General features: G+C 55.3%; 44 protein-coding genes (2 of these 44 running past the window's edge). 20 read left to right on the forward strand and 24 right to left on the reverse strand.

Features of this window, described 5'->3' with window-relative positions; translation table 11 throughout:
• From OQ371_RS23440 to OQ371_RS23455, 4 genes are all read left to right on the forward strand, one after another.
• A protein-coding gene (locus OQ371_RS23440) for a TonB-dependent receptor (RefSeq protein ID WP_265990776.1) crosses the window boundary here: on the forward strand, window positions 1–150 show its end. Its footprint begins 2,307 nt before the window's first position; 150 of the gene's 2,457 nt are visible here — the last part of the coding sequence; its start codon lies off the left edge, out of view; its stop codon occupies window positions 148–150.
• A 70-nt stretch (window positions 151–220) separates the two neighbouring features.
• Window positions 221–1,513 (forward strand): serine hydrolase, encoded by a 1,293-nt coding sequence (locus OQ371_RS23445; protein WP_265990777.1) that lies wholly within the window; start codon window positions 221–223, stop codon window positions 1,511–1,513.
• Between the two features lie 180 nt (window positions 1,514–1,693).
• On the forward strand, window positions 1,694–2,086 hold the full coding sequence (locus OQ371_RS23450) for a hypothetical protein (RefSeq protein ID WP_265990779.1): 393 nt from the start codon (window positions 1,694–1,696) through the stop codon (window positions 2,084–2,086).
• Window positions 2,083–2,673: a hypothetical protein gene (locus OQ371_RS23455; RefSeq protein WP_265990780.1), complete on the forward strand. Its 591-nt coding sequence runs from the start codon at window positions 2,083–2,085 to the stop codon at window positions 2,671–2,673. The genes OQ371_RS23450 and OQ371_RS23455 overlap by 4 nt, the downstream gene beginning before the upstream one ends.
• A 25-nt stretch (window positions 2,674–2,698) precedes the next feature.
• Here OQ371_RS23455 and OQ371_RS23460 read toward each other — a convergent pair whose 3' ends face one another.
• The 3 genes from OQ371_RS23460 to truA form a co-directional block, all read right to left on the reverse strand.
• Window positions 2,699–3,304, reverse strand: coding sequence for a nucleotidyltransferase family protein (locus OQ371_RS23460; RefSeq protein ID WP_265990782.1), 606 nt, complete (start codon window positions 3,302–3,304; stop codon window positions 2,699–2,701).
• 11 nt (window positions 3,305–3,315) lie between these two features.
• Entirely contained in the window at window positions 3,316–4,299 is a 984-nt protein-coding gene (locus tag OQ371_RS23465) for an XdhC family protein (protein WP_265990784.1), read from the reverse strand.
• 76 nt (window positions 4,300–4,375) lie between these two features.
• Window positions 4,376–5,128, reverse strand: coding sequence for a tRNA pseudouridine(38-40) synthase TruA (gene truA / locus OQ371_RS23470; RefSeq protein WP_265990785.1), 753 nt, complete (start codon window positions 5,126–5,128; stop codon window positions 4,376–4,378).
• A gap of 409 nt (window positions 5,129–5,537) precedes the next feature.
• Here truA and OQ371_RS23475 point away from each other — a divergent pair, with 409 nt between their 5' ends.
• Genes OQ371_RS23475 through OQ371_RS23495 form a run of 5 tightly spaced genes read left to right on the forward strand, consistent with a single transcriptional unit; the run spans window position 5,538 to window position 8,633 of the window.
• Window positions 5,538–6,332, forward strand: coding sequence for a HipA family kinase (locus tag OQ371_RS23475; protein ID WP_265990786.1), 795 nt, complete (start codon window positions 5,538–5,540; stop codon window positions 6,330–6,332).
• Entirely contained in the window at window positions 6,313–6,693 is a 381-nt protein-coding gene (locus tag OQ371_RS23480; protein ID WP_265990787.1) for a DUF3037 domain-containing protein, read from the forward strand. Before OQ371_RS23475 ends, OQ371_RS23480 begins: the two co-directional genes overlap by 20 nt.
• A 14-nt stretch (window positions 6,694–6,707) precedes the next feature.
• Window positions 6,708–7,424 carry a hypothetical protein gene (locus OQ371_RS23485; RefSeq protein WP_265990788.1) on the forward strand — a complete coding sequence of 239 codons (717 nt, stop codon included), beginning with the start codon at window positions 6,708–6,710 and terminating at the stop codon, window positions 7,422–7,424.
• Window positions 7,425–7,431: 7 nt separating this feature from the next.
• Window positions 7,432–7,755, forward strand: coding sequence for a YnfA family protein (locus tag OQ371_RS23490; protein WP_265990789.1), 324 nt, complete (start codon window positions 7,432–7,434; stop codon window positions 7,753–7,755).
• A gap of 5 nt (window positions 7,756–7,760) precedes the next feature.
• Complete coding sequence (locus OQ371_RS23495; RefSeq protein ID WP_265990790.1) at window positions 7,761–8,633, forward strand: phosphotransferase family protein; 873 nt, start codon at window positions 7,761–7,763, stop codon at window positions 8,631–8,633.
• A 17-nt stretch (window positions 8,634–8,650) separates the two neighbouring features.
• Here OQ371_RS23495 and OQ371_RS23500 read toward each other — a convergent pair whose 3' ends face one another.
• On the reverse strand, window positions 8,651–11,152 hold the full coding sequence (locus tag OQ371_RS23500) for a hypothetical protein (protein ID WP_265990791.1): 2,502 nt from the start codon (window positions 11,150–11,152) through the stop codon (window positions 8,651–8,653).
• Between the two features lie 494 nt (window positions 11,153–11,646).
• Here OQ371_RS23500 and OQ371_RS23505 point away from each other — a divergent pair, with 494 nt between their 5' ends.
• From OQ371_RS23505 to OQ371_RS23520, 4 genes are all read left to right on the forward strand, one after another.
• Window positions 11,647–12,168, forward strand: coding sequence for a hypothetical protein (locus OQ371_RS23505; protein ID WP_265990793.1), 522 nt, complete (start codon window positions 11,647–11,649; stop codon window positions 12,166–12,168).
• A 54-nt stretch (window positions 12,169–12,222) separates the two neighbouring features.
• Window positions 12,223–13,014, forward strand: a complete 792-nt coding sequence (locus OQ371_RS23510) for a fimbrial biogenesis chaperone (protein ID WP_265990795.1) — start codon at window positions 12,223–12,225, stop codon at window positions 13,012–13,014.
• Window positions 13,011–13,514: a hypothetical protein gene (locus tag OQ371_RS23515; RefSeq protein WP_265990796.1), complete on the forward strand. Its 504-nt coding sequence runs from the start codon at window positions 13,011–13,013 to the stop codon at window positions 13,512–13,514. Before OQ371_RS23510 ends, OQ371_RS23515 begins: the two co-directional genes overlap by 4 nt.
• Before the next feature lie 323 nt (window positions 13,515–13,837).
• Entirely contained in the window at window positions 13,838–14,365 is a 528-nt protein-coding gene (locus tag OQ371_RS23520) for a hypothetical protein (protein WP_265990797.1), read from the forward strand.
• Window positions 14,366–14,492: 127 nt separating this feature from the next.
• Here OQ371_RS23520 and OQ371_RS23525 read toward each other — a convergent pair whose 3' ends face one another.
• The 3 genes from OQ371_RS23525 to OQ371_RS23535 form a co-directional block, all read right to left on the reverse strand.
• Window positions 14,493–14,816: a hypothetical protein gene (locus OQ371_RS23525; protein WP_265990798.1), complete on the reverse strand. Its 324-nt coding sequence runs from the start codon at window positions 14,814–14,816 to the stop codon at window positions 14,493–14,495.
• Between the two features lie 433 nt (window positions 14,817–15,249).
• On the reverse strand, window positions 15,250–16,479 hold the full coding sequence (locus OQ371_RS23530) for a glycosyltransferase family 4 protein (protein WP_265990800.1): 1,230 nt from the start codon (window positions 16,477–16,479) through the stop codon (window positions 15,250–15,252).
• 972 nt (window positions 16,480–17,451) lie between these two features.
• Window positions 17,452–17,838, reverse strand: a complete 387-nt coding sequence (locus tag OQ371_RS23535; protein WP_265990801.1) for a response regulator transcription factor — start codon at window positions 17,836–17,838, stop codon at window positions 17,452–17,454.
• Between the two features lie 635 nt (window positions 17,839–18,473).
• Between OQ371_RS23535 and OQ371_RS23540 the strand changes: the two genes are divergently transcribed.
• Window positions 18,474–19,304: a phosphatase PAP2 family protein gene (locus tag OQ371_RS23540; protein ID WP_265990803.1), complete on the forward strand. Its 831-nt coding sequence runs from the start codon at window positions 18,474–18,476 to the stop codon at window positions 19,302–19,304.
• Window positions 19,305–19,374: 70 nt separating this feature from the next.
• Here OQ371_RS23540 and OQ371_RS23545 read toward each other — a convergent pair whose 3' ends face one another.
• The 3 genes from OQ371_RS23545 to OQ371_RS23555 form a co-directional block, all read right to left on the reverse strand.
• The gene (locus OQ371_RS23545; protein ID WP_265990804.1) at window positions 19,375–22,428 is read right to left on the reverse strand and encodes a Kelch repeat-containing protein; all 3,054 of its coding nucleotides are present in this window, start codon (window positions 22,426–22,428) and stop codon (window positions 19,375–19,377) included.
• Between the two features lie 422 nt (window positions 22,429–22,850).
• Window positions 22,851–23,021 carry a hypothetical protein gene (locus OQ371_RS23550; RefSeq protein ID WP_265990805.1) on the reverse strand — a complete coding sequence of 57 codons (171 nt, stop codon included), beginning with the start codon at window positions 23,019–23,021 and terminating at the stop codon, window positions 22,851–22,853.
• A 51-nt stretch (window positions 23,022–23,072) separates the two neighbouring features.
• Window positions 23,073–23,339, reverse strand: coding sequence for a hypothetical protein (locus OQ371_RS23555; RefSeq protein WP_265990806.1), 267 nt, complete (start codon window positions 23,337–23,339; stop codon window positions 23,073–23,075).
• Window positions 23,340–23,568: 229 nt separating this feature from the next.
• Here OQ371_RS23555 and OQ371_RS23560 point away from each other — a divergent pair, with 229 nt between their 5' ends.
• Window positions 23,569–23,727 carry a hypothetical protein gene (locus OQ371_RS23560; RefSeq protein WP_265990808.1) on the forward strand — a complete coding sequence of 53 codons (159 nt, stop codon included), beginning with the start codon at window positions 23,569–23,571 and terminating at the stop codon, window positions 23,725–23,727.
• Between the two features lie 85 nt (window positions 23,728–23,812).
• Here OQ371_RS23560 and OQ371_RS23565 read toward each other — a convergent pair whose 3' ends face one another.
• The 11 genes from OQ371_RS23565 to OQ371_RS23615 all read right to left on the reverse strand — a co-directional run bounded on the left by OQ371_RS23565 (window position 23,813) and on the right by OQ371_RS23615 (window position 42,677).
• Window positions 23,813–24,700, reverse strand: a complete 888-nt coding sequence (locus OQ371_RS23565) for an FHA domain-containing protein (protein WP_265990810.1) — start codon at window positions 24,698–24,700, stop codon at window positions 23,813–23,815.
• A 20-nt stretch (window positions 24,701–24,720) separates the two neighbouring features.
• Window positions 24,721–28,698: an FtsW/RodA/SpoVE family cell cycle protein gene (locus OQ371_RS23570; protein WP_265990811.1), complete on the reverse strand. Its 3,978-nt coding sequence runs from the start codon at window positions 28,696–28,698 to the stop codon at window positions 24,721–24,723.
• Window positions 28,699–28,725: 27 nt separating this feature from the next.
• Complete coding sequence (locus OQ371_RS23575) at window positions 28,726–30,036, reverse strand: serine/threonine-protein kinase (RefSeq protein WP_265990813.1); 1,311 nt, start codon at window positions 30,034–30,036, stop codon at window positions 28,726–28,728.
• 7 nt (window positions 30,037–30,043) lie between these two features.
• Window positions 30,044–31,654 carry a serine/threonine protein kinase gene (locus OQ371_RS23580; protein ID WP_265990814.1) on the reverse strand — a complete coding sequence of 537 codons (1,611 nt, stop codon included), beginning with the start codon at window positions 31,652–31,654 and terminating at the stop codon, window positions 30,044–30,046.
• On the reverse strand, window positions 31,654–33,081 hold the full coding sequence (locus OQ371_RS23585) for a PP2C family protein-serine/threonine phosphatase (RefSeq protein ID WP_265990816.1): 1,428 nt from the start codon (window positions 33,079–33,081) through the stop codon (window positions 31,654–31,656). The genes OQ371_RS23580 and OQ371_RS23585 overlap by 1 nt, the downstream gene beginning before the upstream one ends.
• 159 nt (window positions 33,082–33,240) lie before the next feature.
• Window positions 33,241–34,251 (reverse strand): FHA domain-containing protein, encoded by a 1,011-nt coding sequence (locus OQ371_RS23590; protein WP_265990817.1) that lies wholly within the window; start codon window positions 34,249–34,251, stop codon window positions 33,241–33,243.
• A 248-nt stretch (window positions 34,252–34,499) separates the two neighbouring features.
• Window positions 34,500–35,126 carry a hypothetical protein gene (locus OQ371_RS23595; RefSeq protein WP_265990818.1) on the reverse strand — a complete coding sequence of 209 codons (627 nt, stop codon included), beginning with the start codon at window positions 35,124–35,126 and terminating at the stop codon, window positions 34,500–34,502.
• Between the two features lie 168 nt (window positions 35,127–35,294).
• Window positions 35,295–36,596 (reverse strand): RagB/SusD family nutrient uptake outer membrane protein, encoded by a 1,302-nt coding sequence (locus OQ371_RS23600; RefSeq protein ID WP_265990819.1) that lies wholly within the window; start codon window positions 36,594–36,596, stop codon window positions 35,295–35,297.
• A 70-nt stretch (window positions 36,597–36,666) separates the two neighbouring features.
• Complete coding sequence (locus OQ371_RS23605) at window positions 36,667–39,714, reverse strand: SusC/RagA family TonB-linked outer membrane protein (protein WP_265990821.1); 3,048 nt, start codon at window positions 39,712–39,714, stop codon at window positions 36,667–36,669.
• A 212-nt stretch (window positions 39,715–39,926) separates the two neighbouring features.
• The gene (locus tag OQ371_RS23610) at window positions 39,927–41,726 is read right to left on the reverse strand and encodes a serine hydrolase domain-containing protein (protein ID WP_265990823.1); all 1,800 of its coding nucleotides are present in this window, start codon (window positions 41,724–41,726) and stop codon (window positions 39,927–39,929) included.
• Window positions 41,727–41,819: 93 nt separating this feature from the next.
• Window positions 41,820–42,677, reverse strand: coding sequence for a M23 family metallopeptidase (locus tag OQ371_RS23615; protein ID WP_265990824.1), 858 nt, complete (start codon window positions 42,675–42,677; stop codon window positions 41,820–41,822).
• A gap of 485 nt (window positions 42,678–43,162) precedes the next feature.
• Here OQ371_RS23615 and OQ371_RS23620 point away from each other — a divergent pair, with 485 nt between their 5' ends.
• The 3 genes from OQ371_RS23620 to OQ371_RS23630 are packed head-to-tail and all read left to right on the forward strand — an operon-like array spanning window position 43,163 to window position 48,555.
• Window positions 43,163–46,486 carry a SusC/RagA family TonB-linked outer membrane protein gene (locus tag OQ371_RS23620; RefSeq protein WP_265990825.1) on the forward strand — a complete coding sequence of 1,108 codons (3,324 nt, stop codon included), beginning with the start codon at window positions 43,163–43,165 and terminating at the stop codon, window positions 46,484–46,486.
• A 21-nt stretch (window positions 46,487–46,507) separates the two neighbouring features.
• Window positions 46,508–48,013, forward strand: coding sequence for a SusD/RagB family nutrient-binding outer membrane lipoprotein (locus tag OQ371_RS23625; RefSeq protein ID WP_265990826.1), 1,506 nt, complete (start codon window positions 46,508–46,510; stop codon window positions 48,011–48,013).
• Window positions 48,014–48,036: 23 nt separating this feature from the next.
• Window positions 48,037–48,555, forward strand: a complete 519-nt coding sequence (locus tag OQ371_RS23630; protein WP_265990827.1) for a DUF1735 domain-containing protein — start codon at window positions 48,037–48,039, stop codon at window positions 48,553–48,555.
• A gap of 73 nt (window positions 48,556–48,628) precedes the next feature.
• Here OQ371_RS23630 and OQ371_RS23635 read toward each other — a convergent pair whose 3' ends face one another.
• Together OQ371_RS23635 and OQ371_RS23640 are read right to left on the reverse strand one after the other, a co-directional pair.
• Window positions 48,629–49,165: a hypothetical protein gene (locus OQ371_RS23635; protein WP_265990829.1), complete on the reverse strand. Its 537-nt coding sequence runs from the start codon at window positions 49,163–49,165 to the stop codon at window positions 48,629–48,631.
• Window positions 49,166–49,989: 824 nt separating this feature from the next.
• Window positions 49,990–54,327, reverse strand: coding sequence for a T9SS type A sorting domain-containing protein (locus tag OQ371_RS23640; RefSeq protein WP_265990830.1), 4,338 nt, complete (start codon window positions 54,325–54,327; stop codon window positions 49,990–49,992).
• A 503-nt stretch (window positions 54,328–54,830) separates the two neighbouring features.
• On the opposite strand from OQ371_RS23640, the gene OQ371_RS26385 reads away from it, so the two are divergent.
• Together OQ371_RS26385 and OQ371_RS26330 are read left to right on the forward strand one after the other, a co-directional pair.
• The gene (locus tag OQ371_RS26385) at window positions 54,831–55,058 is read left to right on the forward strand and encodes a DUF8594 domain-containing protein (protein WP_374761427.1); all 228 of its coding nucleotides are present in this window, start codon (window positions 54,831–54,833) and stop codon (window positions 55,056–55,058) included.
• A gap of 413 nt (window positions 55,059–55,471) precedes the next feature.
• A complete protein-coding gene (locus tag OQ371_RS26330; RefSeq protein ID WP_310586596.1) occupies window positions 55,472–57,397 on the forward strand; it encodes a T9SS type A sorting domain-containing protein in 1,926 nt (641 codons plus the stop codon).
• Window positions 57,398–57,550: 153 nt separating this feature from the next.
• Here the strand turns inward: OQ371_RS26330 and OQ371_RS23650 are convergent, their stop codons facing one another.
• Window positions 57,551–57,671, reverse strand: partial view of an NHL domain-containing protein gene (locus tag OQ371_RS23650; RefSeq protein ID WP_265990831.1) — the end only. 1,169 nt of this gene lie beyond the right edge of the window; 121 of the gene's 1,290 nt are visible here — the last part of the coding sequence; its start codon lies beyond the right edge, outside the window; its stop codon occupies window positions 57,551–57,553.

Below are 57,671 nucleotides of genomic sequence, written 5' to 3' on the forward strand. Positions count from 1 at the left end.
ACCCACACCATCGCCGTGGACTTTGTCAACGTGCTGGGCATTCAGAACATCCTGACGCTGAGCTATGCGCCCCAGCCCGACGGTTCGTTCATCAAACGCGAATACCAGCTGGGCTTTCTGCCGGTGTTCTTTTACCGGGTTGATTTTTAACTTCTCATGAACGAAAAACAGCAAGAGGTCATAGATTTGCCTTTTGTCGACTCGACTTACTGGTTTTTTCATGAACAAACTCCTCCGTTTTCTGGCATTGGGCCTGGTAACGACCGTTGCTCAGGCCCAACCCCGAACTGATGCTTTTCTGACTGATCTGTTTTCCCGGAATCAGAACCCCCTTTTTCAGGAAGTGATCCTGCACCCGGACACGTACCGGCTGCAAATTATTTATACCCGCATCGACCGCGATAAACGCAACCTTCCCACCTTCACCCAGTACTATTTTCACGTCGACAGTACGGAATACTTCAACCCGGCGTCGACCGTCAAGTTACCGCTGGCGCTGCTGTCGCTCGAAAAGCTGAACGGGTTGAAAAAGCCGGAGGTGACCAAATTTACGGCCATGCAATTCGACAGCGCCTTTCGGGGCCAAACGAAAGAGTGGCGTGACAACACCGCCGAAAACGGGCTACCGGCAATTGCTCATTTCATTAGAAAAGCGTTTCTGGTGAGCGACAACGACGCCTACAGCCGGATGTACGAGTTTGTCGGGCAGCAAACCATCAACCGCTCCCTGCACGCCAAAGGCTATGCCGATACCCGCATCACGCACCGGTTTGTCCGGATGACGCCGGAGGAAAACCGGCATACCAATCCGGTCCGGTTTATTCGCGAAGACGGAACCCTGCTCTACGCCCAGCCAGCCGCCATCAATCCCGACGCTTTTGACTTCCGCCGAACCGCCAAAATTGGGAAAGCCTATCTGACGGCAAACGACAGCCTGGTCAATGAACCGTTTGATTTTACGATGCGCAACAAGTATCCGCTGGAAGCGTTCCAGCAAACGTTGCAATCGGTGCTGTTTCCGCGTTCCGTTCCGGCCCGCCAGCGGTTTGCCCTAACCGGGGATGATTACGCCCTGGTGCGCCAATACCTCGCCCAGTTTCCCGGCGAAACCAATTACCCCAAGTACGACGCAGAGCAGTATTACGACACGTACGTGAAGTTCTTTTTCCGCGACAGCCTGCACCGAACGCTGCCCGAAGGGGTTCGGGTGTTCAACAAAGTGGGCTGGGCTTACGGATTTATGACCGACGCGTCGTACGTGGCCGATTTCAAGAACCAGGTAGAGTACATGCTGTCGGCAACGCTTTATGTGAACCGGGATGAGATTCTGAATGATAACAAATACGAGTACGAGAGCGTGGCGCACCCGTTTCTGTACCAACTGGGGCAAACCATCTACCAGCATGAATTGAAACGGCCCCGCCAATACCGTCCGGATCTGAAGGAGTTTCAGATCACCTATGAGAAGCGCCGAGCTGATGCCCGGCCCGTGGTGAAAGATGTCGACAACTGATCGTGCCCGTTTCGGCTACTTAGGCTGTAAGCGCCATCGAATCGCTGGATGATTTTACGCGCCGGATTGGGGACCCTGAAGTAGTGTGTATCTTTTCGCCTGATTCAGCCGGAAGGCGGACTTTACAACCCGAAACACTTGTTTACGCTACATTCGATGACTAAAACCGTATCTGCAAAAATGGGCATTCGCCCCGGCGTTCGTGCCTTTCTCCTCAACGCTCCCGCCGATGCCCTCGAAGCGCTCGAGCTGCCCGGGCTGGTTCCGGCTCCGGCGCTCGACGGCGAATTTGATTATATTCACCTGTTTGTCAGGAGCCAGTCTGAGCTGCACGAGCACTTCCCACCGTTGAAGACGTACCTAAAGCCCACCGGTATGCTCTGGGTATCGTGGCCGAAAGCCGGGCAACTCGGAACGGATCTGACTCTCACCAAAGTCATTGAAATTGGCTACGATTACGGTCTGGTTGAAAGTAAAACGCTCAGCGTTAACCCCGTCTGGTCGGCCATTAAATTCACCCATCCCAAAGCGGGAAAAACGTATAACAACAGCTACGGAACCCTAAAAACGTGAATCGCGTCCTCAACTACCTGATTCTGTTTGCGCTGACCTGCCCCCTCTACGGCCAGTCGGCCCTGACCGGCTTGGGGCCGTTTGTACTGGGAGTCACGACTCCGGATTCTCTCCATCCGTACGACTTTCAGGAACAGGAACTGGTCGTTGTGAAGGGAACCCTGGCTTTACCGTGCACGGGCATTCGGATTCTGCGGGCCAGATCCATTGAGATGCAGGGCGTTCCGATTGCCAATGTGCATCTGGTTTTTTACGAAAACCGCCTGTTTCGGATCACCTGCGATTACGGTGAACCTCTACAAAACGCCTTCATGCGGCAACACGGTATCGGGCATTCCAACATCAACGACTCAATTGTTTTGTGCCATGAAGGGAGAGAATCAAAACGCCAGGTGTTGAAGAGCACCCGCTGGGAACGCGGATCGATTCGGGCGCTGGCCATCCACGCCACCGGCTACAACGACCGCTGCCAGCCGGAGCAGGTTTCCAGGCTGACAATCGCCAGTCTGCCGGTTGCAGCCATCACGTCGGAATGTGACTTAGACCATCTGGACCCTTACCTTGACCGAATCTGGCAAAAACACTGAAGCAGCGACTGGCAGAAACGTCAAATTACTGCTCCTCGCTTTCGGTCCCCAAAAACCGGGAAACGTCCTGACGGGTGTCCAAATCAATACTGCCCAGGGAGAAAGGCACTTCGACGCAGTCATCCAGATGCTCCATGATTACCTTTTTGGCGCCCGCATCGCCCTCCAGTCCAAGCAGTTCGTGGATGTATTTTCGGTCGAACAAGGCCGGTACGCCCAGGCTACCGCCGTAGCTGGCGGCCACAATGCCCTTCCCGCTTTCTTCGTACACCTGTACCAGTCGCTGCACCAACACACCGTCGACATGGGGCTGATCAGTCAGCAAAAAAAGCACGGCGTCGATGTCTTTTTGCGTCAGGTAGACGGCCGCCAGACCGGTTTTTACGGAACTTGCCAGCCCCTGCTGCCAGTGCTGATTGTCGATAATCGTCACGGGTAACCCATCGAGTTCGGGAGCTACCTGTTTTTTGTGCGCGCCCAGCACCACCACCACCGGCCGGAAGGCCGTATCCAAGGCCGTATCGACCACCCGGCGGAGCAGCGTGCGGCCCTCCCACTGAATGAGTTGCTTGGGCTGGTGTTCGAGCCGCGACGACGAACCGGCCGCTAAAATGACGATTGCAATGTTCATACGTTTTACGGTCAATCCAGATCGACCGGCGCGCTAATCGACTGCACCGGCTGATGAATCGGGGCGTTTTTAAACTTCAGCGGCTGCGCCGTTGCGGTGCGGAACACGGCCTGGATTTCGGCCAGAATCGACAGGGCGATTTCCTGCGGATTATCGGCCCCGACATCGAGCCCTACCGGCCAGAAAAGCCGTTCCTCATCCTGCAACTTCACCAAGTCGGCCACTTCCTCCAGCAGGGCATCCCCCCGTTTTTTGGGACCCAGCAGACCAATATAGCGAATGTCGGTTTGCAGCAATTCCCGCAAAACCGCCTTGTCGTATTTGAAATTATGGGAAATCAGCACGGCCGCCGAATAACGGTCGATCGGAACCTGCCGCCTGATGTCGTCGCGCTGCACGGCCAGCATTTCGTCGGCTTCGCCAAACCGCCGGGGTTGCAGGTGCGCCACGCAATCGTCGGTGACCACCACCCGCCAGCCGATCTGCTTGGCCAGTTTCACCAGCGGCACGGCATCGTACCCTCCGCCGAAAACCAGCAGTTGAATGTCAGGTTTGAGTTCTTCCACGAAAACACCCGCCCCATCGGGCAGGGTCGTTTCAAACGTCAGCGGTCGCCGTTGCTGCATCACCCGGTCGAGCGTTTCGAGGGGATTGTCCAGGTCGTTGGGGTCGATGGCCTGGATCAAAACGTCCAGAATACCGTTGCAGCCCAGGCCAATGCCAAAATTTTCGCCTTCGGGGTCGGTGGTGTCGTAGGTAACCAACCGCGCCTGCCGGCTTTGCATCACTTCGCGGGCTTTGCGCAGGGCGTCACCTTCCAGGCAACCGCCACTGATGGCCCCCATCCACTGCCCATCGTCAGTAATGTACATGCGGGCTCCCGGTCGGCGGTACCCCGACCCGGTCAGGCCGACGACGGTTGCCAAGGCGGCTTTGCGTTGGCTGAAATCGGTAGTTCGGTAAGCGCGGATCAGTTGTTGAAATTCGTTGATCACGGTATTCGAATAATGAGTGATAGACGATGAATACTTCTAAGGTAACTTTAATTCATCATTCATCGTTTATGATTCCTCATTTTCTTACGAAAAGATCGGGCGGATAGCCCACTTCCACCAGAAACAGCCCACTGGCGGGCGCCGACCGTCCGGCCTGGGTCCGGTCTTTGGCCTGAATGATCCGTTCGAATTCGGCCACCGTCATTCGCCCCTGCCCCACTTCCAGCATCGTTCCTACCAGCGTGCGCACCATGCCGTACAAAAACCGGTTGGCCTTGATGTGAAAGGTCAGTTGTTGGCCTTCCACCACCCACTCGGCCCGGTAGAGGTCGCAGCGAAAGTGCGAAACCTTGGTTCGAACCTTGCTGAAACTCTCGAAATCGTCGTATTTAAACAGCAAAGCGGCCGCTTCGTTCATTTTCTCAACGTCCAGATCGGGCCGAAAAACGTAAAGCAGCATATCCAGAAACGGGCTTTTCTGCTTCCGAATGCGGTATTGGTAGTAGCGCGAAACGGCCGAAAACCGGGCGTGGACGCGGGGTTCAACCGGAAAAATGGTTTGAACCGCAATATCGGGCGGCAGGATGCAGTTCAGGGCGTGAAGAAACCCGTCGGTCAGTTCGAGCGAGCGGTCAATCTCAAAGTGGGCAAACTGCTGCTCGGCGTGAACGCCGGTATCGGTCCGGCCGCTGCCAATGATGGAAATCGGTTCCCGCAGCAGCGTACTCAGTTTCTGTTCAAGAACTTCCTGCACCGTGATACCGTTGGGCTGAATCTGCCAGCCGTTATAGGCCGTTCCCCGGTACGAAAGTTGGATAAAATAGCGCATAGGGTACAAAAGTAACGCCCCGAGGCAGAAAACCGTCGTGCAGCAAGTGTTCTTGGTGCGCATTCTCTCTTTCAACGACGAATCCGTTTCGGGCCGTAGCCGCCTTTTTGCCCTCTAAACCGAACCATGAAATGGCTTGAACAACCCGCTTGCATTTTATGATTTTGGTTTTCTACCAATTTTGGGACGCAGGAACCACACCCCCCGGCGGCTGAGTCAATTGGGCATAACTACCGTCGGACCCAGACGTTTATTGGCGCGAGCGCTAGCCTTTAGGCCCACCGCATGAACGATTCGCTGAATCCGGCCTGATTTCTCGAAAAATTGGCCTAAATTTCCCGCCAGTCCCGTTGGAACCCGGAAGTTTGTTTCCCCCTGAACGCAGACTTCCTTTAATCGAAAATGCCTTGTGAGTACCCGCGAACCCCAACTCCGAACGGTCGAAGTGATCCGTTACGTGACGCCCCTGCGCGAGGGCGGCTCGTTGCCCGCCATCGTGGAAGCCGACGATGATTTCTTGTACGTCCTGAAATTTCGGGGCGCTGGTCAGGGCGTGAAGGCCCTGATCGCTGAGCTGATTGCCGGTGAGGTGGCCCGCGCCCTGGGCCTCAAAATTCCCGAAATCGTGTTTGCAACGCTCGACCCGGCGATGGCCCGGACGGAGCCCGACGAGGAAATCCAGGATTTGCTGCGCGCCAGCGGAGGGCTGAACCTGGGCCTGCATTTTCTCTCCCGCGCCACCACCTTCGACCCGGTGCTGAACACGGTCGGCGCCCGGCTAGCGTCGCAGATTGTCTGGCTGGACTGCTTCATCACGAACGTTGACCGCACCGCCCGTAACACCAACCTGCTGATGTGGCACCGGGAACTGTGGCTGATCGATCACGGCGCTTCTCTGTATTTTCACCACGGGGGGCAAAACTGGCAGGAGCAGGCAAAAAAGCCGTTTGGAGCGGTAAAAGACCACGTACTACTGCCCTGGGCGACCGAACTCGACACCGTCGATGCCGAATTCCGCCAGTTGCTGACCCCGGAGAAAATACGGTCTATTGTCGATCTGGTGCCCGATGGGTGGCTGATCAGTGAAGATTCTTCCGACTCCGTTGAAGAACGCCGTCAGATGTACAGCGGCTTTTTAGAAACCCGACTCGCCCATTCTGAGATTTTTGTTAAGGAAGCCCAGCATGCCAAAGCACTTGTTTGAGTACGCCGTCGTCCGCGTGGTACCGCGCGTGGAGCGCGAAGAATTTATGAACGTCGGCGTTATTGTCTACTGCCCGGCGCAGGGGTTTCTGCAAACGGTTTTTGAACTGAACGAAGACCGTTTGCGGGCTTTTTGCCCCGACATCGACCTGCCGGATTTGCGGGAACGACTACTGGTTTTTCAAAAAATCTGCGCCGGTCGGCGGGAAGGCGGTCCCATCGGCCAGCTGCCGATTGCGGCCCGGTTTCGCTGGCTGGCCGCCAACCGCAGCACCATCATCCAGACCTCGCCCATGCACACAGGTCTGTGTGAGGAGGCCGCCGAGACGCTGGATCGGTTGTTTGAGCAGTTGGTTCGGTAACTAGTCCAGATACTATGACTCCTAAAAAGATTGCCTTGATCATCTGTTTATTCGTCCTAGTTTCTGTGGACCATGCAGCTTTTGCCCAACCCCAAATAGTTGTCCAATTGACCGTCGTTAGCAGACAGGCGGGCCAGGATGTCAATAAGGATGTAGGGCTTTTGGTGGATGTGAAAAATACAACGGGCCACGATATTGCGCTTTACACTCCCTCAGGTAGCCTGGTTAATTACATCAAGTATTACAAACTCGACGGTAAAACGCACCAATACCAGGAAATTATTCATCCTTTGGTTCAGGAGCCGCGGGATCAGATGGCTTTCAAAGACAGCATTTTTAAGGCATCACAAATGATTGTCGATTTTCTCGACAGTAAAAACTACAATTCAAAATCAACCCTTTATCTCGAATTCACGGAAAGCGATTCCCTCTGGTTTGATTATATCACTCGAAGTGAGCAGTACTCAAAGCAAATCCAGGAGACCGAAGTTCAATACTTTAAAACGGCGAGTGGCAGTACTGATAGAGCTTTTTTTACCCTTCTGAAAGCCCATGAGCATTACCAGGATTTCTTCAACATTGCTTTTTTGTATCAGGCAAAAGGTGATTACAAGATCGTCCTGGATCTACCACCTACTCGACAACAGCAAGCCGTTCATCTGGCGGGCACCTTTGCAGTTACAGAACCGGAAAAAGTAAGCGGCCATCCTGTTTATCTCTCCATCAGATAGCACCACCATGATCCAAGCACTTTTCATTTTCATCCTGGCGGGGTTGTGCGAAATCGGGGGCGGGTACCTGGTTTGGCTCTGGCTCAGAGAAGATAGACCGCCTATTTACGGCGTCGCGGGCGGCATTATTCTGGTTCTGTACGGGGTGGTTGCCACCTTCCAGCCTGCCGGTTTCGGGCGGGTCTATGCGGCCTACGGCGGTATCTTCATTGCCCTGTCCGTGCTATGGGCCTGGTGGGTCGACGGTTTTAAACCCGACCGCTATGACCTGCTGGGGGCTGCTGTCGCACTGATCGGCGCCGGAATCATTTTCTTTGCTCCCCGTTCCTGATCCCGATGCTTGTTGCCGAACTTTTAACCACGGTTTTTCCCGATCAGAATTTTCAGAGCGCCCGATATCTGGGTGAAGGGATGGACAGCCAAACGTATCTGGTCGACGAAGGCTACGTGTTCCGGTTTCCGAAGCGCGAAGAGGTCGCCCGGAATCTGACGAAAGAGATAGCGCTTTTGCCGCATCTGCAACACCTGCCGCTCCGTGTACCCGACTTTCAGTTTCTGGGCCAGCATCCGGAAACGGGCCTACCGTTCGTGGGCTATCCGCTACTCCGGGGTGTCGAATGGCAGGCAAATCACTTCCCGGAACAACCCCCGGCAAATCAGACGCTGACCCTCCGGCTGCTTGGAAGTTTTTTAACCGAACTTCATCGGTTTGACGTAGCAACGGCGATGCGGCTGGGCGTTGAAATCAACGACAGCTTTCAGGATTACCGGGAAACGTACCAGGAAATCCAGACCGACCTGTTTCCCTTTCTCACCCCCTCGCTGCGGACCTTCATCGACCGGCGATTTAGGGCTTTCCTGGCGAATCCCCGGCATTTCCGATACACCAACGCCCTGATTCACGACGACTTCAGCTCGGACCACATCTTGTGCGATCCGGCCACGGGCGTGCCCCGGAGTGTGATTGATTTCGGCGACGTGGCCGTGGGCGATCCGGACCTGGACCTGAAGTATCTGTACGCCGAACGGGGGCGTTCGTTCATCGAACGGCTGCTGGCGGAAGGTCATTACCAAACCCCAACCGACCCGGAAGTTCTCCTGGAAAAACTCGATTTCTTTACCTTCTGCGAAACCATTCAGGATGCGCTGCACGAGCACCAAGGAGATCCAGAACGGGCGGCTGCGGCTCTCCAGTCCAGTTGGGTCTGACCCGGGAAGGCCGGGCTTTATTTGCTGGCCCGGCTGCCAAACCGCTTAACTTCCACGGCCCGCGTTGATCCATCGACCGGTAACTGAAATTCCGGGTACTGGCCCGCCGTGGTGAGCGTAAAAGGGACTTTCTGGATCACCGTCTGGGGCTGGCGGGCGTAATCGTGAAGCAATAGGGTGTAAGTACCCGGGGGCAAATGAAACGCAAAGCCGCCGTCGGGCTGGGGGCTGTGGCTAAAAACCGTCTTGTCGCCCCGCTGAATGTCCACCGTAAACCGGCTGTACTGGCACGGCTGCCGGTCGTAGGCATTCGCCTGACACTGAAGCTGCCCCTTTACCCGGAAAGACCGGGTCAGCGGAATGGTTCGGGATACGGCCCGGCCAACGGTAATTTTTTCGGTATACTGCACGGGCTCGCCAATCCGGCCCAGGCTCACAGCCGAAACCGTGTAGGTGCCGGGCGGCAGATTCCGGTACACCAGGGTGCCTTTCGAATTGGTCAGCAGCGTGTTGTCATTAATGGTCACCAGCAGGCTATCGGCCCAGCGTTCCCCCGAATCCCGGCTGCCGTTGCCGTTTTCATCTTCAAAAAAGCTCAGCCGCAGCTCGCCCCGCCGGTTAAACCGCAGATGGCTAAATCGCTTGGTCAGTTCCAGCCGGTATTGGCTGTAAGCCAGATCGGGCACCTGGCTGTAGGGCGTCGCGTTGCCTTCGGCTTTCAGCCACAGATCGGGCGTGATGTCATAGCGCACCCGGCCCACGGCCAGGCAGCGCGCTCCGCTGGTTTGGGAGTCGTACAGGTAATTCACCCCCACCGACCCCACCAACCGGCGGTTCAGCAGGGCGAAATCAACCATTGGCATCACCGAAGCAGTTTGGTACCGGGCCGACTGATCGGCGCGCAAATCGTTCAGGAAATAAGGCCCTTTTTGCCAATACGCCCAGAGACTGAACGGCCGCATCACCCACGACGACAAAATCCGCTGGCTCAAAAGACCCCGACCGGGCGTTGCGGCACTTCGGTTGTGGAGCCTACCGACGTCGTAACTGAGCTCAAGGTATTGGCTCATGCCCTGCCGGTAGGAGACCGTGGGCGAAAACCGGTAGGCAACGGCTTGCTGGGCGTAGGGGTTGGTAAAATCGGCTTGCGCGTGCCAGAAAGGCCGTAGCCCCAGCGCGAAACTCGACCAGCGACGGTTCAGACTCACTTCAGCGACGGTGTTGCCAAACACCCGCTGACTGCGCTCTACCGGCGACGTAAAAAGTACCTGCTTGTAGTAGACATGGTTGAACCGGGCCGTGAGGGCCGTGCCCTCGGACGCTTTCCAGGTGGCCTGGCCTTGAACAATCGATGCGCCTTTCTGCAAACCGGCATAAACCGGGCTGCTGAAGTAAGACCGCAGGTTCCAGAGGAAATTCGACTTTTGAAACGTGTAATTAAGCTGCCCGGCCCATCCCATCGTCTGTGCCCGTTCGGCCCCCTGCCGGGCGTATTCAACGCTGTGGCCGCCCATGATTTCCAGCGAATGACGATTGGCCCGGTAAAATTGCACGGAGCCAAAATTGAGAAACCCCGCCCGCTGGGTCGCCGAGTTTGTAAAATAATTGCTGCTGAACGACCAGGAACTTCCCAGCATCAGGGGAAACCCGTGATCGTAGCGCACCGACAAGACATTTCCCGACATCGCATCTGCCAGCGGGTTAAGCCAGTTGGGATTGCTGTTAACGGCCCAGAACGTCCATTGGTGATCCGGCCGGAGCAGGTTTACCTTCAGGCCACGGCCCAGCAGGGGCAACTCGTGGTAATCCTGAAGGCTGCCAAGGTGAAGCTTCGTCCGGGCGGTGCGGACCGACAGATACGAGTTCTGCAGTTGCTGGAAATGATCGGCTGCGTAATCCAGGTAATGAAGCTGAAAATCGACCTGGGCCTTCCCCACCGAGTCGCTGCCCCAGATGCGGCCTTCCCGGGCCCACTGGTTGTTACTCAGCTTCGTCACCGCGGCACTTACCCCGTAGCCTTCTTTCTGGTAAAGATCCGTTCCGCTGAACCGTTTGGCGGACGTCGCCACAACAATCGTGTACAGCACGTTGCCCAGCACCGAGCCGCTTTCATCCCGCACAGTGACGGTGACCTGATAAGGCATACTGGTGGACCAATACCGGGCGGGCAGCACCGAAAGTGAGAATACGGTATCCTGGCGGGGTGCCAGTTCCAGGCTGAGCGGAAAACCCGTGCGGTCGATGCCTTCGGGCAGAGACGCTACTTCGAGCGTTATTTTTTGGCGACGGGCCCGATTATGAACCAGGTGGAGCGGCAGCCCGGCCGGCTCCGAAATGGAATAGAGCACCACCTGATCGTTTGACGTATATAAGGAAAAGGCAGCCTGTTTTTTATCTTCCACCATGACCCGAAACGCTATTTTCTGCACCAGCGCATCCCGCGCATCTTGGAGTTGGAACACCACCTCACTGATTAGTGAATCGGGCTGCTGGCTGACAAAACCCTTGAAAGGAATCATCTTTATTTCGCCCGGTTTTACGGCGAAATCTTTCGGAATAACCGACAATATTTCGACCGCAGAAGAAGACTGTACGGAGAGCTTTACTTCGCTTTCTTTTTTGCCCGTATTCGCAATTGTCAGACGATTTGTAAAAGTTGTACCAACGGATGAGTTTACCATTTCTTTCCAGATTGTAAGTTGGATATCCTGCGCGCTTCCGGCTGATAGACTGCCACAAAGCACTGCTAGACAGACCCAAAATTTCATTCTGAAAATCATTCGCTTATCTAATTTTTAAATACGTCACGGTCATGTATACGCTATAGACGCGTTACAATTTTGATACCAAAAAATGGAACACATAAAATTTATATTAAATGAATAAAGGGAGAATTTCAGGCTAAAATTGTTTGAAAAAATTTTATTTATCAGACAAATATGGCAAGGTAGTTGTAACCAAATCAAACGATTTAATTCTTTAAAACAATCAATGTAACTTGCAATTATTAATCATGAAAAACTTTTTGAAATCATTCGCGTGTGTAGCTGTAATGGGTTGTGTGACCTCCCTTCTCCCGACGTCTTCAGCCCAGGCTCAATCCAGCCAGAACGTGACCCTGACGGTTACTTTAGTAGACGTATTGGCGTTGACCGTAAACAACGCAACGGCATCGCTTGCCTTCAATTCGGCGGATGCCTACCATACGGGGGTGAGTGACGCTAAATCGGGTCAGTTGGTCATTACCAGCAACAAACCGTATGATCTGAAAGTAAAAGCTCTGGCTGATCTGAGCAACGGGTCGGCCACCATTCCGGTGAATAACATCACCGTGCAAATCGACGGTACCGATAACATGGGTACGACAACGGCGCGGGCCATCGAAACCAGTGAGCAGGTTCTGGCCTCCAACGCACCGGCGGCCATTCTGAAAAGTGTTGGCCTTAAGTATTCAACTTCCGGCGACAACCCGGCGTTTTTGAAAGCAGCCAGCAACTATACCTCAACCCTGGTCTATTCAATCTCCTCGCTGTAACCGCCAATGCTCCTACGTAACATTTCCCGTCTAACAATTTGCCGTGGGTGGGCGATGGGTTTCCTTCTGTGTCTGACCGGGTTGGGTTTCCAGCCGGTTCAGGCACAGTCTGGATTCCAGGTTTCGCCGGCCCGCCTGTATTTCCACCCGGAAGGCAACACCGTTCAAACGGCCAAGCTGCACGTTAACAACCCGACTGACTCCCGCCTGACGCTTCAGGCCACTTTCGCCGATTGGCGACGGGATTCGACGGGTTCCAAAGTGTACTTCGCGCCGGGGGCTCTGCCCAATTCCTGCAGTTCGATGATTAAGGTGACACCCAGCGTGATCGATCTGGCGCCGGGTGAGGAAAGGGATGTGCTGGTCACTTTTACCGCATCGAAACCGTTGACTCCGGGACAAATCCGCAATTCGATGCTGTTTCTGACCCAGTCTAACGAACAGGAACTGGCGCGAGCCCGGAGTAGTGCCCCGCAGTTTGTCATTAAAATGCAGATTGGCGTGCACGTGTACGTATTGCCCGAAGGAAGCGCTCAGCCAGACATTGCTATTACGGGGCTGGACGTGGTAAAATCGGAAAACCAGCGGCAAGTGAAAGTGCAGATTGAGAACGGTGGCGGTACACTGCTCGAAAGCCACCTACGGCTCGAATACCTAAATCTGGAAACAATGGAAGAAATAAAAGCGGAGCCCATTGCGGTTAACACCATGCCGAAGGATGCCTTCAAGGTGACGGCCGATATTCCCGCTAAACTTACGTCGGGCAAATACCTGATTGTGGCGGTCCTTGACAGCGGTCCGAGTCAGACCCTGAAAGTGGCTGAACTGGAAACGGTATTGAAATGAATGCACTTCGAACGCTGCTGCTGATCGGCGCGGTGCTGCTCTGGGAGCCCCAGCTACAGGCCAAAAACGGACCCGCCGAAGGTCCCCGGACGCCCGTTGCAGCCGCCCCGATGTTTATCGGGATTACCGCTCTGGGTAATCCCACCCTCAAATTTTCGACCGTCAGCGATTACGTCAATGGCGTTTCCGTCGATCACAATACCGTCCGGCTTTCAGTAGCCCTGGGCGTTACCTGGAGCTTACAAATGCGGGTGCTGGATGACCTGCGCTACCAGTCGTATTCAATTCCCGCATCGGCGATTGGCGTTCAGGTGACCAACATTGGAACCCGTCCGGAAGTTTTTCTGAGCACGACCAGCCAAACCATTGCCTCCGGAATTGCCAACCTGCTGCTCAACACCAACGTTACGATCCGGTACCGCGCCCGCGGGGGAGCGCCCTTTCTCAAGCCGTCCGGTAATTACACGACTACGCTGGTCCTGACGTATACAGGACTCTAAAAACCGTTCTTTACGGTTTCCCCAACTAATTAGTGTACAAAACACCTCCTATCTCGGTGCTTCATCTGAAATCAACCCATGCTTTCCATTCCCTTATTTGGTCTGTTAATTAAAATTTCACGAACCTATTTATTTTATTAAATAAAAACCATTTCTGCTCTAAATGCAAGTTAAAGTACAATTTTACACCAAAACCGCATCTTCTTTTCCTTTCATACCATTTCCTATTTTCATAACTTTTTTCCGACAACTCCGTTTAGAATCAGGAACGTTTACAGGTCCGTTATTGCAGTTTCCAGGTTAACACGTAACAGTCTACACACATGATTCTCATTGTTGACGGAACACTTCACGGAGTGGGTTGGGCCAACTTTACGTGTCCGGTATCTGATCCTATCGCTGCCTTTGATCTAATCACCAGTTACGCAGCACGCGGATTCCGGATCAACCACGCCCGGTTGTTTGAGCGTGGTATTCAGATTGATCTGCCAGCGGATGTTTTTAATCCTCATTCGGAGCACTGTCCGTTTGAAAGCTTGCGGTGGGAATGGGAACAAGTCCTGCGGGAACGGCCAATTTCGCCCTCGAAACTGCACAGGCAAGTGTATATCAACTGGAACCGGCGCCTGGTTCGGTACTACGACCGGCAAATTAATCTGGTCATTGAAGGAATCTTGCGTCTGGAATACCAGATCCGACAAAGTACACCTCCGTCAACGAACGGATTGGAACAGGTGGCCTCAGAGCGGCAAAAATTTCTGCTGCAAAGCCGGTACGCCCGGGTGCAGTCCCTGGAAACCCTGCGCCAGAAAACGGTCAGAAACCTGAGAGACCTGGAAGCTTCCAGGTGATGGATTGAATTTCTGATTCACAGATTAACTTACCAGTCGATTTTTCGTTATTACCCGGCACGAAAATGCGGTATTGTGGATCGGAAGCCCCCATTCATGCACCCGTTCTGAATTCAATACGGTTTCATTATTTTTCGCCTGGGTCCAAGGCAGCAATAGCCTGCTGCGTCTGGGTCATCAGATTTTCAAGGGCGTGAAGTTGCCGCGAATCCGTGGTTTGCCGTACGGCAGCATCAAGCGTAACCAGCACAACCTTCAGGTAGTCGGTTGTGGGCAACGGTTCCTGGCGCCCTAAATGCAATTCGCCAAATTCGATCAGCAGGGTTCCGAGTTCTTTATCGCTGCGGGCGTCACTGCCATCCGGGTTGCGAATGGTGCCGGGCGGGAGTCCCTGCTTTTTTTCCAGATTGCCGACCTGAATATCGATTCGGGTCTTCCGTGTTTTTTCCATCGGCTTCTGTGTTTCTCTCACAACCTTTTAAGGATTCAAACGGCCTTAAAAAGTTAGCCAATTTCCCGGATGCAATGCCCATCAGGTGAGGTTACGTCGCAGTGAACCGCTGATCATCCGAAATACTACATAAAAGATTTCCATTGAACATTTAACCGATTATGAATCGATCCTACAATGCCGGGTGCAAACGCCGTCAGGCTGTCTTTTTTTCGCAAGACCGACTTCTAATCCGGAGAAAAGATGAGATAACAACGGGAATCGACTTGGCTACGAAGAGAATTCCGAAAGGAAATAAACGCGGTGGTAACCATCCTAAAGATCGATCCGTGAATTAGATGGCTACCGCTCGATTCGGCTCAGAAACCCGTGTTAACCGGTAAATTGCCGAATAAACTAAATCACCTGATTCACGGATCAAGGATTGTTGGTACTAAGCCAGGGCGGGCTGATAAGCGTCCCGGAGATTCAGATTATCAATTTCGTTGAAGAGCGATTCTAAAACTATTTTTCTGTCAAACTGGTGGACAAACCGGAAAGAATTTACCTCATACTTTTTGAACTCATCCCGGTTCTTTAAGTATTCGGTCAGCAACTCCTTCATGTGGGTTAAATCTTCAATGTCCGACGACATTCCCAGCGAATTTTCGGTGACCACTTTATAAATTTCGGAATTTCTGCAGGCCGCCACAAACGTCAGTTTAGCTTTGGCCATAATCCCCAGCAATTTCGACGGGAAATAAGCGTCACCAGAATCTTTTTTCTGCGACAGATACACAATGTCAGCATCGCTGAGGAAGCTGTAGTAATCTTCCTGGGACAAAAAATCGATGAAGTGAAGGTTACTGCCCGCCTTTTTAGCCGCATATTCCTTTAAATTATCCCGGTCTCCCCCCGAGCCGATGATCAAGAAAGCCAGGTCATCCCGATCCTTAAACTGTTCACTCAGGTCTACCAGGGATGACAAGCTTTGTTTTACGCCAACATTTCCGGCGTAACCAATAATGATCTTATCCTTATACTCCGGATACTTTTTAATAAAATTCCCCTTGATACCCTTGTTGCTCGCGTCTTTTACATCAATCCAGTTGGGCCAGAGATAAACTTTATCATCCAGGGCGCCCTTTTGTTTAATGATGTTAACCATAGCGTGCGAGATGGAAGTCACCAGATCGGCTTTTTGGTAGCTATAACGTTCGGCTTTTCCCATGACTTCGACGATGGGCAATTTGCCCAGCATTCCAAGCGATTGTGCGGCTTCCAGCTGCAAATCCTGGACATTTATAATCAGTTTGGCTTTCCAAAGCTTTTGAAAAAAAACTCCGATCAGGCCCAGGTTAATTGGGGTCGTGAAGAGAACAATTGCATCCTGCCGGCCGGCGCGCAGAAAGTTGAAGAATACGAAGATCAGAAAGGTGATTTCCTGCAGCATCCGGGTTATCGAGGTCACTTTTTTAGGCACATACAAGTACCCCCGTAACACCTTAATCCCTTTATAAGAATCGGTTTGGAACAGTTTGCCTTTGTCTTCTGGGCGCTTCACCCAATTTGGATACCAGGAAAAGCCCGTTACTACGGTAACATCATGACCTATTTCAGAGGCATAGGTTGCAAAATCGGTGGAGTACAAAGAAATGCCGCTGTGGTCAGGGGCAAAGGTCATACTACTTACAAGTATTTTCATTTATAAATTGATTATAGTAAATTTTTGTTTCATAACTTTAGTTTACAGGTAGGAGATATAACACTGAGTAAATACGCTGATTTTTTAATCAATAAAATGCTCTTATAAGCATTTTATTAAACCGTTCTTCCTCCATGCAGCGATCAAATTACGGCATGTATCTTTACAGTTAATTGTACGTTGAGTTGCATATTTTCATGAAATATAGGTTGATGAAGATAGCCAGTCAATAGTTGATAAGGAAATTTCTATAATTTATTCAATTTCCTTATCAATCGGACAATGCATTCAAAATTAAGGTAATTCCCGCGATTGAGCAGTAATACGAGCTATTTAGTTAGCGAACGAGACTGATTTAAATTCCGCTTTTTGTGGTAAAAACTTCCTCTGTAAAGCTCCCACCCTCAATTATCAGACAATCATTTTAAAGATCTTCTATTCGCCTTTGAAGTAAGATAATTCTTCAAGATTATTTCACAAGTCAACGATAACTAATTTAGTATAGAAACACCTTCTTATTTATCAGACAAATAAAATACTAATTTGTTGGGTAAATAATGCTGATATTATTCCTTATACTTACAATGCCCGTTAATTATCAGACTAATAATATTAATTTTATATTGATAAATTTTTAACTCAAACACTTGGTCCGGGCTCTAATGCGTGACGCACTTGCTGAAAGAGATATTCTTACAGTGGAATACTCTTTGAATAATATCGAATTAATCACTTCGCCCCGATACTGAAATAATTTGTACCTGCCCTATTCGGTTGCTTTACTGGACGACTTAATTGCACAGCGCCTGCTGAACAATCTAGGCGGAGTACTTTACCAGTCTGCACGCAGCGTTAGGGTAAGACCACAAAAAAAGGCCCGTGCAGGACACAGACCTTGAGTTAGTACCAATAAACCAACACTACTATAAAAATGCTTTGCTTGCTTACTACCTAAAACACGGGGTCCGGCTGAAGTAAAGCTTCAATTTTTGCGACTAATTTCTCTAAACTAAAAGGTTTGGGAAAGAATGCGTCCGGTTTGGACAGATTAACGCCTTCATGGGCAATGGGCCATTCGGCGGCTGACATTAGGATAACGGGTAATTTAGAAGAGGACGCCTTTAGATTCCGTAACACATCCAGGCCGCTGAAGCGGGGCATCAGCATATCCAGCACGATCAGATCCGGCTGCTGGGTAGGAGATCGCAGCCAGTCGAGAGCTTCCAGGCCGTCGTTGGCAATTAATACCTGATAACCGTTTTTGGTTAATTGATACGTCAATAATTTTCGATGCGCAGCGTCATCGTCAACAACCAAGATTTTGGGGGCTTTTCTCATGTTTTTTGCGCCACCAGGTCCATACCTGTGACAAGTTACGGTGGTTTTTCATCGTTAAATCAGTTTTTGGACAGAGGAAAATAATGTATACAAGTAGCCAAACTGGCAGCTGAGCAATCAATAGCTTGTCGCCTTACGATGTGAATCGCCAGACAGAACAAATTCAGGTGGATAGGAGCTGGAGGAAGCCACAGATTTTCGAATCATCCGATTCAAATCCTTTGCAGTTCTACACGAATAACATCCATAATAATGCCAGATTTTAGCGTTTTTTCATAAATCTGAGTTATCGGTATGTACCCCCTATTTATGCCTGTACCCCTTTTCCCCCATCTTCCTGAAAATCATCGAGCTTTGCATTGAAATTGCACTCGAAAGAAATTAATTAAAAGACAAAAATCGCAGAATTGAAAACTCCTATCCTGGCTCCCGCTTGAGAAAAATGGGTGATTGATATCGAAAAATGCCTGCTGATTGAGGGCGGGCCTACTTCCGGAAGGTCAGTTTTAATCGCACGGCACTGCTTCCGACAGCCAGACAATATCCGAGGATTACACACCGTTTCTGAGATAAGATTGTCGTTTGCTTGTTCAAAAATAGTATACTTGCTGTCCAGCCGCGTTCCACTGTAACGAATGAAAGTCTATCTGCCGCTCCTTGTTTTTTTATTCTACTCCCTGGCTTCGTTCGGGCAAGTGGATACGCTCAGCCGTTCGCCTTACCGGGTGTATAAAACCTACGAACTTCCGGCGTCCTTGGCGGTATTGGGCACTTCTATTTTTGGCTTTCGGCAACTGGACCGTTATGCCAGCTTTACGACTGAAGACATTACGAAACTTAATCCAGTCCACCTCAATGCGTTCGACCGACCGATTGCGTACGCCGATCCAGCCGGTTTTGACCGGGCCCAAAAACGGTCCGACCAGTTTCTGAACCTTTCAATTGCCAGCCCCCTCCTACTCATGCTGAGTAAGGACCTCCGAAAAGAGGCATTGGATTTATTGACGATTTACACGACGGCGCATGCCGTCAACAACCTGATTTACTTTGCCACGACGTTCTCGATCCGGCGTGCCCGCCCCCTGACCTATAACCCGGCGGTTCCGCTTCAGGATAAGATCGGTTATGCAAAAAGCAACTCTTTTTACAGCGGACACGTGTCGTTCAGCACCACGGCGACATTCTTCGGCGCGAAAGTGTTAACGGACTACTACCACCTCAAAGGCTGGAAACGGGCGGCAATTTTTACGGCAGCAGCCCTACCACCCATTTTGGTCGGGGTCAACCGGATGCAGGCCGGCAAGCACTTCCGCACCGATGTCCTGACGGGTTTTGTGGTGGGGGCAGCCTGCGGAATTGGCGTTCCTGAATTGCATAAACTCCGTCAGAGAACCCGAAACCTATCCTTCCGCCCGGAATGGTTGGGCACCGGCGCACGCGGGTTTGCCGTGACGTACACCTTCTGACGAAGAAAAGTCAAAACAAACCCGCATTTCTGCCGAAAGCCGGGTGGCTTCAGTGTTCACCGCAAACCGCTTACCGGACTTTCACCAGCTTATACCGTTTTGCCTTCGGACCGGTGCCTACCTGTAGGATGTAGACCCCCGCTTCCAGCTCACTACCCAGATTAACGCGCTGGCCCGATTGTACATCGGCAGGCGGCATAACCACCCGCCCGTACAAATCGTAGAGCGCCACCGGTACGGAGCCCTGCCCATCGGTCTGAATCGTTAAAGAATGCGTGAACGGATTTGGATAATACGTAATTGGCCGCTCCGCTTTTTCGAGCAAATCATCCAGGTTCAGCCCATCAGCGTGCAGGGATGGACCTCGGCCATCCGGCGTTGACAGGGTTCTGGCACTAGCTGCGGTCGTCACTCCCGTACCACCGAGGGATACGGCCTTGCTGCCGCCAGTTCCCGAATGCAGGATGGTTAACGTCCCGGTTTTACTGCCCGTCGACAACGGTTTGAAACTTACCGTAACCGCCACACTTTTGCCGGGCGGCACAACAAATGGCAGCTTATACGGCGATTGAACCGTAAATTCCGTGCTGCCGGAAACCGTGAGCGACGAAAGCAGAATGGCCTGGTTGCCGCTGCTGTTGGATACCGTAACGACCGCATTTTTGGTGGTGTTGAGTTGGACCTGACCCAACGAGGCACTGGCCGGCGTGGTCAATTGGCCCTGGGCAACCGGTAGCCCCGTTGGCGTAGTGGGTACGGTTTTGTAAAATACCTCCTGCGAAGAAAGAACCGGACTGCCGCCCTGTGCCCCCGAACCCGCCGTTATGTAAATGGAGCCGTTATTGGCAATCGCCTGGGTCGCGTGCCGCCCTTGCTGCAGGTCGGCCAGCCGACGCCAGACGCCCGTTGTAACGTTCAGGGCTTCGGTTTCCTTGTGCGCCGTGGGTTGGGGACTTTCCCCACCGATCACAATCACTTCATTGTCTAACACGACGGTTGAAGTACCCGCCCGTTGGGTTGGGATGGGATTGGCGAGCGTAGACCACTGGCCCGTCGTGAAATCATACACATCCACATCCGGCACCGTTAGCGTGAACGTCTGACCGGTGTTGTACGAACTGCGCCGACCACCCGCTGCGTATAATTTAGTCCCCACAACCGCGGCCTGAAAGTGGTCCCGAGCGTGGGGGGCATCCGGTAAAACCCGCCAGGTGTTTGTCGCCGGATCGTACTCATCAAACCAGTTGACGTATCCCCCGCTGTGCCCTTTCGTGTTCCCGCCCACCAGGTAAAATTTGTTGTTATACAGCGCCAGACCGACCGATCCGCGCTGCCGGGCTACCGGTATTTCGGGTCCAACCAGCCATTTATTCGCTCTTGGGTCGTAAATATAGATCTGGGGAACAGATGGTTCGGCGGGGTAATTACCGGTCATTGCGCCGATGGCGTAAATAAGACCGTCCAGCGTTACCGCCTGAAAATGGTGCAGATTGATGGGTGTAGCGGCCGCGTTCACCCAGGTTCGGTTGACGGGATCATAGACCTGAACGGGTTTGATACCGCGCCCTCCCATCAGGTAAAAGCGATCCCCGGCCTGCACATAAGCTCCCTCCTGCCGGGCCGTTGGTTGCCCCGAAGTAGGCACCACAGTCTGCCAGGTACCGATGGCCGAAGAGATGGTGATCAAAAAGCTGTCGCTGGCGGTTCCTCCCTTGTCATCGCTGGCGGTTACCTTCACGGCAAGGCTGGCCGGACTTCCCGCGGGCGGGGTTCCACTGAAGGTGCGGGTGGCACTCGCGAACGTGAGCCAGCCGGGCAGCGCCGTGTTATTTTCCAGCGTAGCGGAATAGGTAAGAACATCTCCGTTGGCGTCCGTAAAGGTGGTAGATCCAAAGCTGTACGAGAAAGCCGTGCCAATGCTAGCGGTCTGATCGGGTATCGGCGTCGCCAGCGTCGGCGGCTGGTTGCTCACCGATTGGTTAACAACGGAAAAATTGACGGTTAAAACCGGCCCGGCCGTGCCTGTTGCACTGGCTCCGGTATACGGCGTTCCTTGTAAGGTATAATTCCCTAAAGCGGGCGTCCAGTTGTTAAAATTACCATTGCTATCCCCAAATAAGGCATAGGGCGCACCCGTTTCGGTCTGCGTGCGGCTCTGCTGACCACTCAGGACCATTCGGACGCTTCCGATCAGGGTCGGATTGGTATTAGCCCGGATGTTTAGATTCGTCGTTGGCAAGGTAGCCAGGTTGATTACTTCGTTATTCGCCAGGGTGCGTATTTCCTGGTCTGTGGTGGCATTGATCAGGGTAAAATGGGTAACGGTCACTCCCGTGGCTGGGACCGCGTTGACCAGCAGCGTAAAGGTTTGCTCAGCCGTGGCCAGTCGGCTATCCGTGGCCCGCACCGTAATCGAGTAACTGCCCGACACCTGGGCGCCCGGGGCAAACGTCAGCACGTTGTTGCTCAAACTGGCAAAAGCTGGCAGGGTGCTGGCCGTGATCGTCACCGCATCCCCGTCCACGTCCGTCGCCGACAGCGGTACGTTCAGCACACTGCCCGCATTGACGGCCTGGTTGCCGATGCTTGCTAAAACCGGCGGGTTGTTCGTGCTAACAGCCGGTCCGAAGACCTCGATGGCCGAGACCTTGGGCTGGTTGGCCGAGGCCGTGAAGTCGATGTTGAGCACCCCATCATTTACCCCCACCTCAAACGTCTTGACCACCGCCCTCATGCTGCCCACCTCCCCCAGGATGTCGTAGTTGGCCAGCTCCACAGCTCCTCCTTCCAGGTTCGCGCTGAACACCCGCTGACCCGCACCTCCGGCTTTGCCCCCAGTGGCTCCCCAGTAGATCTCGGCAAAGTGCAGCCGCACCGTGTACTGTCCCGCCACCGCCACCGGCAGGGCAAACCCAAAACTGCCCAGGTTGCTCGTGGCGCTGTACTCGGTCAGGTAAAGCACGTCGTCCTCGGTGTCGGCAATGGATGTCACCTTGGTATTGGTGTAGGTTTTGCCCCCGGTGAAGTACTGGCTCCCGCTCCAGGAAACCCCGTTGCTGACCACCGCCGGACCGCCCGCGTTGATGCGTGCCACCACCGGTCCGGCGGCAGGCTGCGATTGCAAAATAGCGAAGACTTTTATAGTTGTTTTGCCAGACAAAGCTTTCGTCGTATTAAGACATAGAAAGCAGGAAAATGAGAGAACAAAGAGTCCTGCCTGTGAAAAGAAAGGTATACGTTTCCGATCCATACACGTTGAAAATAAGGTTTAAATAACACTGGATAAATCTGCTTACGATGATATAAAGTTACAACGGTTTACATCATCTTGACAGAGAAAAAACAATGATCTTTTTAACGGTCAGAGTTTACTCTTTTTCAACCCCTTACCTACACTCCGGTTAGTACTTTATGACTAGCGTGTTCGAGCATCGGAAGGCTGAGGATTTATTCGCTCTGCTACCTCCCATGCAGTTTGGTAATTTTTTTTGAACCAGTAAGTAATGGTGCTGGTGTACTGCTCCGGCTTGACAGCGTGGAGAATGGTTAGCTGGTTTTGGCAGCTGCTTTCCCATAAATAATCTGGGCTCTCTCAGGACTGATTCCCGGGTTAGTGGCATCAACCGGATTCACCAGCAAGCGCTTTCGGTTAGCCAATGCAGCTACCAGTACCGGCAGATCGTACACCAGCAGGGCACTGCCGGCCGCCGAGGGCATGGATTTGCTCTTGTAAAATCGTTCGTCGATTACCGACTGGTACGACACCAGCTAATTCAGCAAAATAAGCCGATAAAACGAACCCTCAAACACGGCTGCATGGAGCAAATGCGCCCCGAGCGTTCCCCGGGCGTCCAGGGCCAGCAACGATCCCGACGCTGTGTTTTGTCGGACAACGCGAGCCAGCCTTTCTATTTCCTCGGCCCGCACCGAAACCAGATGCGGTGTCGGTACAGGCTGGTGGATGGAGAGCCATCGTCGTAATTCCAGGAACTGAAAACGGCTAAATCGTCCGAGCAGGTGATGCGCCGGAGTCACAAGGACCCGTGAACGAATGAGTACAGCCGCACCCCTCTTCCAAATCCGTCGAAAGAAGCTGACGGTCACAGTACTTGGAGGGTCCGGATTAATTGCTCCTGATGCGATCGCGCTCCGATCGGGCCGAGAAAAGTTAGGTGCAGCCGCTATTCTACTTTGATTTTCAGCCGCCTGTCTTGTCACTTAAACACCCAGGTAGCGCTTGGCACACAGGCGCTCATCCGGCCGTTTGGCTATACGACCGTCAGCCATTCCGAATTTTGTCTTACCCGCCGGTCCGTATGACGGCTTTTCGCTGGATGAAAACCACCAGACGATTCAACAACTTGGTACCCAGGTGCACATCGCTGCCTATACCGCCAGTAAAACACGCGAATTCACCTTGTAAGCCGGATTCTTTTTTTCCGGAGGTCCCAGGGAAATCAGCTTCCAAATTATGCATCCGGTTAACGGAAGTGAGAAGCAAAAACCGTTTAACGAAGCTCGAACAGAAGCGTCACCTCCCCGCCCAGCTCAATCTGGTCGCCCGACTGAAGAGGGTACGTCACGCCCAGAATATCCGCCCGCTCGATGGTATCGTCCGGGTGCATGATTTTGGTTTTGTTGCCGTTGGCAGGCAGACCGCCCGGATCAACCAGCAGCGCGTATTTCCGCTGAGCCGGGTTGTACTGAATTGTTGCGTGCGCCCGGCTTACGGCCCCGTTCCCGGCGCCTTTCTGCGGGTCAAAACCGGGGGCGTCGTCGGGCAGAATTACAATGTCGTTGACCCGAACCCGCCCCGAAGCCGTCTGGGTCGACTGTCCCCGACCAATGTAAAACAGCGCCTTTTGGGCGGGATCGAGCGCGTATACTTCCTGTTCCGTCTGCCCCACCAGGGTTCTGACCGACGCCAATTGCACCGGACCATCGGATTTTTTCAGGTCCAGGACCACCAGCCCCAGATTCCCTTCCCGGTAGGTGCTGTTTGGCAACTGATCCCGGAAGAATTCCACCTCAAACAGCCAGTCTTTCGCCAGCGTGATGTAATTGTCGGCCAGGTGCCGATTCAGTTCACTCCGGAATTTACCCGGCTGGCCGGCCCACAGCGCCACGCGAAAAACTTCCTCATCTTCAGTGTTTTCGCTCAGCACAAACAGCCGCAGACCGATGGGCGCGTTGTCGGGTTCGTTCTGATACGCCCGCAGCTTCTCGATCACAAACCGGATGATCTGGTTGCGTCGCTGCGCGGCTGGCGGAGGTCCCGACGGCCTGGGTTTGGGTGCCACGGGCGCACGCTCCTGCTCCACCGGGGGAGTGGTCGACGGCGCGGAAGGACTCGACGAAAAGCCAAACAAGTTTTTAACGGTTTCCAGAATACCCATGATGCGTGACGGTTGGTTGATCAAAAACTCCCTAAATAACCCCGTTTTTGTAAGATCGGTGCCACAACGGTATTGGCCAATTGCACGGCATCGCCCGACGAATCGCCCAGTTCGATCCGGACGCAGACGATGGTTTTGGACCGGCGGTCGGGGGTGGGGGCAAAAAACACGTACCAGCCATCGTTAACTTTCTCGCCAAGCACAATTCGTTCGGGCGTTCCCGTTTTACCGGCTACCTTAACCGCGCTGATCTTGTTGCGCCCACCCCGCGGGTTCGACTGTTCGATCATGAATTCTTCGAGTTGTTCCGCGTACGCTGGCCGACCGATGGTTTCGCCCTGCGGAACCGGCTGCGGTTTTCCGGCCAGATTCAGCACATACCGCGAGGGCTGCAACACGCCCCCATTAGCAATGGAACCGGCCATCCGGGCCATCGACGCGGGGGTGGACGTAAGCTGCCCCTGTCCCCAGGCCAGCCCCGAGAATTCACCCCGGTAACGCCGGGGATACCGGTTGCTCTGGTAAAGATTCCGCCGGACCACAAACGATGAATCGCGCCAGTGCTGCCGAATCTGCTTTTGTTCCGGCTCCGTGTGCGTATCGGCGTACGAATACCCCCCGATCAGGTCGACGTTCATGCCCGTTTTCAGATACAAGTCGGCGAGTTGATCGTCCAGTTTGTTTTCGTTCGCCAGTCGGATGAAGTAGACGTTGCTCGACCGGACGATGGCCCGTTTCATGTCCACGGATTCCCCGCAGGGTTCCGACTCGCGGACACCGCGCCGGATGATTTCCTGACAGGTGACGGGGTAACTGACGCCGGAAGCCGAAGCACCCAGTTTGTTAAAGGCGGCCATCGCCGTCAAGATTTTCGCCGTGGACCCCGGGGCGGTCGCGTACGTCATGCCCAGATCACGCTCCGTGACCAGGTAAGGCAGTTTCAGCCGGTCGCGATCGCCCAGCAGCATGGGTTCGGGCGTTTTCAGATTGGGCAGCGGATACAGCGCCGACGCCATCACATCGCCCGAAGCGGCATCCATGACCACCACCGAAAGCCGGTGATTGCGGTAGTCCGATGTTGCCAGCCCTTTTTGCAGCGCCACCTGTAATTCAGCGTTGATGCTCAGCTTCAGATCCCGGTTTTTGGCCTTGCGTTCTTCCACCTCCCGGCTGTCGATGCCCGCCCGCAGCGCCGGTGCCAGTTCCCGGTAGTCGTATACCGTCAGCGTCCGGGTTTGCTCAACCGGCTGGCTGAACCGGTCGGCGCGGTACTCGGTCGTTACAATATCCGTTTTACGCGGTCGACTGTTGAAACCGCGTAGCTCACTGAAATGCGTGGCCTCCGCGTAGTAGCCGTTGCTTTGCCCCCAAAATAGTTGCGTATTGAGGTCGCCGACCCAGAAAAACAGGTGGTCGCCGAAGGGGTAATACCGTCGCAGCCGCTTCTGAACGAGGGTGTTTAGGTCGTCCGATTTCAGACCACTTTGCCGCAGTTTCCCGGCCTGTTGAGCCACTACCTCCGGCTCGCTGGTGGCCAGCACCAAACCGTTGCGGTCGTAAATGGTACCCGAAGCCAGTTTGCGGGTCAGTCGCTCGATGCGCGGGTTGTAGCTGTAAACGGGATCGCCGAAGCGCGTTACGACCCGCACCGGTCGTACAATGTATTCATCTCCGCGCCAGCCAATCACCGGCAACAGCCGCCCGATCAGCATGACGACACCCAGTAGAAAGCCCGAAATACCAGCCATCAAAACCGCGTCGTAATGCTTTTCAAGGTACTCCCGTTGGGCAACCTGACCGGGCCGGTGGGCGACGCTGAAAACCGCCCCCATCGCCGTCAGGTTAAAAATAAGCGAAATCTTGCCGTAACTCAGAAACGGAACGCTGATTCCCGTCAGCGGCAGCAGACCAATGGACCCGCCCGCAATAATCAGAAACTGAACACCCGTCGCGATGGCAATACCGGCCACCAGAAAAAAGCTAAACGGCTGACCCGCTCGACGGGCTTGCAGGAAAACCCGGTGCAGCAAAATGCCAAACAGCAGAAATACAGCAATGACGCCCAGACCACCCAGCTCTTCGCCCACGCTCGGCAGAATCATATCGGTATGGGCTGCGGGCATGGCAGCCGCGAAGCCCTTGCCCAGACCCTGCCCGGTCCAGCCGCCGGAGGCCAGGGTCCAGAAACCGTGCGCCAGGTGGTCACCACCGTACACGTCGTTGTTCCAGGGACTTAGCCACATGGCTTTGCGGTCGGCCAGCCGGTCGCCCACGTAGGGCAGCAAATCACCGAAGGAAAACATTGCCATAATCAGCAGCAGCAGCACGGGTGCTTCCGTCAGCAAAGCCGCCCAGCCCAGGCCCGTCGTCGAACGGGCATCGCCCCGCCAGAACAGGTAGCCCACTAAAACGCCGAAACTAAGCAACAACGCCAGCCAGCCGGGCAACAGCCAGAGCGCAACGCTATAGCCCACGCCCGTTGCGAGCGTGATCCCTAAGTTGCCCCGGGCAATGCTGTAGAACAACAGGAACGTAAAACAGACGACGAGGGCCGGTCCCATGTCGCCCAGCAGCAGGTACAGCAACATGAGCAAACCGGCTCCCGCCAGCGCCCCGAAACTGACCGAAAACCGCCAGCGCAAATCGGGTAATTCCCGGATTTGCTGTTCGTTGGCGGCAAAAAAACCGGCAAAAAACAGCAACAACAGGTATTTGGTGATCTCGCTGGGTTGAAACGTCAGGCCGAGCAGCGACAGGTTCACCCGAACGCCACTGCCTTCCGGACCAGTACCGATGAGCAGGGTCAGCACGGCCAGACCGATTGCCAACACCAGCCAGGTCCAGCCCGACAGCCGCACGGACGACCGGTTTGCAAAGGCAAACAGCCAGTCGAACCGCCAGTCGGCGTAAAAACGGCCGACGTTTAGTTGAGATAAAACCGTCATCCCAATCAGGCCCATCGCCACGCCCTGAAACGTTTGCCAGGCGTAAAGCGTGTCCTGCAAGGGGTCCTGAATAGCCAGCAGCGTCAGAACGGAGATGCCGGTGAGCAACATCAGCACCGGCAACAGCAACGGATCGGAGTTAAACCGTCGGAGGGACCAGAAGCCCTGCACCGCCCAGAAGGACATAATGAACAAGGCAACGATGCCCCAGAATTGCCACGTAAAAGCCGTGGGTGTCCGCACCACCAGGGCCTGGTCGGCTTTCAGTTGGCCGTAGGCGACGGAACCGATCAGCCGAAGCTGGTGCGGGCGCGCCGAGAAAGTAAACGTTTGATCGCTCGTCAGCTGACTCGTTCCCCGGCGGCTTCCGAATTCAAATCCGGGTTTGAGGGGCACCACGCTGTAGGCCGAATCCACCTTGAGACCGGTAAACGAAAACTGACCGTCGGCGTCGGTGCGGGTGTAGAAAAACCGGTCCTGCAAGGTGTCAGGCTGGGCCGTGGGCGGGTGGCGTTTGAGCTGTACCAGCACCCCCGACATGGGCTCGTCCTCCCGGGTTACCCGGCCACCGATCGAACGGGTTCCGCCACCAATTGCCAGCGTGGGGGCATACGCTTTCGGGTTCGTGCGCTCCCGGACGTACAGCACCGAGTCGAAACCCATTTGCTGCCGGGACAGTTGCAACCGGCTCTGAAAATCGGCCCCGCCCACTGAACTGCGCCAGGGCAGCGGAGCCAGCACCGAAAACTGCCGTTTGTTGATAGCCCCCAGATTTTCCGGCGAATCATTTAGCGCCAGTTTAGCGGCCAGCGAGTCGGCCACCAGCGCCCGGTCCTTCTCATCCGAGTAGTAGTTACCCGTGGTGAGAAGCCGTTGGAGGGCGGCCGATTTGACGCCCGGCGTGAGCGTCAGGGCCCGTCCACTGGCAAGCGCTTCCTGGGCCTGATTTAGATTGGGCAGCAGGTTGACATACAGCCGGATAAACAGCAGGAGCAACATAACCGTTGCCCCGGCCAGGTACAACCGGCCGGACGACACAGGGGCTGATTTCATTCGTTACGAACTAAGCTTGAAAAACAATTAGTTGGTGGTTCGGGTCGTGTCGGTAACCGTTTGGGTTGAATCCGGAGCCGTCGTGGGGGGCGGTGTAGGCGCCGTTGTCCGCTTCACTGTATCGGCAGGGACCGCCCGGCTGGTGTCGGCAGCAGTGGAATCGACGGCCGGTTCCTCGGTCGTGACGTCTTCCTGATACTCCGAAGCCGAATCAACCGGCATAAGCCCCGAATTCAGCGAATCCGCGACCATACCGGTGGAATCCGCGGCCATACCAGAACCCGTTGTCGCCTGCTGGCTTCGGTAGAAAAAGTAAACGCCAATCAGCGCAATGACCACAGCCGCTCCCAACGCCACCCACGACCAGTTTACGCCCGGTTTTGCTTCTTCTTCGTACGCGTACGGTTCGGGCTGAACGGGCGGAGTTACGGGTGCCGGAGCCACCAGGGTCCGCTTCGGAGCGGGGGCCGAACGGACGCCCGAACGGCTGGCCTGCAACTGCTCCACATTGGCCTGCCCCAGTAAGAGCCGCAGCTCATTGCCGTCGCTCAGGCGCTGGGCCGGGTCTTTGGTCAGCATCCAGTTGATGAGCGTTTCGAGGCTGGGCGGAAGATAGGGTTCTGACGTGATTAAAGCGGGCGGATCGGTGCGCAGCACCTGGGTCATAAACGACGCGATGCCCGCACTGTCGGTCATGGCAAACGGCACCCGGCCCGCCAGACACTCGTAGAGCACCACCCCCAGCGAGTAATAATCCGTGGCCACATCGACGCCCCGGGGATTATCAAACTGCTCCGGTGACGCGTACTCGTAGGTCATCAGCGACTGGCCCGTCATGGTCTGGGTCTGTTCGCGCAGCCGGGCTACGCCAAAATCTGTCAGCAGAAAGTGGTATTCGCCACTCGGCAGAAGCCGGTACAGAATGTTTTCGGGCTTGATGTCGCGGTGAATAATGCCCTGCGGGTGAATGGCCTTAAAGGCTTCGGCCATCTGCAATCCCAGCCGGATTGTGCCCGGAACGTCCAGATGCCCTTTTTCTTTCAGGAGCGTCCGCAGACTGCCTCCTTCCACCCACTCCATCACGATGAAGGGCATGGCCAGATCCAGCGCTACTTCCCGAACACTGACAACGTTCGGGTGCCGGATGTTGGTCATTAATTCGGATTCGAGCCGAAACCGCCGGAGCGTTTCAGCATCGGTATTGAGCGCAAAATGTTTGATGGCTACGAGTTCACCCGATGCCAGGTGCCGGGCCTTCAGGACGCGCGCGTTGGAGCGGCCTATTTCGCCGATAATTTCGTAGCCTGGAAAGTGAGTGTTAACGCTGACGGTTGGCATTGCCAAATTAGTTTATCGAGTCGATCGGTACCAAATTCATCGATGAATCCAGCTCCTTGGGCAAATCGTATTTCAGGATTTTGCAGGTGACCCGGGTTCCCCGGTCGCTGGACGGTGCTTTCTGAATGCGCGATGAATTGGGTTTGACGTTGTTGAAAAAAATCTTTTGCGTTGTATAAAGTCCGCCATTGTCCTTATAATAGCTAATCTGGACGGCAATGGACGGAAAGGTAATGTCGCTGGGATTATCGAGTTGCACGCGCACGTTGCGGATGCCGCCGAGCAGGCCCACGCTGTAATCGATAACCTCGGCATTCAACGATCGGGCAGCAGCCTGGGCCTGAGTCCGGACCTGCTCCCGCCGTTTGGCTTCGGCCTCCAGCCGTTGCTGCATGGTGTCCACTTCCGGCACAACCGGCGTATCTGTATCGGCATCCGATTCCGTGGCCTCCGCCGTTTCGGTTGGGGCCGCGGTGGAGTCGGCGGTTGGGCGGGCGGTTTGGGTCGGCTGGGTTCCCGGTTCTGCACCCGGCTTGGTAAACGCGTAATACAGACCGGCTCCGGCCAGCAGTACCACCAGGGCCAGTACCGCCCACTTCCAGCCACCTCCGGACGAGCTCCTGGGCGGCAGGGGAGCGGGTGCCGGTGTTTCAGCGCGAACCTCGGGCGGCAACGGGGCCGTCACGTTTGGTTTGGGCGCTTCCACGTCCACGACGGGTACGTTGGGTGTGGGTACCGTGGTTCGGGGCGCAAACCCCGTCCGACTCACCTGCAGGTAATTCAGTTCGGCCTGCTTCAACTGCCACGTCAGCTCATCCGGATCGCTCAGACGCTCACTCGCCTTTTTTTGCAGCAGGTTCTGGAGCAGTTCGGTAAACGGAACCAGCGTCGGGTCCTGGTTAGAAATCGTCAGGGCGGGGGGCGCATCGTTCAGCACCTTGTTCATAAACGTCACAATGCCCGAGTGATCGGACAGGGCAAACGGAACGCTCCCGTGCAGGCACTCGTAGAGTACCACCCCCAGCGAATAGTAATCCGTGGCGGTATTCACCGCTTTGGGATCGTTGAATTGCTCGGGCGACGCGTATTCGTAGGTCATCAGCGACTGGCCCGTCAGCGTACTCGACTGTTCGTGCAGCCGCGCCACGCCAAAGTCCGTCAGCAGAAAGTGCAGCTCTCCGCTGGCCAGCGGTCGGAACAGGATGTTTTCGGGCTTGATGTCGCGGTGAACAATGCCCTGCGGGTGAATGGCCTTGAAGGCTTCGGACATTTGCAGCCCCAGCCGAATGACGGTCGGTATGCTCAGCCGGTGCTGGCCCGTAATGAGACTTTTCAGGCTCCCTCCCTCAATCAGCTCCATGACGATGTACGGCAGTTCGGCCTCCAGTTGCACTTCCCGAACTTTTACAATGTTGGGGTGGGCAATGCTGGTCATAATGGCCGATTCCCGCTGAAACCGCCGGAGCGTTTCAGCGTCGGTGTTGAGCGCAAAATGTTTGATGGCCACCAGATCGCCCGTAGCCAGGTGACGCGCCTTGAGAATGCGGGCGTTACTGCGCCCTAATTCACTGAGCACTTCATAGCCGGGGAAACGTGTATCAAATCGAACGGTAGCCATTAACGACGAGGGGGTTGGGGAGATTCCAGTAAATTTTGAACGGAAACACCCAGCACGGCATTGCGGAACGTATCCTGCCGAACAGCCGCACTAACGGGTGTTTCCACATTACGAAAGTACACATTTGAAAGTTGTATCCGGGCCTCCTGCGTGGTCTCAATGCCTTTTTTAAAACCAGTAATCACCATATTTTGCAATTGCACGGGTCCCGACCGGGTGATTTGCAGGGCCACCGGCGCCCGGCTCGTGTCGGCGGGCATCAATACCGTGAGCGGATTCCCCCCCACGATTCGCTGCAACGAATCCGTCAGCACCAGCGGTCCGGTGAGCCGAAACGTATCGGCCGGAAGCGTCAACAGATGGTCGGGGGTCCGGTAAGCCTGCTGCAGTAACGAATCCAGCCGGGAATCCGACGCGGTGGCCAGGGTATCGGGCTGGGAACTGACGGTATTCACACTATCCATGGCGGCTTCCTGATGAACGCTGGACGGCTGGTCCTGGTACCACCAGATTCCGGCGACGGCCCCCGCCAGGAGCAGAAACAGCAAAATCCACAAGCCGGACGACCCTCGCTTAGCCGGTTTAGGGTCCGCCGTAACGGTTTTATCCGCGACCACGACGGGCGGCACTGGTTGCGTAACGGTTTTGTCGGCAACCGCAGTAGCCGGGTTGGCGGACGTGCCATTCTGGGCCAGAACCACCGTAATGTTATCCTTACCGCCCTGCTGATTGGCAACCCGAATCAATTCCGCAGCTTGCGCTTCGAGCGACAGTTTACGGCCCAGCACCGCCCGGATTTGAGCCTGCGTAATCATATCCGTCAAGCCGTCGCTGCACAGCAGCAGTACGTCGCCCGGCTCGAAGTCCGTTTCACCCGACTCCAGAAAATCCGGATCATCAACCCGGTGCGCCAGCGACCCCACGTCGCGCAAAATCTCGTTCCGGCGCGGGTGCTGCATGGCTTCGGCTTCGGTCAGTTCGTTGGCATCCTCCCGAATCCCGACCAGCGAATGATCACGGGTTAATTTTTCGAGTGTACCCCCACGAAACCGGTACATCCGGGTGTCGCCCACGTGTACGTAATACACTTTCCGCAACCGGCTGTCGGCCACGGCGGTTGTCAGAACGCAGGCCATCTGGGCCAGCGGGGGCGTCTGCTGCCGCTCCTGGTGGATCTGGTTGTTGGCAAACACCACGGCTTCGCGCAGCATGGAAAGCGGGTCGCCGTTGGGGGTAGCCATGTATTTTTCAATAGACTCCTTGGCGATGGCCGCGGCCCGGTCGCCCCCGGCATAACCGCCCACCCCGTCAATGGCGGCCAGCAAAACGCTGTCGTCCGACCAGATCGGGGTGCAGATAAAGGTATCCTGATTATCCTGTCGGCGCTGGCCAACATCGGTTTTTCCGGCGATTACTAACAGACTCATTGTAGCGTAGAAACGGGTTTAACACATTGAATTGCCTAAAAAAGCAACTCGCAGAAACGATTGTTGTTTCCTTACCGGGGCAAATCCTGAAAATGGCGGATCACCAGAAAGGCCACAAACAGCAGCAGCAGAAAAACAAGCAGAGCGTCGATCATGGAATTATAGACGGCTTTGAAAGTGTAACGTAACCATGCTGTTCAGCAGGATCTGGGCCTTGTCCGGGAGCGTATACCACTGCGGATTGGCGGGTTCACTGCGGGGAATGAGCAGCTCATTGACCCGGGTTTCGTTGCGGCTGAACGAGGCAATCTGAAAAGTCTGCTGCGCGTCATTGAAGCGAATCCGGGCGTGCGGATTGGACACGTAAGCCGATTCGACGAGCAAATAATTCGGAAAATGCTGGTTGTCGATTTCCTTGCGGGCCACCACAATTTCCCGGTCGCGCATCTGGTAAACCGCTTCCTTGTTTAGTTCGGCAATGTAGTAGTCAATCTGGGCCAGCCCGGTATTGGCGTTCAAGTTCCGGGGTATCTCCGGCGCCACAGGATTGGCAGCCTGGGCCGCGGGCGCGGATTTGGGTGCGGTGGCCTGGGTTTCAAACGCAAACTTAACCACAAAAGCGCCCGGTTCGCGGAAATCGATGTGCTGAAACGTATGCGGATCAACGTCCATTTTTTCGTACCGGTTGGTTTGTTTTACCCGGCGCGTCACCCGCACGCTGTCCGGCGACTGAACGGGATTGTTGCCCGGCAGAATCCCCGTCAGTGCCCCCACCACCTTCACATCTTCCGGGTTGACGGTTTCTCCGCCAAACTCCCGACCTCCGCCAAACTTGAAATACCAGCTTGAAGCCACCGGCGCAATCTGCTTGAACTGTTCTTTCTGCGCCTTGATGATGGTGTGGAAGTTGTTTACGGCTTCATTGACAATCACCGGAAAAGCGTTTTCGCGCTCCTCGTAGACATCCGGGTGCAGGATAATCAGGAAGTGCGCGTTGAACAGCATACTTGACCCTACCGACTCGCGGGGAATCGATTCCTCAAACGACGCCACCAGTTCGTTTAGAATCTGCGTGTTGGTCGCCCGGGTGTCGACCGGGGTTTGGGGCCGACTCGGGGGCACCAAGAAATTACTTAATTTACCTAACCAGCCGGTGGGTTGATCTGCCATGTGTATCAGAATGGGGTGATTCCTGCCTTTTTAACGAAAATTCTAAAGTTTTTCTTTTGACCCGGGCAAAGATGTTACTTGCTGGCTGCTTTCGGAACCAGAAGCTTAGTGCGGGCGGGTATCAAACCGCCTGGTCGTTTTCACCAGAAACAAACCCCAAAAGTAATCGTTCTTGGCAACTCAGCCTCCGGTATTATGTTCAACGGCCTTATTTGCCCCGTAAAAAGGAAAAACCCCGCCCCAGCCGTTTAGTGCACGATGGAACAGTGGTCGATAAAAACCGTCAGCATCCGCAGCATGTCGGACTTAAATTTTGCAAACCGAAATTTCTTCAGGTAAGACGCCTGCCGACGCTCCAGTTCGGCGGGCGGAATGGTCCAGAAGTAGGTGTCGTAGCAGTAATCAAAGAACAGCCGGATTTGCGGCTTCCGGTGAAGTCCAACCAGAAAATCGTCGTCCAGCGAATAGGCGTAATCCCCGTACAGGTTGATAAAATCGATCAGTTCCTTCGTCAGACTTGGGCTGTTTAGAATTTGTTCCTGCCGCAGTTCGCTTCGTAAAATAGAACCCATGTAGTCCAGATCATGAGCGGCATCGGGCGTAAAATCCGTGAGCGATTGAATCCAGGCCGTCAGGTTGTCGGCATCAAACAGCTTTGCCCCGCCCTGGGTGATCAGGGGAAGTAGCTGTTCGCCCGCGGTAACCAGCAGAATCCGATCCTGATGGTCGAGCAGCAGGTAATCCGGATGTTCTTCTTCGCTCATGTCCGTTCCCCATACGCCGTAAAAGAAACCCGCATTTAGATTAAGCTGAATGAGGTATTTCCGGTAAAATTCGTTCTGATTGTCTGTTGCGGAGGTAGCTGAAGTTTCCATCGTTTCCGGGTAGGGAAGCTCCGCTCAAGTGTCCCGATGGGGCTGACCGTAGCTTGTTATAAAAATAGTAACATCCTGATCAGATTTACGAATCCTATTTCGTAAACGGCCTTTGTTTGGTAAAAAACGAAAAACCCGGAAGTGTCTCCGGGTTTTTACACTCATTGATTAGACAACGGGATCGGCGGGCGTGTTGGGGTTGGTCAACCGTTCCTGATCAGGGTACGGATAAAAATTCCGGTTTCGTTCCGTCAGGTTGGCTGGGGGGGCGGGTCGCCCAAACCGGCGGCTGTCCTCCAGTCGCTGCCCCGTCAGAAACAATTCGGCCCCGCGCTGCCGGTAAATCTCCTGCAACAGGGCCTCCGCCGTAACGGGGCCGCTATAGGCGGGTAATCCGGCGTAAACCCCAAAGGGGTCGCCGGTGGTTTGCGTGCGCACGGCGTTGATGTCGGCCACGGCCGCCGTCAGATCCCCGTTGCTCCGAACGAGGGCTTCGGCCCGGATCAGGCGCACTTCGTCGGGCAAGTACACCGGAATCGGGCGGTCGATGGCGTCAAAGAAGCCCCGCAAAGTTTTCAGGGGCTCGCCGTTAACGGTTTTGTCGGGCGTAGTCAGGTAAAAAGTCCGCCGGGCGTCGGTTGCTTCAACCAGCGTGGCCGGTAAACCGAAATTGTCGCGCGGGGCGTAGTTGGCCGAAATCTGAACCTGCTGGTACACCGGGTTCGGGCTCTGGGTGTTGTAAACGAACTGCGACCGGGCCGTCAGGTTTACGGCATTGGCCGCCGTCAGGGCCGCGGTATAGTTACCCGCGACCAGGTTGTACCGCGCCCGGTACGCCTGAATGGTATTGATCAGGTCGAAATCGGGTCCGGCCACCTGCGATGTAAACACGGTCGAAGGAGGTGTGGCCGTTACCAGTGCCAGGGCTTCGTCCAGCAACCGGATGGCTTCGGCCACGGCGGCTTTGCGGTCCGAAAATGTCGCCTGCCCGGTGCGGTTGGTCTGGAGCGGCAGTTGTTCAAAAGCCGTAGCGAGTCCGCCCAGCGCCATTGCCTTAAACAGGTTGGCGTGGGCCAGGACACCGCTGCGCAAAGCGGGTTCGCCCGCCAGAACCGTTGGCGCGTTGGCTTGCAGGTCTTCAGCCATGCCCATCACCCGCAGCAGCCGCAGCCAGAGGCTCAGCACGTTGCCGTTGAAGGTGGGCAGGCCCGTCCCGCCCGCTTCCAGTTCCAGAATGTTGGTAAAGGTGGTGATTCCCTTCACTTCCCGGGCGGTGGTGCCAGTTGTCAGAATAAGCGATTCCAGGCCGGAGGTGGAGTAAAACTGCCGCATCCCGATGCTGAGGGTAATCATGCCGTCGCGGGTGTTGAGTACCTGTTCGTCGGTCGGGCCGTTGGGGTTGGTCACGTCGAGCTTACAACCCGCCAGTGACAGGGCGGCTATGAGGAAAAAAAGTCGTGTCAAGTTCATAAGGTATCAAATGAGTTGAAGGAAACAAAGCCCGCACCGGCTAGGTGCGGCTTGCCCCGGAAAACCGGTATCAGAAGGTTGCGTTGATGCCCACCGTGAGCGTTCGCGGAATGGGCACCTCCACGAAGTCGAACCCGCGCACGGCGTTGGACTGACCAGCCGCGTTGGTTTCCGGGTCGTACCCGCTGTAGTTGTCGATCGACAGCAGGTTACGCCCGGCAACGCTGAACCGCACGTTGCGGAAGCCCCAGAACTTCGGCGCGACGGTATAGGCCGCCGAGAGTTCCCGGAGTTTTATAAACGAACCGTCTTCAATCCAGTTCTCGAAAATGCTGAACAGGGCGGCACTCGTTCCTTTCGGCACCTCCCCGCGCAGTTCGGGTTCGTAACCGGCCAGACCGCCGTAAAGGTCGCGGTCGCCCACGCGTCTGGTGAAGTTAAACACGTCAAAATTCTGCATGGCGTCCCACTGCATCCGGAACGACCAACGCGAACCCACCGCTACCTCGTTGATGAGCGAATAGATCGAAGCCGGGTTCGGGTTGCCGATCACCTTGCTCAGAATCGTGCCGCTCGGCTGGCCGTCGGCCCCCCGCTGCACGGTATAGGTTCCGTTTGGCCCCTGAATACCGCGTTCGCGCTGCGGCAAACCGCCCGGCGTCAGCAACAGACTTCCGTCGGGGTTGCGGGCAAAAAACGTTGCGTAAAAGGCGCCCAGGGCATACCCGTTGACAGCCGCCACCTGACCGAAGCCCCCGGCGAAGGGCAGTACGCCGTTGCCTTCCACGCCATCGGTCACGTTTTTGTTGTGGGTGTAGGTCGCCGTGATGTTCCAGCGCACCTTTTTGGTTTCCAGCGGAATGGCGCGCACCAGCACTTCAAAGCCGCGGTTGGTCATCGTACCGATGTTAACAAACCGGTTGTTGTACCCCGTACTCGGCGAAAGCGTACGGTTCAGAATCAGGTCTTTCACCTGCTTGTTGTAGTACGTAAATTCCACGCCGATGCGGTTTTTCGCCAGGCTGAAATCCGTGCCGATTTCGAGTTCGGTCTGTCGCTCGGGTTTTACGCTGAAATTTCCCAACTGAGCAGGTGCCAGATAGCCCACCAGCCCGCCCACCGTAACGGGGGAATAATTGGTAAATCGGTCGTAAGGCCCGATGGCCGTCAGGTTACCCGCCTGCCCCCAGGCCGCCCGGATTTTAAAGTCCGGTAATACCGTTGCCAGCGACGAACCCTTCCAGAACGACTCTTCCGAAATTACGTAGGAACCGCTGAGTTTGGGGTAAAACTGCCAGCGGTTGTCCACCCCGTACACCGAGGCCGCATCAAACCGTCCGGCCGCCGTCACGAAAAACCGGTTGAAAAGCCCAAAGGTCTGCTGCGCAAAAACCCCGATAAAGCTCCGCTCGGTCCGGGTTTCACCCGCGACGATGTTGGCTCCGTTGTTGATGGTCTGGCCGAAAACGCCCAGTTGCTGCGCCGTGATGTTCGTAACAAAACTGCGGTCGTACTGCACGGTCGCGCCGACGCCCGTGGTGGATTTCAGCCATTCGGTGGGGCTGGCCTGGTAGCGGATGTTCAGGTCGTTGTTGAGTTGCAAAACGGCGGCTTCGCTTTTGCGGGAATACCCGGCGTTGTAGGAAGGCGTTGTGTTGTTGGGCGGAATGTAGCCCGTGGCCAGCTGCGAGTACGTATCGACCCCAAACGTAAAGTCGATGCCCAGACCCGGCAGGGGGGTCAGGTTTAGCTGCGCATCGCCGATGAACCGGCTGGTCCGCTGGCGAAAATCAAACCGGGCGATGGCTTCGAGCGGGTTGGTCCGGCGGAGCAGGGCCGTGGGCGCCGTGGAAGGATAAGCTCCCGTGACGGGGTCTGGCTGGGGGTTGATGAAGTTGTTGCTGAAAATAAAACCGGTCAGCGCCCCGTAAGCTTCGTTCAGCCCGCCGTTGGGAATCTCGCGGCTGCTGCTGTAGGTGTAGGCCGAACCGATGCTCAGGGTAGCCCATTTGGTCAGCGTCTGCTGAATGCGCATCCGGCTCGACGCCCGGCTAAACTCCGCCCCCCGGACGATGCCCTGGTTGGCAAACAGTGAACCGGAGAAAAAATACTGCGTCGTGGGCGTGCCCCCCGACACCGACAGGTATTGTTCGTGCCCGGTGGCCGTCCGGAAAATATCCTTCTGCAAATCGTAACGCGTTACCGGCGTCTGGGTCTGGTCGGTCACGGTGGTGTTGGTAAACACGGCGGGGTACTGGTTGTACGGCAGCGTTTTCCGGATGTCGCTCAGGCGAAACTGGGTCGAAAAATTTACAGTCGGCCGGCCCTCCTGCCCGCGTTTGGTAAAAATCTGCACCACCCCGTTGTTGGCCCGCGACCCGTAGATAGCCGCTGCGGCCGCGCCCTTGATGATTTCGATGCGTTCAATGTCGTTCGGGTTGATGTCGACCAGCCGGTTCTGCGAATACCCCCCCAGGTCGATCAGCTCCCGCGAATCGTTGTTGATAATCACGCCGTCGACGATGTACAGCGGATCGGACGAGCCGACGATGGTGCTCGGCCCGCGCAAGCGGACGCTGATGCCCCCGGCCGGGTTCCCGGAGTTCTGGGTAATCTGGGCCCCCGAAACCTTCCCGGCCAGCGCCTGGTCAATCGAGGTGGCGGCTGACAGTTGAAGGTCTTTGGCCTGCACGGTTGCGATGGTATTTCCGAGTTGCTTCCGGCTGGTGGCCCCGGACGTTCCCGTGACGACCACCTCATCCAGCCCCAGGGCGTCTTCCGAAAGACTGACGTTGGTGGTCACGGTCGTTGGCGGCCCCAGCGTAACGCGCTGGCTTTGCGTCTGGTAGCCCACTGAGCTAATCTGAAGCGTATAGGTTCCGGGCGACAGGGTGGCCGTGAAGCGGTATTCGCCGTTGAGTTGGGTAATGCCCCCGAAAGACGTTCCGGGAATCCCGACGGACGCACCTGGCATGGGCTTTCCGTCGGCTTTGGAAGTAATGGTCCCCTGAAAGGTGTAGGCCGTGCCCTGAGCCCGGATTTCCCGGCCAGCGAGCAACGAAAAAATGAAGAGTAGCCTGACGAAACTACTTCGGCAACGTAAGAAAGGTATTTTCATAGCATGTTGATAAAAACGGATAAAAAGCCCAAAATGGCCTTCCTGCTAGTAAGTAAGGGAATTAAAGAGAAATAAAAAATCGTTTTGCAGCAGTTTTGCCGTTTAAAATTTGGCAAAAACCAAACAACACCAACAAACCCAGCCCTGATGGGCTGGGTTTGTTGGATACAGTGCAGAGCTAAGTACTTCGTTGAGAAGGGAATGGCGCCGGTTTAGTTACCCTGAAGCACAGCTTCGTAAAACTTGTCCAGAATGAGTCCCCGCAAATTCAGGGCGGGTTTGCCGTATGTTTTTCCGTCATCCGGATACACCCGGTTGGTCAGGCAGATGTAGACCATGTTGTAGCGGGGATCGACCCAGACGTAGGTGCCCGTGTAGCCGCTGTGGCCGTAAGCCTGGGCGGACGGATACGGTTTGGTGACGGGTTTTGTGGCGCGGGCAAAGCCATAGCCCCGGCCGCTTGCCGCCGATTGCTCCGCCGTAAAAAGGGTTATCGTCGCGGGGTCGATGTAGCCCACCCCGCCGTACGTTCCCTTGTTGAGGTACATCTGGTACAGAATCGCCAGATCGTTGGCGGTACCGAAAAGCCCGGCATGGCCTTCAACGCCCCCGGCCATGGCCGCGCCCGGATCGTTAACGTACCCTTGAACCCGCATGTTGCGGAACCAGTTGTCGTTCTCGGTCGTGGGAACAATCCGCGAACGGGGAAAGCGGTTGCGGGGCAGAAAACCGGTGGCCTGTAGCCCCAGCGGTCGGTACAGTTCGTTCAGAACGAAGTCGTTCAGTTTTTGGTGCGTAGCGGTTTCGATCACTTCCTTCATCATGTACATGCTAACGTCGCTGTACACGTATCGCCCCCGGGTTTCCACCTTCGACTTCAACGTCACCGGCCACATGACCTCCTCGAAGTAATTCTTCCGCAGAAAATACCGGTCGGCCACCTTGGTGGGGAAGTCGGCGGAGGAATCGGCGCTCAGGTCCAGCGGTTTGAGTTGCTCGTAAAACTTGATATACGGGGTATAACCGGCTTCGTGGAGCAGGGCCTCGCGGACGGTGAGGGTTGCTTTATCCGGAATCAGGCGGGTTTGGGCCACGTATTTGCTGATCGGCGCATTCAGATCGACCCGTTTTTGGTCATACAGCCGCATGATGGCCGGGGTCGTGGCGCTGACTTTGGTAACCGAAGCCAGGTCGAAAATGTCGTCGAGTTTGGTTACCTCCTCGTTGGTATAGGTGTGATGGCCGTAGGCTTTGTGGAAAATAACCTGCCCGTCTTTGGCCAGCAGCACCACCGCTCCGGGCGTAACGTGCTGGGCAATACTGACTTCTACCAGCGAATCAATAACCGCCAACCGGTCGCTGTTCACGGCAACGGCTTCCGGAACCGAATACCCCAGCCGCGTTTTGGGGGTGGTAAATCCGCTGCCCTGCTGAAACGGTTTGCTGTAGGAAACCGGCAGCCGGTTGGCAGTCCCGATGCCCCCGAAAATCAACTGGGCCGCGGCCGCAGTTCCTTCCACCGTGTTACCCGGCGACCAGATGACGGGCGCCGTCAACGGGTCCAGAAAAGCCAGATTCTGGCCGCTCCCGGTCAAAACAACCAAAACCCGGTTGCTGGCCTGCTGTTCCCGGATGAAGTTCAGCAACCCCGGCCCAAAAGGCGACGACTCCGATAACGTAATGAGGATGAGGTTATGGAGTTTCAGGCGGTCGTGCAGGGCAAAAAAAGCGGAGTCGTTTGGCGAAGACCCCAGCGAAAAACCCGTTACCGGCGCATACTTCGACGCAATGCTGTCAAAAACCGCCGGATGACTGCCTCCGCAATGGACGCTGGCTATTCTGACATCCCGAAGATCCGCCAGCGGAACCAGCCTGGATTGATTATTGAGCAGAACGATCTGCTTTTCAGCCTCTTTGACGGCGGCCAGGGTGCGCAGATTCCGGGCATGATTTTGAGCAAGAAGCGGGCTGCCCGTCAGCAGCCACAGCAGACTCCACCAATACACTTTCATAGGCTGGCAAGAACGGGAATAGCCGCTGAAAATTCAATGCCCGGCCGCACAAATGTTGCGCTTGTCCGTCGGTAACGGACCCGTATTGCCGGGTTATTTTACCTCCGGCAAATCAGCCGGGTCGATTAGTAGAAAACCGGGATTGATGCAGGCTCCGTGCCAGCGAACGCCAAAATGCAGGTGAGGGCCGGTCACCCGCCCGGTTTGCCCGACGCGGCCAATCTCCTGCCCCTTCTGAACCGTCTGACCGGGTTTTACCGAGAAACTTTTCAGGTGAAAATACTCCGAAATAAGGCCATTGCCGTGGTCGATGTAAACGGCATTTCCGCTGTAGAACTGATTGGCCGCCAGCCGCACCCGGCCGTTGGCGACACTCAGCACGGGTTTGCTCTCGGTGAGCGGATAGTCCTGGCCGGTATGCCGGTCGCGGGCCTGGCCGTTGAACGTGCGGCAGGCGCCAAAATTCCCCTCGCCCCTTGGCAGCGGACTGGCCGGTTTGCCGATGGGCAGGTCGAAAACCGCCGGCCGAACGCTGGCCTGGTAACTAATCAGCGGTTTTACCTCTGCCGCTTCGCGGGTGGCTCTCTTCCGGTTTTCCGGCGAAACGTTGATGTACTCTTTCTTGGGGAAATTGGGAAAGTCTTCCGGTCGGCAGGGCTTTTCGGTCACAATGAGCTGGGCCGTTTCCAGCTTGCCCCCGGTGGTTCGGCGGGATATGGTGTAACTCCCGGCTTTCATTTCCATGTCAATCGGGTAGTAGCAGGTGCCATTGACGGCTGGCCAGACCCGCTTTTCCAGACTGCATCGGAGGCAGTTCCCCGCCCAGCGGCCCACCTCACCCTGCGCTACCCGTACCGATTTCTGGGCGGTTCCGGCAGGTGTCTGGCCCGTCTGAAAGGCTGATAAACTAAGCAATCCACTGACAACTAGCGCATTCAACAAGAGGTTCATGGTTTCTGACTCGTTTACGTTTCCGTTACAACCCAACTCGCCGGGGCACTGTTTTCGGGAAAGTCGGCCTTGGGCGTCTGGTGGATGCCGTCAGGGCGGTTTACCGGACATTCCGGCGGACGCTCCCGGCGCGACGGGGCCGGCTGCACGGACCCGTTTCCTTACTTTTCTCCGTTCGGGTAAGCAAATGCCGGGCGTTTGCCTTAAAGGGTCAGCAGTTAGCTTTCACGCAACGACTCCCTGATGATGACGAAACTCAACGCTACTCCGAATAGCCACCTGGCAGATTCCGACAACTTCCGCGGAAACCTGTCTTAACGAGAAACGATTGCCGACCCGGCCGGGGTCGGCACCCACCCGTCGTGCCCGCTAGGCCGGGCGGGTGGTGTGGTCAACAGCGTCCAACCCGGTTGCCCTTCACATCCCGAACCAGCCTGCTTCTACCGCGTACCGACGGATTCATTGTTTACCCCAACTCAACTCTTATGAGAAAAACTACCCGATGGATGCCCTTTAAAAAGTGGCCCATATTATTGATCACCTGCTTTATCCTGTTTTGTGGTGTGCCGTTGCTGGCGCAGGACGTTGCCATTACCGGAAAAGTGACGTCCTCAGACGACGGCTCCCCGCTGCCGGGGGTGAGCATTGTCGTGAAGGGAACCACCCGGGGAACCACAACGGATGTGGAAGGGAATTACCGACTTACAGCGCCCCCATCGACAACACTGACGTTTTCCTTCGTCGGGTTCCGGTCACAGGACATTGTCGTAGGAAACCGGCGGACGCTGAATGTTGTACTGGCCGCTGATGCCGCCCTGCTGAATGAGGTCGTCGTGACCGGGTTTGGGATTCAGCGGACGGAGCGGGAAATCGGTACGTCGGTCGCCCGCATCAACAGCGCACAGATCAACCAGGCGGCCCCGGTCAACGTCGCAAACGGATTAGCGGCTAAAGTATCCGGTTTGCAGATCAGCACCACCAACAACGCCGTAGGGGCCGGGGTGCGCATCACGCTCCGGGGAAACCGCTCTTTTCTGGGCAACAACCAGCCCCTGCTGGTTGTCGACGGTGTGGTATCGGACATCGGGTTTCTGACTTCCATCAACCCCAACGACATTGAAAGTACCACGGTTTTGAAAGGCCCCAGCGCGGCCGCCCTCTACGGTTCGGATGCCTCCAACGGGGCGCTGATTGTAACCACCAAGCGGGGCACCCAAAACAACAAACCGCAGATTACCTACACCAACAACACGCAGTTCGAGAGCATTTCGTACATGCCCGGCCTGCAAACCCAGTTTGGCGGCAACGGGGGGGAAGGCGCTCCGTACTACAACCGCAATTACAACCGGCTGTACGTTCCCTACGAAAACCAGCAGTTTGGCCCGGCCTACGACGGCTCCCTGCAACCCCTCGGCTACGGCGTTCAGGTATGGGATGCCAACGGAAACGTAGCGATTGATACCCTGATGGTGCCCTACGCGGCCCCTCGCAAAGACCCTCGCCGGGCGTTTTTCAACACCGGCGTTACCCAGCAGCACGACGTTTCGTACCGGATCGGGGATGCCCAGAACTTTTTTGGCCTGAGCTTGCAGCGCGTCGATCAGACCGGCGTGGTTCCGAACGATCACTACCAGCGCAGCACCATCAGCGTGCGAGGTGGACGCTCGGTTGATAAAATTACGACCAACGCCAGCATTCAGTTCGCTTACCAGAGCCTTAATACCGAGAACGGCGATTTTAACCAGAACCGGCCCGTGTACTGGAACGTGCTGAACCAGCAGGCCCACGCTCCCCTCAACGATTATCCGCTGAACGACATCACGTCGCCGTACGGCAACGTAAACGGATTCTACAACGCCTATTACCCCAATCCGCACTGGCAGGTTACCGACAATAACTCCCGCCGGGTAACGAATATTTACACCATCCAGGGTTCCGTCGACGCGGGCTACCAGGTCAATAACTGGATTAATGTCCTCTACCGGATTGGCGGGCAGGTTTATAATTCGCAGTTGAAGGCCCACATTGCCGACGTCATCTTTTCGGAATATGCCACCGGTGATCCCTGGGAAGCGGGTAACATCGCGTCGTCGGCGGGCGGGCATACCAACGCCACCGTTCAGGACGCTATGCAGCTGCGAACCCGGTTTACGGGCGATCTGCTGGTTACGCTCAGCCCCAAATTCGGCGATTTCACCACCAAGCTGATTCTGGGCCAGCAAACCCGGCAGGAGTTCGGGCGGTCGATGTACGATTACGCCGGAGCCCTCGTTGTTCCCGGCACGTACAACATTGCCAACCGACTCGGAAACCCGACCGTATCGGAATACAACAGCCAAAACCGGCTGATCGGAGTATTCGGTGATGTGACCGTAGGCTACCAGGATTTTGCGTTTCTTCACGCGACGGGCCGCAATGACTGGACCACCCTGCTGGCGCCGAGCAACCGCTCGTTTTTTTACCCCAGCGTTGATGCGTCGGTGATTCTGTCGGAGGTTCTTCCGGCGCTGAAAAACAGCCAGGCCATCGGTTACGCCAAGGTTCGGGCGGGCTGGTCGCGGGTTGGGCAGGTCAACGTTGCGCCCTATCAATTGCAAAACGTCTTCAACCCCGGCACGGGTTTTCCGTTTGGCGGGCAGGCGGGTTTTGGGCAAAGTACGCAGCAGAACGACCCAAACCTGCGCCCCGAGTTTACGACCAGCACCGAAGTGGGGCTGGAAGTGGGGTTGTTCGACCGGTTTAACCTGGAAGCCGTTTACTACAACACCCGCACAACCAACCAGACCGTTCCCATCGAAGTTTCGCGGGCCACCGGCTATTCATCGGCGCTGGTCAACACGGGGTCCATGCGAAACCGGGGGGTTGAGCTGGATCTGCGGACCATCCGCCCGCTGGTCAACGCCGGTGATTTTAGCTGGGATCTGAACGCCAACTTTACCTACCTGCAAAGCCTGGTGACGGATGTGTACCAGGGTTTGGATCGCATAAACATTCCGTACGGCACCGACCCCTACCGGCCGGCCCTGTCTCCCACGGCCTCGAACGTCTACGCGGGCAAAGGTCTCCCCTACCCGGCTTTGTTTGTCAGCGACATTCAACGCGTGCAGACCACCGACCCGACTGCCGCCAATTACGATCCCAGCGGCCAGTTTGCCGGGCGGCCCGTGGTGGATGCAACGGGCTACCCCATCCTGGACCCCACGCTCCGGTACGCCGGTACGACCCAGCCCAAATACCGCTTTGGCCTGAACAACACCTTCAAATACAGAAGCATCAGTTTGTCGGCGGTGGTTGAATACCGCGGTGGGGCCGTGATCTACAACGCCATCGGAGACGCGCTGGAATTTACGGGAGCGGGAATTCGGACCACTTACGCCGGTCGGCAGAATTTCGTTTTTCCCAGTTCCGTTCTGGTGACGGGGCAAAATACGGACGGTACGAACATCTACGCCCCCAACACCAACGTGACCACGCGGGACGGCAACCTGGTGCTCTGGACCAATTCGGGCTTCAACAACGCGGGCTACAGCTACGTAACGAGCGCCGATTTCTGGAAGCTCCGGGAAGTGGCCCTGAGTTACACCATTCCCACGTCCATACTGGCCCGCACCCGGGTCGTTAAATCGGTGAACGTGGCGCTGACGGGCCGGAATCTGCTCATGCTGCGCCCCAAAACCAACGTCTTTTCCGACCCCGAATTTTCGGGCGGTGCCAACGCCAACGACACCAGCAACGCCGTCGGAACCACCACCGAATACCAGACGCCCCCCACCCGGTTTTACGGTTTTCGGCTCAGCTTCGGTTTTTAATCACTTCGATCAGCAAACATCATGAACTCCATAAAAAAACGAACGGCGGGCCTGCTGATGGGCCTGGTCATCCTGGTGACGGGGTGCAAAAATTACCTCGACGTCAACAACAACCCCAACCAGGTGACAGCCGCGACTCCGCAGTTGGTCCTGCCCGGTGCGCTGGCCGCGACGGGCTGGTACCTCACCGGCAATGCGCCCAGCGGAAATACCGGAAATTTCTATTTTCTGAATTTATGGATGGGCTACTGGAACTGGAGCGGCAACTTTTCGATTGCCACCTCCGACAAAAATTACCTGTTTACGCAGTCGTTCAACAACAGCATCTGGTCCAGCGCCTACCTCATCCTGAACAACTACCAATACATTGACAACCAAGCTGCCGCGCAAAATCAGCCCATCCTTCGGGGCATGGCGAAAATCATGAAAGCCCTGCATTTTCAGATTCTGGTGGATACGTACGGCAACGTTCCGTACACGTCGGCCCTGCAGGGTACGACCAACATTTTGCCCACCTACGAAAGCGGGCAGGTCATTTACGAGGATTTGTTCCGGCAGCTCGATTCGGCCCAGGTTCTGCTCAACGCCGGCACCGGTACGCTCAACCCGGGTACCAACGACATTCTGTTCGGGGGCGACGTCAGCAAGTGGCTGAAATTCGGGAATACCCTGAAGCTCCGCATGTTGCTGCGGCAATCCGAAAAACCCGAACGGGCGCCGTTCATTCAGACCCAGCTGGCAGCCCTCAACGCGTCGGGGTACGGCTTTCTCGGTCCGCGGGAAAACGCGAGCGTCAATCCGGGCTACAGCAACTCCCAGAACCAGCAGAATCCGCTGTACGGAGCCTTTTACGCCATCAACGGCAACCCTACGTCGCTCAACAACCAGTACAAGGCCAACCGGTACGGCATTCAGTTTTACCAGCAGACCAACGATCCCCGAATAGGCGCCTTTTACACGCCCGTGCCGGGAACGACCAATACGTTCAACGGCACCTATTTCGGCACAACCGAACCGCTGGTCAACAGCCAGGTGTCGAATGTCGGGCCGGGGGTTCTGCGGAATGTCAGCCAGGCGTCGCCCATCCTGCAATCGCACGAAAGTCTCTTCATGCAGTCGGAAGCAGCCCTGCGCGGGTGGATCCCGGGCGACCCGAAAGCGTTGTACCAGTCGGCCATTACCGAATCGTTCATCAACGTGGGCCGTACGGCCGCCGAAGCCGTAGCGTATTACTCCCAGTCCAACGAACCCAACGTAAACTGGGACGCATCGCCCAACAAGCTGGAAGCCATCATTACCCAGAAATGGGCTTCGGAAAACGGCACGGCTCCATTCGAAGCCTGGTCGGATTACCGCCGGCTGGGGTTGCCGGGCACCATCCCGATTTCCCAAGACCCGAGCGTAACGGTGCGGCAGATTCCCGTCCGGTTGCTCTACCCCACCAGCGAATACAGCAACAACGCCACCAATGTTGGCACGCAGGGAACCATCAATCAATTCACCAGCAAGATTTTCTGGATGAAGTAAAACCGTTCATCGACTCCATTCCTATGAAACAAGTCATCCATTATGCCGTAGCCGCGGTTCTGGCCGTTGGTCTGATCGCCTGCCTGAACGACGACGAACATTTTGTCGATTTCGCCGGGGCGGGTTACGTGGCTGAACTACCGTATGCCGCCAACCGGGATATCCTCAAGACCGTATCGGTACCCGCCAGCGCTACTTCCACTGTCGCGCCGATCGACATCAACATTGCCTCCCCCCAGCCGCCCACGCAGGATATGGCCGTCACGGTGGCCGTTGATACCGCAGCCCTGACCGCCTACAATACCGCCCGGGGGTCGGCTTACGTCATGCTGCCCGCGACGGCTTACCAACTGACCAACCCGACCGTCACCGTCCCAGCGGGCCAGCGGATAGCGACGGTCACGGTCAATCTCCTGGGTGCGCAGGTTCCCGCTTCCGGCGGGCCGTACGCCCTGCCCATCCGGATCACGGCGGTCCCGGAAAATGTGGTGATCAGCGCCAATTACGCAACCCAGATTCTGGTCATTTCCCGAACGCCCTGATCGGCCTTGACGTCCCGGCTGGCCCAAAAACCGAACCCGTGCAACTTACACGGGTTCGGTTTTTTGGGCCGGTTTACTTACCGCCGACGGATATTTGCGCCTGTTCTTCGGCCAGCGACGCGGAAACCGGTTTTTCAGCCAGGTAATTGTACCGGCTGATGAGCCGCAGTTGCCCCACTACATTGGTGGCGCGGTTGATCCGGTATTCCGTAAATTCCTTCTTAAAAACTGCCCGCAAAGACGGCCATATCTGTCGATAAAAAGCCGTCAGCGGCACTAGTTCATCCTGAAAATAAACCAGGTACGTATAATTATTTAAGTCTCTCACCAATTCAGCGTCTGAGCTGAACCCCGACAGGTTGCCAAATTTTATCAGTCCCTGACTGGTCGTTAATTTCCGGTAGACCGGCAGCGTTCCCTGGAAAACTTCTTCAAAAATCTGCGGCTGACGAAGACCGGACTTTGCCGGACAGCTAACCGTGGCAAACTTACGGATGGTGTTGGCTTGCCGGTCGAGATAGGTAAACCGTTCGACCTGATTTGCCGAGTACGCTTTGATCTGGGAGCCCGCCCGGAATTGTACAACTTGAGCGGCCCAGTTAAAATTCATTTCCCCTTTCAATTCCGTTCCATTCCGCAACCAGAGCTCCCCCTCGTTCCATTCAGTTGGTTCAATGGCCGAAACACTGCCTCCCACAGCATTTAACCAGATTACTAGCATCACTACCCTCGCCTTCATATTCATACGTGCCTTTTTGTCGGACAACATTTCAACCCGACACCGATGAACAAGAAATAGGAATGCCAGCCGTCAGAAGCCCTATTTTTTACTTTTTTAAAACCAAATTCGAATCAGTAAAATTGGACTTTATCAGGATAAGCTCATTGGTCTCCATTCCAGACTTAAACCGGTTTGGACTAAAACAGACGGCTTGATTTTGCTGAAATTGTTTTTCCCGTTTGCTCATTTTCCGGCTCGCACCCGGTGGGTAACCCACACCCCATCTTTGTGGGAACGCTCCTACAAAAAATACAAATTTAACTCTCAAATTCCTGAAAGATCACGTTGCTGACTGATTGCATCCCAAATTGATGTCGTCTATGCCGTTCTGTTTATCAGAAACCTAAACCAAAATCTGTTAAAATAAGGAAACGGCCTTTCCGAAAAGGGTTGTGATGGCAAGTTTTATCCGATCTCGGCCGGTGTCTTTTGAACCCCGACAAAGTGGGCAACCGGCACCCCAACCGGGGTCCCGCGCGTCCTACAGATAAAAAGGACTCCTGGTCGCAAAGCGGTTTTCTTTGAGTTGATCCCGTTGCCGAGCAGGGTCTGTCTCAGCATGACTTGCCCGCTGACGACCCAAAATCCGTCGTTAAAAGCAAAAAAGGACCCTGTATTTCTCAGGGTCCTTTTTAATATTTTCTATACAACCTCTAATTCCGTATCAGCCGGTACGTGCTTCGTTGCTGGTTGACCTCCACCGACAACAGGTAGGTTCCGACCGGAAACGACGCCAGGCTCAGCCACGTCGGAGCCGTTTTAACCTGTTTGGTCAGCCAGGTTCTGCCGCTCAGATCCGTTACCCGAATCGTCATGGAGCCGGGCGCCGACGGCAGGTTGATGTGCACCTGATCGTGGGTTGGGTTGGGGCCGACGCTAACCTGCAGGGCCGGATCGACCGCCGTCAGCAGCTCAACTTTCACGGAAGCCGGGGCCATCACGGCGCCGTTGCCGCAGAGCGCGTTGCTGACGTTGACCAGGGTGTACAGATTGGATTCAATCGGTGGGAGGATGCGCATCGGGTTGGTGGTTGCCAACCCGTAAAACACCCCGGGATTGCTGCTGATGGTGTAAGACCACGGCCCCGGCCCCTCAAACCGAAGCGTCAGGATGACGGGCTGGCCGGGCTGGCGAACCAGCATGGCCGAATCAAAAGCCGCCCGCACCCTCTGATTCATCTGGAAGGGATTAGGCCCCGCCCCGCTGCTGGTGTTGGCATCACTGGCCGTTACCCGAAACCGGTACCCCCCGCCCGCGGGCAGATCGTCGGGGAGCGTGATCTGCAACGGACTGACCGTGGTCGACGAAGGCAGCGTGCTCACCAGTCGGCCCGTCGAATCGAGAAGCTGCACCTGAAACTGATTCGTGGCGCTGAACGTCCCGCTGGTGGTGTACGGCACCGACACCGACTCCCCGGTACAAAATTGCAGTTTCGGGACATTTTCCGTGTTGACGCTCCGCTCCTGCTTGGGGTTAACCGTCACCGTGGCCGATCCGCGAGCCTGTCCTGCTCCGCAGCTTCCCGACACGCTCGTCAAAGTGTAGGTCGTGGTCTGGACGGGATTGACGGCCAAAGAAGCCGACTGGGAACCAAACAACGTCACCTGTCCGCTGGCTCCGTTGGAAAGCCCGTAGGCGATCGGTTCGCCCAGGTATTGATCACGGTTTCCTTCGTTGCGCAGGGACAGGTAAACGGACTGCCCGGCGTTGATGGTGGTCGATCCGCTCAGCGTCACACGGGGCGGTGTCTTCACGAACAAATGAACGGGCGAGGAAGATACGAGGGCCGTCGTGCTGGCCTGTATGTTAACCTGGTAATTTCCGGCGGCTAAATCCGTAGGCAAACTGAACCGTAGCTGCCCGATCAGGCCGGTTGGCTGGCCCAGGTTGCGAATCAATTTCCCCTGATTATCTTTCAGCTGAATGGTCAGTTGGGTACCTGCCTCAAAATCCCCCAGCGCCCGGTACGACACGGTTATCGTTTCACCGGCGCAGGCATCCGATCGGTATTGCGGATCAACGCGCTCGATAAACAGCATCGGTTGTACCCGGACGCTGGCTTCGCCGGAAACCGTTCCGTAGCCGCACGCGTTCGTGACGGCTTGAATGGTGTAGGTTGTTGCCCGGGTTGGTGTAAGATCGAGCGTGTAGGGGGAGTAATAATATTGCCCCGCCGTATTGTCACTGAACAGGACATTCCACGGCCCCGTACCGGTAAGGGAAACCGTGGGCCGGAACGTTTCGCCGGGATTAATAGACGTTCCGTTTGCCGGGGGGCGCAGGATAGCGCCGGGCAGTTGCTGGACCTTCACCACCACAGGCTCAGTCCGGGCTTCGGCTTCTTTGGCAACCACACGCAGCCAGTAAAAGCCCGGCTCCAGACCGGACGAAAACCGGGCTACCAGCGGACTGCCTGTGCCGGTGACCAGGTCGCTGTACACAGAATCTTTCAGGGAAGCCAGTTGCAGAGCAAAGGTTGTTCCCGCCGGGGGCGCAACATCCGTCAAAAAGGGAATGCTTAAACTGCCATCCTGACAGACCGCATAGGAATACTCCTGCCCGTTTTCATACAGCGCGGGTACCGGCATACTGATACGAAACGGAACGACCGTAAAGGTGGCCTCCCCGTCGATGCTGCCGGGGCCGCACACATTGGAAACGCCCACCAGCCGGTAAGTAGTCGTTCGGAGCGGTTTCAGTCCCGGCTGACTCGCTGGCCAGTCGGTGCCGTCGTACGTATAATTCTGGGTGCCGTCGGTATACGTCAGGGAGTAAGGCCCTGTCCAGCGGGGTGAGTTTACTTCAATCGGCAGGGTGACGGTTTCGCCCGGCAGAATGCTGCGGGGCACCACGGCTTCGTTTTCGACCACCGCATACTGACTGTAATGCGACCGTTGAATGGTTGCCCGGAGCCGGTAACCCGTGGGGGCATACTGCTCGTTGCTGACAACCACCGGATTGGTCGAAATAATCCGAATTTTTGAAGAGGACGGCACTTTAATGCGGATCGGACTTTTGGTGCCGCTCCCCACCACAACCACATCGCCCCAGTAGCCGTAGCCCAGACTGCTGCTGCTGGCCTGAATCCGGAATTCGTTTCCCGGCAGAAACTCGCCGGTTGTTTCAAACGTAGCCGTTATGCTGTCGGTTTCACACCGGTACTCGGTCACCGGGTGGAGGTAAATCTGGGCGGGAGTCGGTTTTTTGACGTTAACCGTGGCCACCGCCCCGGGGTTTTCCAGCGTCCCACAGGCATTGGCGACCGACCGGACCGTAAAGGTAGCGTTCTTAAAAACCGTGGCCGAGACGTGGGGCCACCCCATGTCTGTGGTATAATCCCGCACGCCGTCGTTCGAGATGATTCGGTACGGCCCGCCCCCGTTGGTTTCCAGGTAGAGGCTAATGCCACCCGGCTCTTCCAGCGTGATGTTCCGGGAGTTGTCGTTGAAGCGGGCAAAGGTCGGTTTGCTGTTGACCTGAAAATTCCACCGGCTACTGGGCAGACTGCGCAGGGAGGGTGATGTCGTCTGCAGCGTTGCGCTGTAGTACCGGGATTCGCTGCTGGTGCTGGGGTCCAGGGCCGGTATTTCAAACGCCAGATAGCCATCGTTTTCTCGCCGGACCGGAATGGGGCTGCTGGTCCAAGCGTTATTTGTCCCCTGCAGAACTACCGAAAACTCCGTGCTGCTGCTCAGTTCCGCGTTGGTACTGAATTTGATCCGGACCGTCTGCCCTTCGCAGAATGCCTTCTGAAGACCGGGGATGGAGTCGATGGCGATTCCCGTTTTAACGTTCACGACGGTGCTGGTTGGCGGTATTTCGTTGTTGGCACAGCCTGACTCAAACCGTTCAATCCGGTAGGTAGTGGATTTTTTGGGATAAATAATGGTGCCGTAGGAATCTCCTCGCGGGGAGTAGACTTTCGTACCGTCGCTCAGCGTTGCATGGAAGGGAGCCTGACCCTGGAACTTCAACCCCAGGCTAATCCATTCTCCGTATTCAATCGTGGTGCTGGGCGTTGTAAGTTCCGCGGTTCCCCGGGGCTGCAGTTCCACGTACACCTGGTTCGGGTAACCCACCGTTGCCGGATCGGTGGTAACAACCGCCACGCTAAAAAGAGCATTGTTATACGCGCCGTTGGCGAGGGTTTCCGGAATTACAGCCTGCAACAGACCGTTTTCTTCTTTGGCATCGAGGGTGTGAACAACGGGGTTGCCGGGCTGATCGGAATAACGGTTGTATTCCGTGAGCCGGATTTTGAAGCGGTTGGATGCCCCGAAAGTACCGTTCGCCTTGGAATAGGATACCGTTAACGTTCCCCCGCGGCAGATGACGGCGGGCGTTGCGGACACGGTTCGCAGCGATACCGGATTCACGGTCAGGGCCACCTCGCCACTGGCTTTGCCGATTCCGCACTCATTTCGGGCCGACACCAGCCGGACTGTCCGGCTGGTGGACGCATAAAAAGGAATCGTCCCATTGTACTCACCGGTGTAATACGAGAGAGTAACCCGGGAACTATCCGACAGGGTAACGGTGACGGGGCTCGTCCCGACGGCACGATACTTCAGCAAAAAAGGCTCGGTACGGTTTGAAACGTCGGGTATTGCCCCGGTCAGTTTAACCTCGGCCGGCACGACAACCTCCACGCTACCGGACCACTCACTTTCCAGGGCCGGGGCGGTGCTGACGACCCGGAAATAGAACCGCCGGTTGTCGTTCTGAATCAGCGAAGCCGGAAACTGAAAGGTCAGGACGTTCCCCGCCTGGGTAAACGGAAGGCTGGTAAACTGGTTGCTGTAGTCGTTGCGGACTTGCAGGGCGAGTTTGTTCGTGGCCTCAAAGGTGGCGTTTGTCGTTACAGTCAGTGAGACGGGCGTTGCGGTACAGATGGAACTCGGGGGGTAACTGAGCGCGATGGTTTGAGCGGAAGCAAGAACGGTTTGAAAAAGGAAAAAGCAGGCAATTAAAACACGGTAACGTTTCTTCATACAGGCACGGTGGTAACAATTGCACAAAGAAACAAATGTTAATTAGAAGTATACGCGTTTTTGAGTAGAAATTTTATCGCCAAATCTTTGGCCAGACTGGCATAAAAACAACAGAAATAAGCCTTACACCGCTAGCTATCAATACATTACCGGCAGCACAAACAAACACTTGACCCAAGCATACTTTGTTAGTATTTTCACTTATAAAAGCACTACCCAGAAATGACTAAATTTCAGTACTTTCTTTTGGTCAAAAACCGTGCAGGTCAAAAAGGTGTACGATGCATCGTTAGAAATCTAACAAAAGTGTTTCTGCTCCTGCATCGGTCATACTAACTGTGCAATCACACTCATAAAATAGCATAATCCTTAAACTCTAAACGGGTAACCAATTATGTATACGTTTGATATTCGATTCGCTATTACCGGCACAGATTTCTCCAAACCCGACGTTGAGAGTGCCTGGTTTCTGGAAAAGTTTTCTCACTACTTGATCAGCCTGTTTGACTCCCGGCAAATCATTACCAAGTCAACGCATTGTAGAATCGACGGGTATTCCAACCTACTATTTTCTGTTAAATTACCGTAATTGGGGAAGAACTAAAGATCATGCCCGAAAGTGCCCGCTTACCGGGCAAGACTGGTTGATTGAAGGAGCCACAATCAATGATTTTATCGGCTTCAAGTGTGATGAATCGCGTTTAGTTTCTGAACTATCGAGTGGCAAGTAAAAATCTTTAGCCGGCCAGCGACAATTTGATTTAATTAGTACACAAAAATAGTCCTTACAACTTTGGTCTTCAGGGTTTCAGCAGAGGCATTAAAAGGCGGGTGATAAGCGGATAATTCGTGCGCATTTAAGTACAGTAAATTTTTAACAACAAATATCTAGTTGGCCAAGATTCGGCATTTGGATGTTAAGAATAGGGTGTTCGCATCAACCATTCGCGTATATATTATAGCGTAAGCAAGACACCTAGGGAGACCGGTCATTCTGTTTTTCTTCTTTTCAATGTCCCGTTGCATAATTCGGGTAATTTTCCCGCAGTATAGATGGCAATAAGTCAATAAATTACTGCACAATTCCGATAAGTACGTTAGTAAACAGTCTACTTAAATTTCCACCCAATCCTGACGTAAACGTATGAAACACTTCTTTACTCTTTGGCTGCTCTTGGTTGTGGCCAGCTTCTCTGCAAGCGCTCAGATTCCTTATTCCTCGCCAGCAAGCTTCACTACGGCAGGAGTTTATAATGTGCGCATTCCATTTGAAGGCTTTTCCGAATATGAATCCTACCTGGTCACCATTACCGCCAAGGGAGCCGATGGGGGCGGGCAGGTGGGAGAGTACAACCACAAAGGAGGCAATGGGGCAACGGTTCAGACCACCTTTCGAATACGAGCTCAACCCGAAGGACAATTTACCATCGTTGTAGGCCAGGCCGGAGGCACCTGGTATTCGTATGGTGGTGGCGGTGGTGGGTCGGCCGTCAGCGTGGAGGAATACTCTGGTAGACGCTCCTTATTGGTGGTCGCCGGTGGTGGCGGTGGCGGTAGCGGTGAATTTGCCGGTGGCGGTGGCCAAGGTCTGGGCCCGTCCAGCGGAGGTCGGGGTGGCTCCTATGATACTCCAGAAGATTCAGAAGGGGGTGGTGGCGGTGGCGGTCTGGATGGACCGGGTCGGATGGGTGATTATTCACCAAGACCTCATGAAGGGCGGCCCTGGCTAGCGGGCGGTGGGGGCGGACAGGCCCGTATTGAGGAAATTAGTGCCGGAGGATACAGCTATGAAAATAGAGCGAATGGAGGTGCAGGCTTCGGCGGTGGGGGCGGCAGCGGTTTAAGTGGCACTTCCGGCGGTGGCGGAGGTGGTGGCTACGGTGGTGGCCAGGGTGGTGGCCTCAATAATAGCACACAACCGCCCAACACTAGCCATGGGGGCTACTCTTACGTTAACCCATTGGCCACGATGACAACCATCACTCCGGGTAGCACGAGCGGCACGCAGTACCAGGATGGCTCGGTGACCATCGCCTTTTACAAACTAGAGCCGACGGCGATTACGAACTTCGATATTATCAACGCTGACACCGACCAGGCGATTACGCCCCTGGAGGAGGAAGGCACGGAAGGCAAAGAGGTTAATCTGGCAGCTTTTTCGACCCGAAAACTTAACATCCGGGCTAATTTTAAAACCACGCCCCCTGGTTCAGTGGTCTTTGAACTGAGTGGTCAGCAGTCGCGCACCCACATTGAGAATTCGGCTCCCTTCGCTTTGTTTGAGGACAACAACGGGGATTTTAAGAACTGGACCCCTGAACCGGGCAGCTATACGCTGATTGCTACGCCCTACTCGGGGCCCAACGGCACGGGCACGGCCGGTGCCACCTACAAGGTCAGCTTTACCGTGATCGACCTGATTTCAATTAAGGACTTTTCCTTAGTTGAGGCATTGTGGGGGAGTACCCTTAGAACTATGTCAGACGGTTCGGTTCTGGATCTGGCCAGCACTTCGTATCCTATTTATAACATCCGGGCCAATACCATTCCGAATGCCGGAGTTAGTTCGATCGGATCGGTGGTCTTTCAGTTAAGCGGTGCCCAGACACTGACCCAGATCGAGAATGAAGCGCCGTATGCGCTCTTCAAGGATGATGATGGTGACTACCGCCCCTGGACACCCAAGGTGGGCTCCTATACCTTGACAGCGACGCCCTACTCAGGTCCAAACGGCACGGGGAAAGCGCACGTTTCAAAAACCATCAACTTTCAAGTCATTCGCTCATCCCCTGCCGCCCGGCAGGCCGCCGACGCGGAGTCAGAATCCGGCTCGGTCCGGATATTCCCCAACCCGTTTACTGACTCGTTCACCATTGAACCCACAGGAGTTCGGTCCGGCCCACAGGCGGTGGAATTATATGATCTGCTGGGCCGCCGGGTGTGGCAGGGCGTGACAACGGGCGATAAGCAGGTGGTGCCCGTAGGAAGCCAGCTATCGACCGGTACCTATGTGCTTCGGGTTGGCGGGGGTGAAAAGGCCGAAACCATCAAGGTAGTTAAAGCTCCTTAATGCCGAATGCGCCATCGTGTATAAACCAAAATCCGGCCTGAGTGGGCCGGATTTTGTGTTTGTTGGCAATCACCGTACTTTATTTTCAGGCCAATCTGATTTAATCATAAAGCAACGACTTTGTGCTGCTGTTCTTCTACATTGACGGTTTACTTACGGTCTTTTCACCATTTTAAACCGGCGAGCTAGTTTACCCTCTCCCACTTTGACGACATACAAACCGGGGGTGTAGCCGCTGCCCAGCGAGAAGAGTTGGTCGTCCTGGATATTTTCC

It is taken from the genome of Larkinella insperata (assembly GCF_026248825.1).
Classification (GTDB): domain Bacteria; phylum Bacteroidota; class Bacteroidia; order Cytophagales; family Spirosomataceae; genus Larkinella; species Larkinella insperata.

Coding starts and splice junctions, on each gene's coding strand:
- OQ371_RS26330 (WP_310586596.1), top strand. CDS start 55,472: ATGAAACACTTCTTTACTCTTTGGCTGCTCTTGGTTGTGGCCAGCTTC.
- OQ371_RS23575 (WP_265990813.1), bottom strand. CDS start 30,036: ATGCCAACCGTCAGCGTTAACACTCACTTTCCAGGCTACGAAATTATC.
- OQ371_RS23460 (WP_265990782.1), bottom strand. CDS start 3,304: ATGAACATTGCAATCGTCATTTTAGCGGCCGGTTCGTCGTCGCGGCTC.
- OQ371_RS23620 (WP_265990825.1), top strand. CDS start 43,163: ATGAGAAAAACTACCCGATGGATGCCCTTTAAAAAGTGGCCCATATTA.
- OQ371_RS23540 (WP_265990803.1), top strand. CDS start 18,474: ATGAAAGTCTATCTGCCGCTCCTTGTTTTTTTATTCTACTCCCTGGCT.
- OQ371_RS23585 (WP_265990816.1), bottom strand. CDS start 33,081: ATGAGTCTGTTAGTAATCGCCGGAAAAACCGATGTTGGCCAGCGCCGA.
- OQ371_RS23640 (WP_265990830.1), bottom strand. CDS start 54,327: ATGAAGAAACGTTACCGTGTTTTAATTGCCTGCTTTTTCCTTTTTCAA.
- OQ371_RS23565 (WP_265990810.1), bottom strand. CDS start 24,700: ATGGGTATTCTGGAAACCGTTAAAAACTTGTTTGGCTTTTCGTCGAGT.
- OQ371_RS23600 (WP_265990819.1), bottom strand. CDS start 36,596: ATGAACTTGACACGACTTTTTTTCCTCATAGCCGCCCTGTCACTGGCG.
- OQ371_RS23525 (WP_265990798.1), bottom strand. CDS start 14,816: ATGGAAAAAACACGGAAGACCCGAATCGATATTCAGGTCGGCAATCTG.
- OQ371_RS23530 (WP_265990800.1), bottom strand. CDS start 16,479: ATGACCTTTGCCCCTGACCACAGCGGCATTTCTTTGTACTCCACCGAT.
- OQ371_RS23635 (WP_265990829.1), bottom strand. CDS start 49,165: ATGAATTTTAACTGGGCCGCTCAAGTTGTACAATTCCGGGCGGGCTCC.
- OQ371_RS23550 (WP_265990805.1), bottom strand. CDS start 23,021: ATGCCCTCGGCGGCCGGCAGTGCCCTGCTGGTGTACGATCTGCCGGTA.
- OQ371_RS23610 (WP_265990823.1), bottom strand. CDS start 41,726: ATGAAAGTGTATTGGTGGAGTCTGCTGTGGCTGCTGACGGGCAGCCCG.
- OQ371_RS23590 (WP_265990817.1), bottom strand. CDS start 34,251: ATGGCAGATCAACCCACCGGCTGGTTAGGTAAATTAAGTAATTTCTTG.
- OQ371_RS23485 (WP_265990788.1), top strand. CDS start 6,708: ATGACTCCTAAAAAGATTGCCTTGATCATCTGTTTATTCGTCCTAGTT.
- OQ371_RS23450 (WP_265990779.1), top strand. CDS start 1,694: ATGGGCATTCGCCCCGGCGTTCGTGCCTTTCTCCTCAACGCTCCCGCC.
- OQ371_RS23595 (WP_265990818.1), bottom strand. CDS start 35,126: ATGGAAACTTCAGCTACCTCCGCAACAGACAATCAGAACGAATTTTAC.
- OQ371_RS23445 (WP_265990777.1), top strand. CDS start 221: ATGAACAAACTCCTCCGTTTTCTGGCATTGGGCCTGGTAACGACCGTT.
- OQ371_RS23625 (WP_265990826.1), top strand. CDS start 46,508: ATGAACTCCATAAAAAAACGAACGGCGGGCCTGCTGATGGGCCTGGTC.
- OQ371_RS23570 (WP_265990811.1), bottom strand. CDS start 28,698: ATGAAATCAGCCCCTGTGTCGTCCGGCCGGTTGTACCTGGCCGGGGCA.
- OQ371_RS23535 (WP_265990801.1), bottom strand. CDS start 17,838: ATGAGAAAAGCCCCCAAAATCTTGGTTGTTGACGATGACGCTGCGCAT.
- OQ371_RS23605 (WP_265990821.1), bottom strand. CDS start 39,714: ATGAAAATACCTTTCTTACGTTGCCGAAGTAGTTTCGTCAGGCTACTC.
- truA (WP_265990785.1), bottom strand. CDS start 5,128: ATGCGCTATTTTATCCAACTTTCGTACCGGGGAACGGCCTATAACGGC.
- OQ371_RS23520 (WP_265990797.1), top strand. CDS start 13,838: ATGATTCTCATTGTTGACGGAACACTTCACGGAGTGGGTTGGGCCAAC.
- OQ371_RS23615 (WP_265990824.1), bottom strand. CDS start 42,677: ATGAACCTCTTGTTGAATGCGCTAGTTGTCAGTGGATTGCTTAGTTTA.
- OQ371_RS23510 (WP_265990795.1), top strand. CDS start 12,223: ATGGGTTTCCTTCTGTGTCTGACCGGGTTGGGTTTCCAGCCGGTTCAG.
- OQ371_RS23500 (WP_265990791.1), bottom strand. CDS start 11,152: ATGATTCCTTTCAAGGGTTTTGTCAGCCAGCAGCCCGATTCACTAATC.
- OQ371_RS23480 (WP_265990787.1), top strand. CDS start 6,313: ATGCCAAAGCACTTGTTTGAGTACGCCGTCGTCCGCGTGGTACCGCGC.
- OQ371_RS23630 (WP_265990827.1), top strand. CDS start 48,037: ATGAAACAAGTCATCCATTATGCCGTAGCCGCGGTTCTGGCCGTTGGT.
- OQ371_RS23490 (WP_265990789.1), top strand. CDS start 7,432: ATGATCCAAGCACTTTTCATTTTCATCCTGGCGGGGTTGTGCGAAATC.
- OQ371_RS23515 (WP_265990796.1), top strand. CDS start 13,011: ATGAATGCACTTCGAACGCTGCTGCTGATCGGCGCGGTGCTGCTCTGG.
- OQ371_RS23505 (WP_265990793.1), top strand. CDS start 11,647: ATGAAAAACTTTTTGAAATCATTCGCGTGTGTAGCTGTAATGGGTTGT.
- OQ371_RS23495 (WP_265990790.1), top strand. CDS start 7,761: ATGCTTGTTGCCGAACTTTTAACCACGGTTTTTCCCGATCAGAATTTT.
- OQ371_RS23580 (WP_265990814.1), bottom strand. CDS start 31,654: ATGGCTACCGTTCGATTTGATACACGTTTCCCCGGCTATGAAGTGCTC.